This window comes from Desulfovibrio aminophilus DSM 12254 (assembly GCF_000422565.1).
In the GTDB taxonomy this organism is placed as follows: Bacteria; Desulfobacterota; Desulfovibrionia; order Desulfovibrionales; family Desulfovibrionaceae; genus Aminidesulfovibrio; species Aminidesulfovibrio aminophilus.
The window spans coordinates 167907-223755 of record NZ_AUMA01000010.1 but is presented as its reverse complement, the minus strand read 5'-3'; the positions used below and the strand labels follow the sequence as shown (position 1 = coordinate 223755).

Annotated in this window: 55 protein-coding genes and 1 tRNA gene (2 of these 56 only partly in view); 23 read left to right on the top strand and 33 right to left on the bottom strand. The window is 66.5% G+C overall.

Annotated elements, in window-relative coordinates; translation table 11 throughout:
• Both dxr and H587_RS0108865 read right to left on the bottom strand, forming a co-directional pair.
• On the bottom strand, positions 1-84 hold the 5' end (the start) of the coding sequence (gene dxr / locus H587_RS0108870; protein WP_027175972.1) for a 1-deoxy-D-xylulose-5-phosphate reductoisomerase. It extends 1116 nt beyond the left edge of the window; the window shows 84 of its 1200 coding nt (coding positions 1-84); it begins with the start codon at positions 82-84; its stop codon lies off the left edge, out of view.
• Between the two features lie 12 nt (positions 85-96).
• Entirely contained in the window at positions 97-900 is an 804-nt protein-coding gene (locus H587_RS0108865; protein WP_027175971.1) for a phosphatidate cytidylyltransferase, read from the bottom strand.
• A 188-nt stretch (positions 901-1088) separates the two neighbouring features.
• Here H587_RS0108865 and H587_RS0108860 point away from each other — a divergent pair, with 188 nt between their 5' ends.
• Positions 1089-2735, top strand: a complete 1647-nt coding sequence (locus H587_RS0108860) for an HD family phosphohydrolase (protein ID WP_084630555.1) — start codon at positions 1089-1091, stop codon at positions 2733-2735.
• 31 nt (positions 2736-2766) lie between these two features.
• Here H587_RS0108860 and uppS read toward each other — a convergent pair whose 3' ends face one another.
• From uppS to H587_RS0108820, 8 genes are all read right to left on the bottom strand, one after another.
• On the bottom strand, positions 2767-3474 hold the full coding sequence (gene uppS, locus H587_RS0108855) for a polyprenyl diphosphate synthase (RefSeq protein ID WP_027175969.1): 708 nt from the start codon (positions 3472-3474) through the stop codon (positions 2767-2769).
• A gap of 6 nt (positions 3475-3480) precedes the next feature.
• Positions 3481-4035: a ribosome recycling factor gene (gene frr / locus H587_RS0108850; protein ID WP_027175968.1), complete on the bottom strand. Its 555-nt coding sequence runs from the start codon at positions 4033-4035 to the stop codon at positions 3481-3483.
• A gap of 2 nt (positions 4036-4037) precedes the next feature.
• Positions 4038-4760: a UMP kinase gene (gene pyrH, locus H587_RS0108845; protein WP_027175967.1), complete on the bottom strand. Its 723-nt coding sequence runs from the start codon at positions 4758-4760 to the stop codon at positions 4038-4040.
• A gap of 97 nt (positions 4761-4857) precedes the next feature.
• On the bottom strand, positions 4858-5469 hold the full coding sequence (gene tsf, locus H587_RS0108840) for a translation elongation factor Ts (RefSeq protein WP_027175966.1): 612 nt from the start codon (positions 5467-5469) through the stop codon (positions 4858-4860).
• Positions 5469-6353 (bottom strand): 30S ribosomal protein S2, encoded by an 885-nt coding sequence (gene rpsB / locus H587_RS0108835; RefSeq protein WP_027175965.1) that lies wholly within the window; start codon positions 6351-6353, stop codon positions 5469-5471. The genes tsf and rpsB overlap by 1 nt, the downstream gene beginning before the upstream one ends.
• 141 nt (positions 6354-6494) lie before the next feature.
• On the bottom strand, positions 6495-7268 hold the full coding sequence (locus H587_RS0108830) for a fumarylacetoacetate hydrolase family protein (protein ID WP_027175964.1): 774 nt from the start codon (positions 7266-7268) through the stop codon (positions 6495-6497).
• 68 nt (positions 7269-7336) lie between these two features.
• Entirely contained in the window at positions 7337-8992 is a 1656-nt protein-coding gene (locus H587_RS0108825) for a ribonuclease J (protein WP_027175963.1), read from the bottom strand.
• A gap of 2 nt (positions 8993-8994) precedes the next feature.
• Entirely contained in the window at positions 8995-9714 is a 720-nt protein-coding gene (locus tag H587_RS0108820; protein WP_027175962.1) for a lysophospholipid acyltransferase family protein, read from the bottom strand.
• Positions 9715-9861: 147 nt separating this feature from the next.
• Here H587_RS0108820 and H587_RS0108815 point away from each other — a divergent pair, with 147 nt between their 5' ends.
• The 4 genes from H587_RS0108815 to H587_RS0108800 are packed head-to-tail and all read left to right on the top strand — an operon-like array spanning position 9862 to position 13538.
• Positions 9862-10533 carry a CerR family C-terminal domain-containing protein gene (locus H587_RS0108815; protein ID WP_027175961.1) on the top strand — a complete coding sequence of 224 codons (672 nt, stop codon included), beginning with the start codon at positions 9862-9864 and terminating at the stop codon, positions 10531-10533.
• On the top strand, positions 10530-11480 hold the full coding sequence (locus H587_RS0108810; protein WP_027175960.1) for an HlyD family secretion protein: 951 nt from the start codon (positions 10530-10532) through the stop codon (positions 11478-11480). Before H587_RS0108815 ends, H587_RS0108810 begins: the two co-directional genes overlap by 4 nt.
• Before the next feature lies 1 nt (position 11481).
• The gene (locus tag H587_RS0108805) at positions 11482-12402 is read left to right on the top strand and encodes an ABC transporter ATP-binding protein (RefSeq protein WP_027175959.1); all 921 of its coding nucleotides are present in this window, start codon (positions 11482-11484) and stop codon (positions 12400-12402) included.
• Complete coding sequence (locus H587_RS0108800; RefSeq protein WP_027175958.1) at positions 12399-13538, top strand: ABC transporter permease; 1140 nt, start codon at positions 12399-12401, stop codon at positions 13536-13538. The genes H587_RS0108805 and H587_RS0108800 overlap by 4 nt, the downstream gene beginning before the upstream one ends.
• 87 nt (positions 13539-13625) lie before the next feature.
• Here H587_RS0108800 and H587_RS0108795 read toward each other — a convergent pair whose 3' ends face one another.
• From H587_RS0108795 to fusA, 3 genes are all read right to left on the bottom strand, one after another.
• Complete coding sequence (locus tag H587_RS0108795; protein ID WP_027175957.1) at positions 13626-14039, bottom strand: MarR family winged helix-turn-helix transcriptional regulator; 414 nt, start codon at positions 14037-14039, stop codon at positions 13626-13628.
• Between the two features lie 9 nt (positions 14040-14048).
• Positions 14049-15944, bottom strand: coding sequence for a heavy metal translocating P-type ATPase (locus tag H587_RS0108790; protein ID WP_027175956.1), 1896 nt, complete (start codon positions 15942-15944; stop codon positions 14049-14051).
• Positions 15945-16057: 113 nt separating this feature from the next.
• The gene (gene fusA, locus H587_RS0108785) at positions 16058-18127 is read right to left on the bottom strand and encodes an elongation factor G (RefSeq protein ID WP_027175955.1); all 2070 of its coding nucleotides are present in this window, start codon (positions 18125-18127) and stop codon (positions 16058-16060) included.
• A gap of 206 nt (positions 18128-18333) precedes the next feature.
• On the opposite strand from fusA, the gene H587_RS0108780 reads away from it, so the two are divergent.
• Entirely contained in the window at positions 18334-18804 is a 471-nt protein-coding gene (locus H587_RS0108780) for a hypothetical protein (RefSeq protein WP_027175954.1), read from the top strand.
• 261 nt (positions 18805-19065) lie between these two features.
• Complete coding sequence (locus tag H587_RS17910; RefSeq protein ID WP_245560850.1) at positions 19066-19374, top strand: phage regulatory CII family protein; 309 nt, start codon at positions 19066-19068, stop codon at positions 19372-19374.
• 126 nt (positions 19375-19500) lie between these two features.
• Here the strand turns inward: H587_RS17910 and H587_RS0108770 are convergent, their stop codons facing one another.
• On the bottom strand, positions 19501-19929 hold the full coding sequence (locus H587_RS0108770) for a hypothetical protein (protein WP_027175953.1): 429 nt from the start codon (positions 19927-19929) through the stop codon (positions 19501-19503).
• A gap of 153 nt (positions 19930-20082) precedes the next feature.
• Positions 20083-20592 (bottom strand): hypothetical protein, encoded by a 510-nt coding sequence (locus tag H587_RS0108765; RefSeq protein WP_156904500.1) that lies wholly within the window; start codon positions 20590-20592, stop codon positions 20083-20085.
• A 259-nt stretch (positions 20593-20851) separates the two neighbouring features.
• Between H587_RS0108765 and H587_RS0108760 the strand changes: the two genes are divergently transcribed.
• Both H587_RS0108760 and H587_RS0108755 read left to right on the top strand, forming a co-directional pair.
• Positions 20852-22318 carry a tetratricopeptide repeat protein gene (locus H587_RS0108760; protein WP_027175951.1) on the top strand — a complete coding sequence of 489 codons (1467 nt, stop codon included), beginning with the start codon at positions 20852-20854 and terminating at the stop codon, positions 22316-22318.
• Position 22319: 1 nt separating this feature from the next.
• On the top strand, positions 22320-22670 hold the full coding sequence (locus H587_RS0108755) for a PilZ domain-containing protein (protein WP_027175950.1): 351 nt from the start codon (positions 22320-22322) through the stop codon (positions 22668-22670).
• Positions 22671-22737: 67 nt separating this feature from the next.
• On the opposite strand, the gene H587_RS0108750 is transcribed toward H587_RS0108755, so the two are convergent.
• Genes H587_RS0108750 through gcvH form a run of 5 tightly spaced genes read right to left on the bottom strand, consistent with a single transcriptional unit; the run spans position 22738 to position 28153 of the window.
• Positions 22738-23619, bottom strand: coding sequence for an NAD(P)-dependent oxidoreductase (locus tag H587_RS0108750; RefSeq protein WP_027175949.1), 882 nt, complete (start codon positions 23617-23619; stop codon positions 22738-22740).
• Positions 23616-24992 carry a dihydrolipoyl dehydrogenase family protein gene (locus tag H587_RS0108745; protein WP_027175948.1) on the bottom strand — a complete coding sequence of 459 codons (1377 nt, stop codon included), beginning with the start codon at positions 24990-24992 and terminating at the stop codon, positions 23616-23618. The genes H587_RS0108750 and H587_RS0108745 overlap by 4 nt, the downstream gene beginning before the upstream one ends.
• Positions 24982-26427: an aminomethyl-transferring glycine dehydrogenase subunit GcvPB gene (gcvPB, locus tag H587_RS0108740; protein ID WP_027175947.1), complete on the bottom strand. Its 1446-nt coding sequence runs from the start codon at positions 26425-26427 to the stop codon at positions 24982-24984. Before gcvPB ends, H587_RS0108745 begins: the two co-directional genes overlap by 11 nt.
• Positions 26424-27758, bottom strand: coding sequence for an aminomethyl-transferring glycine dehydrogenase subunit GcvPA (gene gcvPA, locus H587_RS0108735; protein WP_027175946.1), 1335 nt, complete (start codon positions 27756-27758; stop codon positions 26424-26426). Before gcvPA ends, gcvPB begins: the two co-directional genes overlap by 4 nt.
• Before the next feature lie 14 nt (positions 27759-27772).
• Complete coding sequence (gcvH, locus tag H587_RS0108730) at positions 27773-28153, bottom strand: glycine cleavage system protein GcvH (RefSeq protein WP_027175945.1); 381 nt, start codon at positions 28151-28153, stop codon at positions 27773-27775.
• A gap of 205 nt (positions 28154-28358) precedes the next feature.
• Here gcvH and H587_RS17905 point away from each other — a divergent pair, with 205 nt between their 5' ends.
• From H587_RS17905 to amrB, 8 genes are all read left to right on the top strand, one after another.
• A complete protein-coding gene (locus H587_RS17905) occupies positions 28359-29045 on the top strand; it encodes a class I SAM-dependent methyltransferase (protein WP_034608896.1) in 687 nt (228 codons plus the stop codon).
• Positions 29046-29059: 14 nt separating this feature from the next.
• Positions 29060-29479, top strand: a complete 420-nt coding sequence (nikR, locus tag H587_RS0108720; RefSeq protein WP_027175944.1) for a nickel-responsive transcriptional regulator NikR — start codon at positions 29060-29062, stop codon at positions 29477-29479.
• Complete coding sequence (gene folE2, locus H587_RS0108715; RefSeq protein WP_027175943.1) at positions 29479-30258, top strand: GTP cyclohydrolase FolE2; 780 nt, start codon at positions 29479-29481, stop codon at positions 30256-30258. The genes nikR and folE2 overlap by 1 nt, the downstream gene beginning before the upstream one ends.
• A 23-nt stretch (positions 30259-30281) precedes the next feature.
• Complete coding sequence (locus H587_RS0108710; protein WP_027175942.1) at positions 30282-30656, top strand: flagellar basal body protein; 375 nt, start codon at positions 30282-30284, stop codon at positions 30654-30656.
• 100 nt (positions 30657-30756) lie between these two features.
• Positions 30757-32160: an NAD(P)/FAD-dependent oxidoreductase gene (locus tag H587_RS0108705; protein ID WP_027175941.1), complete on the top strand. Its 1404-nt coding sequence runs from the start codon at positions 30757-30759 to the stop codon at positions 32158-32160.
• Positions 32161-32314: 154 nt separating this feature from the next.
• Positions 32315-33343 (top strand): sigma-54 interaction domain-containing protein, encoded by a 1029-nt coding sequence (locus tag H587_RS0108700; protein WP_027175940.1) that lies wholly within the window; start codon positions 32315-32317, stop codon positions 33341-33343.
• Positions 33344-33408: 65 nt separating this feature from the next.
• Positions 33409-36720 carry a tetratricopeptide repeat protein gene (locus H587_RS0108695; RefSeq protein ID WP_084630553.1) on the top strand — a complete coding sequence of 1104 codons (3312 nt, stop codon included), beginning with the start codon at positions 33409-33411 and terminating at the stop codon, positions 36718-36720.
• A 17-nt stretch (positions 36721-36737) separates the two neighbouring features.
• On the top strand, positions 36738-37547 hold the full coding sequence (gene amrB / locus H587_RS0108690; protein ID WP_027175938.1) for an AmmeMemoRadiSam system protein B: 810 nt from the start codon (positions 36738-36740) through the stop codon (positions 37545-37547).
• Between the two features lie 41 nt (positions 37548-37588).
• Here the strand turns inward: amrB and uxx1 are convergent, their stop codons facing one another.
• From uxx1 to H587_RS0108625, 13 genes are all read right to left on the bottom strand, one after another.
• Complete coding sequence (uxx1, locus tag H587_RS0108685) at positions 37589-37810, bottom strand: UXX-star selenoprotein family 1 (protein ID WP_027175937.1); 222 nt, start codon at positions 37808-37810, stop codon at positions 37589-37591.
• Positions 37807-39528 carry a motility associated factor glycosyltransferase family protein gene (locus H587_RS0108680; RefSeq protein WP_027175936.1) on the bottom strand — a complete coding sequence of 574 codons (1722 nt, stop codon included), beginning with the start codon at positions 39526-39528 and terminating at the stop codon, positions 37807-37809. The genes uxx1 and H587_RS0108680 overlap by 4 nt, the downstream gene beginning before the upstream one ends.
• A 140-nt stretch (positions 39529-39668) precedes the next feature.
• The gene (gene pnp / locus H587_RS0108675) at positions 39669-41891 is read right to left on the bottom strand and encodes a polyribonucleotide nucleotidyltransferase (RefSeq protein WP_027175935.1); all 2223 of its coding nucleotides are present in this window, start codon (positions 41889-41891) and stop codon (positions 39669-39671) included.
• 248 nt (positions 41892-42139) lie between these two features.
• On the bottom strand, positions 42140-42409 hold the full coding sequence (gene rpsO, locus H587_RS0108670) for a 30S ribosomal protein S15 (RefSeq protein ID WP_027175934.1): 270 nt from the start codon (positions 42407-42409) through the stop codon (positions 42140-42142).
• Between the two features lie 23 nt (positions 42410-42432).
• Positions 42433-43404 (bottom strand): tRNA pseudouridine(55) synthase TruB, encoded by a 972-nt coding sequence (gene truB / locus H587_RS17900; protein ID WP_051202588.1) that lies wholly within the window; start codon positions 43402-43404, stop codon positions 42433-42435.
• On the bottom strand, positions 43401-44378 hold the full coding sequence (locus tag H587_RS0108660) for a DHH family phosphoesterase (protein ID WP_027175933.1): 978 nt from the start codon (positions 44376-44378) through the stop codon (positions 43401-43403). Before H587_RS0108660 ends, truB begins: the two co-directional genes overlap by 4 nt.
• Positions 44335-44694 (bottom strand): 30S ribosome-binding factor RbfA, encoded by a 360-nt coding sequence (rbfA, locus tag H587_RS0108655; RefSeq protein WP_027175932.1) that lies wholly within the window; start codon positions 44692-44694, stop codon positions 44335-44337. Before rbfA ends, H587_RS0108660 begins: the two co-directional genes overlap by 44 nt.
• Position 44695: 1 nt before the next feature.
• Positions 44696-44995 carry a DUF503 domain-containing protein gene (locus H587_RS0108650; protein ID WP_027175931.1) on the bottom strand — a complete coding sequence of 100 codons (300 nt, stop codon included), beginning with the start codon at positions 44993-44995 and terminating at the stop codon, positions 44696-44698.
• Positions 44996-45107: 112 nt separating this feature from the next.
• Entirely contained in the window at positions 45108-48086 is a 2979-nt protein-coding gene (infB, locus tag H587_RS0108645; protein ID WP_027175930.1) for a translation initiation factor IF-2, read from the bottom strand.
• Positions 48083-48352 (bottom strand): YlxR family protein, encoded by a 270-nt coding sequence (locus tag H587_RS0108640; protein ID WP_051202587.1) that lies wholly within the window; start codon positions 48350-48352, stop codon positions 48083-48085. Before H587_RS0108640 ends, infB begins: the two co-directional genes overlap by 4 nt.
• On the bottom strand, positions 48352-49662 hold the full coding sequence (nusA, locus tag H587_RS17895) for a transcription termination factor NusA (protein ID WP_051202585.1): 1311 nt from the start codon (positions 49660-49662) through the stop codon (positions 48352-48354). Before nusA ends, H587_RS0108640 begins: the two co-directional genes overlap by 1 nt.
• A gap of 52 nt (positions 49663-49714) precedes the next feature.
• Positions 49715-50176, bottom strand: a complete 462-nt coding sequence (locus H587_RS0108630) for a ribosome maturation factor RimP (protein ID WP_027175928.1) — start codon at positions 50174-50176, stop codon at positions 49715-49717.
• A 108-nt stretch (positions 50177-50284) separates the two neighbouring features.
• Positions 50285-50360, bottom strand: a tRNA-Gly gene (locus H587_RS0108625).
• Between the two features lie 137 nt (positions 50361-50497).
• Between H587_RS0108625 and flgF the strand changes: the two genes are divergently transcribed.
• The 6 genes in view from flgF to H587_RS17890 are tightly spaced (at most 24 nt apart) and all read left to right on the top strand, a layout consistent with a single transcriptional unit that may run on beyond the window.
• Positions 50498-51280 carry a flagellar basal-body rod protein FlgF gene (gene flgF, locus H587_RS0108620; protein WP_027175927.1) on the top strand — a complete coding sequence of 261 codons (783 nt, stop codon included), beginning with the start codon at positions 50498-50500 and terminating at the stop codon, positions 51278-51280.
• A 24-nt stretch (positions 51281-51304) separates the two neighbouring features.
• Complete coding sequence (flgG, locus tag H587_RS0108615) at positions 51305-52087, top strand: flagellar basal-body rod protein FlgG (protein WP_027175926.1); 783 nt, start codon at positions 51305-51307, stop codon at positions 52085-52087.
• A gap of 23 nt (positions 52088-52110) precedes the next feature.
• Complete coding sequence (flgA, locus tag H587_RS0108610; protein ID WP_027175925.1) at positions 52111-53085, top strand: flagellar basal body P-ring formation chaperone FlgA; 975 nt, start codon at positions 52111-52113, stop codon at positions 53083-53085.
• A gap of 16 nt (positions 53086-53101) precedes the next feature.
• The gene (locus tag H587_RS0108605) at positions 53102-53791 is read left to right on the top strand and encodes a flagellar basal body L-ring protein FlgH (RefSeq protein ID WP_027175924.1); all 690 of its coding nucleotides are present in this window, start codon (positions 53102-53104) and stop codon (positions 53789-53791) included.
• A gap of 23 nt (positions 53792-53814) precedes the next feature.
• On the top strand, positions 53815-54951 hold the full coding sequence (locus tag H587_RS0108600; RefSeq protein WP_034608892.1) for a flagellar basal body P-ring protein FlgI: 1137 nt from the start codon (positions 53815-53817) through the stop codon (positions 54949-54951).
• Position 54952: 1 nt separating this feature from the next.
• Positions 54953-55849: the 5' portion of a rod-binding protein gene (locus tag H587_RS17890; RefSeq protein ID WP_051202580.1), read on the top strand. Its footprint extends 105 nt past the window's final position; only the first 897 of its 1002 coding nucleotides appear in the window; its start codon is at positions 54953-54955; the stop codon falls past the right edge of the window.

Here is a 55849-nt window from a genome sequence, read left to right as displayed (position 1 = left end):
GCCGGTGCAGCCGAGCACGGCGACCCGTCGGGGAAAGCGGTCTTGGAGCACCGAAGGCGGCCAGGCGGATATGTAGGTGTTCACGGCGATCGCGCGTCAGTCTCCGAAAAAGGGCACGAGGGTCCGGGCCAGGGCGTAGACCGGGACCAGAAGGAGCAGGCTGTCCACGCGGTCGAGCAGGCCGCCGTGGCCGGGCAGGATCTTGCCCGAGTCCTTGATGTCCAGGCGGCGTTTGAGGGCCGACTCGAAAAAGTCGCCCATCTGGGCCGCCGCGTTCAGGGCCAGCCCCAGCAGGGCGAAGGCCCACCAGGACGCCCGGCCCAGAGACAGCCCCAGGCCCAGGCAGAGGGCCAGACAGCCGAGCAGGCTGCCCACGCTTCCGGCCCAGGATTTCTTGGGGCTGATGGAGGGCCAGATCCGGCGCTTGCCGAAATGGGTTCCGGCATAGAAGGCCGCCGTGTCCGATACGGCGGCGGCCAGGATGACCAGGATGCTTTCAAGAGGCGAGAAGTGTAGGAAGAATTGCAAGGTCACGGGCAGATAGACGAGTCCGGCCAGGAACACTGCGGCGTCGCGGAAGTCGGTGTTTTCCGGGGCCCGGCTGTAGCCGAAGAGGAAGCCCATGCCCGCGCACCAGAAGCCAGCCAGCAGGGCCAGACCCACGAGGTTCGCGCTGCCGCTGTGGAAGGCCGCCAGAAGCAGCGCGCCGCAGATCACTCCCTGCACCTTGAGACCCAGGCGGCCCTGGGGCCAGAACAGGCTCAGGTATTCCCAGAGCGCCAAGCCGCAGAACACGGCCAGAACCGTCACCAGAACCCAGCCGCCGTAATAGAGGCCGAGGGTCGGCACGAGGAGGAGCAGAACTCCGGTGAGGATGCGTTTCTGATGCGAGGAATCCATGCGGGCTCCGGGCCATGTTGGCGGCATTCGCCGCAAGTGGTTTTGTGTAAACGATTCCCGGGAGGACGGCAACCTGGAGGGAATCCTCCCGGATACGCGGTTTCCCGAGGGAACAAAACGTGTTAGGACAGCAGGAATACCGGCCGGAGCGCGCGGAAGGCGCCCGTTTCGGCCTCACGGGGGACGACATGGGTTCCGACTCGCGGGAGAAGACATCGGCTGCGTCCGGTGGGAACGGAGAGGATCTGAACACCACGGCCCGTCACCTGGAGCGGCTCACCGAGATCGGCCTGGCCCTCTCCAGCGAGAGGAACATCGACCGGCTCTTCGAGATGATCGTGGACGAGGCCCGGGCCCTGACCGGGGCCGACGCCGGGACGCTCTACATCGTCGATGACGCGGGACGCCACCTGGACTTCGTCATCCTCCAGAACGACACCATGAAGACCCGCATGGGCGGCACCAGCGGCTTGGTCATCACCCTGCCGCCCGTGCCGCTCTATACACCGGATGGCGCGGAGAACCACGCCAACGTCTCCTCCCATGTGGCCCTCTCCCGCGAACTGGTCAACATTCCGGACGTCTATGAGGCCGAGGGCTTCGACTTCACCGGGCCGCGCAAGTACGATCAGGCCACGGGCTACCGTTCCACCTCCATGCTCGTGGTGCCCATGACCAACCATGAGGGCGACATCATCGGCGTGCTCCAGCTCCTGAATGCTCTGGATCCGGTCTCCGGCGCGGTCACTGCCTTTTCGCCGCGGAACATCGGCCTGGTGGGGGCCCTGGCCTCCCAGGCCGCCGTGGCCCTGACCAACACCCAGCTCATCCGAGACCTCAAGCGTCTGCTCTATTCCTTCATTCAGAGCATCGCCGAGGCCATCGACGCCAAGTCGCCCTATACCAAGGGCCACATCGACCGGGTGGTCAAGCTGACCATGAGCATCGCCGAAGCGATCAACGCCCAGGCCGAGGGCCCGTTCAAGGACGTGAATTTCGACGAAGAGGAGTTGGAGGAGCTGCGGCTGGCGGCCTGGATGCACGACGTGGGCAAGATCACCACGCCCGAGCACGTGGTGGACAAGAGCACCAAGCTCCAGACCATCTTCGACCGCGCGGAGCTGGTGCGCCTGCGCTTCGCCCTGATCGAGAAGTCGCTCCAGACCGACCTGCTGGAGCGGCTCATCAACATGGCCTCGGCGGGAGATTCGCGGGAGGCCATGCGGACCATGGCCGAGGGGTTCGAGGAGCGGCGGCGGGAACTGGTCGAGGAGCGCGACTTCGTGCTGGCCTGCAACAGCCCGGGCGAGTTCATGGACGACGCCAAGATCGAGCGGGTCCGCGGCATCGCGGCCAAGACCTATGCCCTGAACGGAAGCATGCAGCCCTACCTCACCGAGGACGAGGTCCGCAACCTGACCATCCGCAAGGGTTCCCTCACCGATGAGGAACGCAAGGTCATCGAGAACCACGCCGTGGTCACCTCGGCCATGCTCTCCCGGCTGCCCTTTCCCAAGCGCCTGGCCCGCATTCCGGTCTTCGCCGGGAGCCACCACGAGAAGCTCGACGGCAGCGGCTACCCCAACCATCTCACGGCCGACGCCCTGCCGCTGCAGGCCCGCATTCTGGCCGTGGCCGACGTCTTCGAAGCCCTCACCGCCAGCGACCGGCCCTACAAGCAGCCAATGAAGCTCTCGCAGGCCCTGAAGATTTTGGGGTTCATGAAGAAGGACAAGCACATCGACCCGGAGGTCTTCGACCTCTTCATACAGGGCGGCCTGCATCGGGAATACGCCGAGGCGGAACTCAATCCCGAGCAGATCGACGAGGCTTGACCCCGGAGAGCGGAGGGTTTCCCCGGGCGGTTCACTCCCCGGCGGTCAACTGGTCGCCGGTCTTGCCGAAACGACGCTGGCGGCGGGCGTAGTCTTCCAGGGCCTTGTCCAGTTCGGCCGGGGAGAAGTCCGGCCAGTAGAGATCCGTGAAGTAGAACTCGGCGTAGGCGGCCTGAAAGAGCAGGTAATTGGAGAGCCGCAGCTCCCCGCTGGTGCGGATGATGAGGTCGGGGTCCGGCTGGCCCGCAGTGTAGAGTTCGGCCGCGAAGGCTTCCTCGGTGAGCGTCGCCGGGTCCAGGCCCTTGGCCAGGAGCGCGCGGCAGGCCCGCAGGATTTCGTCCCTGCCACCGTAGTTCAGGGCCAGGTTGAGGGTCATGGAACCGCAGTCTTTTGTCTTCTCGACCACGGAGCGGACCACTTGGCGTACGCCGAAGGGCAGACCGTCCACCTCCCCCAGGATTTTCAGGCGGATGTCCTGCTCGAGAAGCAGGCGGGTCTCCTTCTTCAGGAACCGCACCAGCAGATCGAAGAGGTAGCTCAACTCCTCGGCCGGGCGGGAGAGGTTCTCGCGCGAGAGCGTGTAGAGGGTCAGGTGTCGGACGCCCAACTCCCGACAGCGGGTGACCACGGCGCGGGCCGCCTCGGTTCCGGCCTTGTGGCCTTCGCTCCGGGGCAGCCCGCGCTGCCGGGCCCAGCGTCCGTTGCCGTCCATGATCACGGCGATGTGTCGCGGCAGCATGTGCTCCTAGATCTCCAGGATTTCCTTTTCCTTCTTGGCCAGGGTGTCGTCACAGTACTTGATGTACTTGTCCGTGAGTTTCTGGACGTCGTCCACGCCCTTGCGCTCGTCGTCTTCGGTGATGGCCTTGTCCTTGAGCATCTTCTTGAGGGCCTCGTTCATGTCCCGGCGCACGTTGCGCACGGCCACCTTGGCCTCCTCGGTGTCCTTCTTGGCCACCTTGACCAGATCCTTGCGGCGCTCCTCGGTCAGGGGCGGGATGTTGATGCGGATGATCTTGCCGTCGTTGATCGGGGTGAGTCCGAGGTCGGACTTGAGGATGGCCTTCTCCGCCGCGCTGAAGGCGGCCTTGTCCCAGGGCTGGATGGTGATGCTCCGGGGATCGGGGACGGAGATGGAGGCGATCTGGTTCAAGGGCGTGGGGGTATTGTAGTAGTCCACCACCACGTTTTCCACCAGGGCCGTGGAGGCGCGCCCGGTGCGCAGCTTGGTGAAGCTCTTCTCCAGGCTCTTGATGGCCCCGTCCATGCGTTTCTCGCCGTCCTTGAGAAGCGACTGCATGTTTAGTTCCCTCCTTGCACGATGGTCCCCACCGGTTCTCCGGTGACGACCCGGCGGATGTTGCCTTCCTTGAACAGGTTGAAGACGATGATCGGCATGGCGTTGTCCCGGGCCAGGGAGATGGCCGTGGAGTCCATGACGCCCAACCGCTTTTCCAACGTCTCGATGTAGGTCACGCTTTCGTAGCGCACCGCGTCGGTGAACTTGCGCGGATCCTTGTCGTAGACTCCGTCCACCTTGGTGGCCTTGAGGATGGCGTCGACCTTGAGCTCCATGCCGCGCAGGGCCGCGGCCGTGTCCGTGGTGAAGTAGGGGTTGCCGGTCCCCGCGGCGCAGATGACCACGCGGCCCTTCTCCAGGTGGCGCACGGCGCGGCGCCGGATGTAGGGTTCGGCCACCTCCTTCATGTCGATGGCGGTCATGACCCGGGTGGAGCAGCCCATTTTCTCCAGGGCGTCCTGCACGGCCAGGGCGTTCATGACCGTGGCCAGCATGCCCATGTAGTCGGCCTGGACGCGCTCCATGCCTTGTTCGCTGGCGGCCATGCCCCGGAAGATGTTGCCGCCGCCGATGACCAGGGCGACCTGCAATCCGGCCTGGGACACCTCCGCGATCTCGCGGCAGAAGGTGTTGATGGCCGCGGGCTGGATGCCGAACTTCTGATCCCCGGCCAGGGCTTCGCCGCTCAACTTGAGCAATACCCGCGAGTAGCGCAGCTTGTCCATGCTTCTCCCTTTGTTTTCGGGCGCCGGGCCCGAGGTGACCATATAGTGTTCCTCGTCTTTTGGCAAAAAAAACGGGCCTTGCGGCCCGTTGTTTTTCTTACTCGCCCGCGGCGTCTTCGCCCAGGGCCAGGCGCGTGAAGCGCCCGATCTGGATGTTCTCCCCCAGCAGGGCGATCAACTCGTTGAGCAGATCCTTGATCCGTTTCTTGTCGTCCTTGATGTAGGCCTGATCAAGCAGGCAGGCTTCCTGGTAGAATTTCTTCAGGCGGCCTTCCATGATCTTCTCGGCGATGTTCTCGGGCTTGCCCTCTTCCATCGCCTGCTTCTTGTAGATGGCCTTCTCGCGCTCCAGGATGTCTGCGGGGACCTGGTCCTCGGAGACGCAGATGGGGTTGGCGGCGCAGACCTGCATGGCCAGTTCGCGGGCGAACTCGCGGAACTGGTCGCTCTTGGCCACGAAGTCGGTCTCGCACTTGAGCTCCACCAGCACGGCGATCTTGCCGTTGGAGTGGATGTAGGAACCGATGAAGCCCTCGGAGGTGGCCCGGCCGGCCTTCTTGGCGGCCTTGGCCAGACCCTTCTCGCGCAGGTAGTCCACGGCCTTGTTCATATCGCCGCCGCTTTCCACCAGGGCCTTCTTGCAGTCCATCATGCCCGCGCCGGTCTTCTCGCGCAGGTCTTTCACCATGGAAGCACTGATCTCAGCCATTATTCCTTCTCCTCCTGACCCTCGGCGGCGGCCTCAGGGGTTTGCTCGGCAGCGGCCTTGGGGGTTTCCGTCTTGGGTTCGGCCTCGGCCTTGGGTCGCGGCTTGGGCTTGGCGCCGGTCTTCGGCTTGGCCGGGCGGGGCCTGCGCTCCTCGGCGGGCTTTTCTTCCTTGGACTCGACCACCTCGGGCTTGACCTCCACGTAACGGGCCGCGCCCTCGATGCAGGCTTCGGCGATGTGCGTGGTGAAGAGCTTGATGGCGCGGATGGCGTCGTCGTTGCCCGGAATGATGTGGTCGATCAGGTCGGGATCGCAGTTGGAGTCCACCACGGCCACCACCGGGATGCCGAGACGGCGGCATTCCATGACCGCGATGTGCTCACGCTTGGGGTCGATGATGAAGGCGCAGCTCGGCGGCTCGTGCATGTCCTTGATGCCGCCCAGGGCGAGGTTGAGCTTCTCGACCTCGCGGCCCATGTGCACGATTTCCTTCTTGGGGAACTTGCTGATGCTGCCGTCGGCGAACATGGTTTCGAGGTTCTTGAGGCGCTCGATGCTCTTCTTGATGGTCTGGAAGTTGGTCAGGGTGCCGCCCATCCAGCGCTGGGTCACGGCGAACATGCCCGCGCGCGCGGACTCTTCCTTCACCGCCTCCTGGGCCTGGCGCTTGGTGCCCACGAAGAGCACCTTGCCGCCCTGGGCGCAGACGTCGGCCACGAAGTCGTGGGCCTTCTGGTAGAGCTTCACGGTCTGCTGCAGGTCGATGATGTGGATGCCGTTGCGCGAACCGAAGATGTAGGGCCGCATTTTGGGGTTCCAGCGGCGGGTCTGGTGACCGAAATGGACGCCGGTCTCCAGCATCTCTTTCATGGTGACGTAAGACATGATTCCTCCTGGTTTTTCCTCCCCCGGCCCTGGCCCGGCGACTGTCGTCGGGACCTGGAGTGATGCCGGGGTGCGTTGTATGAAACGAGGCTCTTTACACTGCCTCGTGTTGGAAAGCAAGGGGGCGGCGATCCTTCCGACCTACTGGATCTGCTCCGCGCCGCCGCTTTCGGCGGACACCGGGTTGATGAGCAGGCCCACGTTCTCGATCTCCACGCTGACCGTGTCGCCGGGGGCGAGCGGCCCGATGCCCGCAGGGGTGCCGGTGAGGATGAGGTCGCCGGGGTGCAGGGTCATGACCCGGGAGATGAAGGACACCAGTTCGGCTGGTCCGAAGATCATGTCCCGGGTGTTGCCGTCCTGGCGCACCTCGCCGTTGACCAGGGCGCGCACGGCCAGATCGCGCGGTTCGGCCACCTCGGTCTCGATCCAGGGCCCCACCGGGCAGAAGGTGTCGAAGCCCTTGGCCCGGGCATACAGCCCGTCGCGCTTCTGGATCTCGCGGTCGGTGACGTCGTTGGCGCAGGTGTAGCCGAAGATGTGCCGGGCGGCGTCCTCGGGGCGGATATGCCGCCCGGTCTGGCCGATGACGATGCCCAGTTCGGCCTCGTGGTCCACCCGGCCGCAGCCCTCCGGCAGGACGACGGCATCGCCGCTGCCGACCACGGCCGAGGGCGGCTTGAGGAAGATGAGCGGCTCGGAGGGCAGGGCGAGGCCCATCTCCTCGGCGTGGGACTTGTAGTTCAGGCCCACGCAGACGATCTTGGTGGGCAGGACCACGGGCAGCACCCGGACCTCGCGGAGGGGGATGGGCTCGTCCAGGCCCAAGGCCTTGTTCAGGCAGAGCAGGTGGTCGCGGTCGAGGATGGAGGCGTAGAAGGCCCGCTGGTTGTAGAGAACGCGCAGGATACGCATGCCGGCTCCGGGGTTGGTGGACGTATGGAAATGACGAGCCTAGCAGCAGCGCCGGGTTCTGTCCAATTTCAGATGCTGATGACGAGCGGCACCACCACGGGGTCGCGCTCCAGGATCTTGCGGAAGAAGCGGCGCAGGCTGGAGCGGATCTTTTCCTTGACGCGCTTCAGGTCCGAGGGGTTGGTGTCCTCGAAGACGTCCAGGACCACGCACTTGGCGTCGTCCAGAAGGTGGGCGTACTGCTGCTCGAAGATGAAGCCCTTGGAAAGGATGTCCGGGCCGTGGATGATGACCCCGGTGTTCTCGTCCATGACCACGATGACGATGACCATGCCCTCGCCGGCCAGGAGCTGGCGCTCCTTGAGCACGCTCTGGCCCACGTCGCCAACGCCCTTGCCGTCGACCAGGATGCGTTCGGAAGCCACGGCTTCCTCCAGGCGGATGCCGCCTTCCAGGAAGGTCACCGGCGAACCGTTTTCGAGCACCAGGGCGCGTTCCTCGGCCACCCCGCATTCCAGGGCCAGGCGGCGGTGTTTGACCAGGTGGCGGTATTCGCCGTGCACCGGGATGAAGTACCTGGGGCGCACGGTCTCCAGCATGATGCGCAGTTCCTCGCGGTGGGCGTGCCCGGAGGCGTGGATGGCCTGGACCTTCTCGTAGAGGACTTCCGCGCCCAGGCGGTAGAGGCGGTTGATGACCTTGGTGATGGCCAGGACGTTGCCCGGGATGAAGCGGGAGGAGAGCAGCACCAGATCGCCCTTCTGGATGGACAGGGAGCGGTGTTCGTCCATGGACATGCGCGAGAGCGCCGCCAGGGGTTCGCCCTGTGAGCCGGTGAGCAGGATGACCACTTCGTCGTCGCGCAGGCCCTGCACATCTTCCACCTCGACCAGTTCTCCCGGAGGCACGCGCAGGTGCCCCAGCTCGCGGGCGGTATCGATGTTGCGGATCAGGCTCTTGCCGCTGACGGCCACCTTGCGGCCGAAAGCCGAGGCCAGATCGATGATCTCTTGGATGCGCTGGATGTGGCTGGCGAAGAGCGAGATGAGGATGCGGCCCTTGGCCTGGCCGAAGATTTCGCGCAGGCTGGCCTTGATCTCCCGCTCGGTGAGAGCGAAGCCCTCGCGTTCCACGTTGGTGGAGTCGGAGAGGAGCAGGGTCACGCCGGGCTCGGCGAAGCGGCGGAAGGCCTCCAGATCCGTGGCGTGGCCATCCAGGGGGTTGCGGTCGATCTTGAAGTCGCCGGTGTGGATCACGCGGCCCATGGGCGTCTCGATGCCCAGGCCGAAGCCTTCGATGATCGAGTGGCAGACCGGGATGAAGGTGAAGGCGAAGTCGTCCAGAACCACACGATCTCCGGCGCGTACGGGCCGCAGGTCGGCCCAGCGGTCGAGGTTGTGCTCCCGGAGCTTGTTCTCCACCAGGGCCAGGGTGAAGCTCGAACCGTAGACCGGCACGTTCACGTAGGGCAGGAGCCAGGGCAGGGCGCCGATGTGGTCCTCGTGACCGTGGGTCAGGACGATGGCCTTGAGTTTGTCCTTCTGGGCCAGGAGTACGTCAAAGCGCGGAATGGCCACGTCCACGCCGAAGAGATAGTCCTCGGGGAACATCAGGCCGCAGTCCACCAGGACCGTGCTTTCGGGCGAGGAGAAGGCCATGCAGTTCAGGCCGATTTCGCCGAGTCCGCCCAGGGGGGTGATGGTCAGACTTTGTTGTGGGGACATGTTCAATCCTTGGGCAGGGCGGCGAGAGCCTCGCCCATGCGCGCGCGCAGCTCGTCGCGGAACTGTTCGCGTTCCTTGAGGGTATAAGCCGAGACGTCGATGGGCGGCAGGGCCTTGAGGCGGATGACGCCTTTGCGCAGGATCATGCGGCCCCGGGGCAGGGCCGCGCCCGTGCCGTCGAGGACCAGCGGGGCCACGGGCAGGCCGCACTTGAGGGCCAGGACCATGCCGCCGATCTTGAATTCCAGCAGTCCATCCGGGTCGGGGTTGCGCGTGCCCTCGGGGAAGATCACCGGGCAGACCCCGGCCTGGGCCGCGTCCACGGCGTCCTGCACGCTCTTCATGCCCGAGCGCCGGTTGCCCCGGTCGATGGGAATGTGCCCGGCCAGGCGCATGGCCCGGCCGAAGACCGGGATGTCGAAGAGGCTCTTCTTGGCCACGAAACGGATCGGGTAGGCGTCGAGCACGGCATAGAGCAGGGGGATGTCGAAGTTGCTCTGATGGTTGACCATGAACACATAGTGCCCGGCCGGGTTCAGGGCCGAGAGATCGATTTCCAGGCGCAGTCCGCTGGCCCGGAGCAGGGCGCGGGACCAGCGTCTGCCGATGCGTTCGCCCTTGGGGCCCTTGGGGCCGGGCAGGAAGCAGGCCAGGATCATGTGTGTGGAGTGCCAGAGCGTGAGCGGCACGCAGAGCAGGAGAAAAAAGAGAAAGCGGAGCATGTACCGTCCTTTGTCTCTGAATTTTCCAGGCCGTCGCCTCCGGATTTTCTAAACCATGTGTCCTGATGAAACAAGGGTGGGAATCGGAGCGCCGCCCCTTGACGGCTTTAAGCAAATGCTTTAAGCGTATGTTTAACGAGGGAGACCATGAACGGAAACGAACCACAAGGCACACGGGAGCGCATCCTGGACGCAGCGGGGAAGACCTTCGCCAAGAAGGGCTTCCGGGCCGCCACCGTGCGCCAGATCAGCGAGGCCGCCGGGGTGAACGTGGCCCTGCTGCACTATTATTTCAAGGACAAGGCCGGGCTCTATCAGGCCGTGTTGGACGACCTGACGGACCAGGGCATGAAGCTCTTTCCCCCGGACATGGGGGTGCGCCCCGGCGAGGGAGCCGAGGCCCGGCTGGCCGGATTCGTGCGCGGCCTGCTCTACCGCCTGCTTTCCACGCGCGGCTGGGGCGGCTACGAGGGCAAGGCCCGGCTCATCATCAAGGAGCTTTCCGACCCCACGCCGTTCATGGACCAGGTGGTGGAGCGTTTCGCCCGGCCCCAGAAGGAGGTTCTCGTGGGCATCGTCTCGGAGATCCTCGCGCCCTTCGCCGCGCCGCTGCTGGTCCGGGCCTGCTGTCTGAGCGTGGTGGCCCAGTGTCTGCACTACGGCTACGCCAAGCCGGTCATCGACCGGCTCCTGCCCGGAGAGGATCTGCGCGACGAGGACATCGCGCTTCTGGCCGAGCATGTAACCCTGTTCTCCCTGGGAGGCCTGGCCCGGGTGCGGGAGCGCGCCGCGCGCGAAGCGGCGGGGGGAACGCCATGAGACGGGCGCTGCCGATTCTCCTGGCCTTGGCCCTGCTGGGCGGCTGCGGCCGCTCCGGCGAACTGTTCCAGGGCTACGTGGAGGGAGAGTACGTCTATGTGGCCTCGCCCCTGGGCGGCCAGTTGGAGACTCTGGACGTGAGCCGGGGGCAGACCGTGGAACGGGGCGCGAGGCTCTTTGTCCTGGACGCCGCCCTGGAGCGCGCGGCCGTGGACGAGGTTGAACACGTCCTGGCCCAGTCCGAGAACCGTCTGGCCGACCTGCGCAAGGGCAAGCGTCCCTCGGAGGTGGCCTCCATCCAGGCCCTGTTGGACGAGGCCCGCGCCGCCCGGGGTCTGGCTGATTCCGAATATCGCCGAAGGATCAAGCTCTTTGAGCAGAAGACCATCGCACGCGAGGATCTGGACCGGGCCCGCACCGAGGCCGAACGGGCCCGCCAACGCGTGGAATCCCTGGCCCAGCAACTGGCCACCGCCCGCCTGGGCGCGCGCGAGGATGAGATCCGGGCCGCCGAGGCCGAGGTTCGGGCCGCCAGATCCCGACTGGACCAGGCCCGCTGGAATCTGGAACAGAAGACCCAGGCCGCGCCCGCTTCGGGGCTCGTCTTCGACACTCTCTACCGGGCCGGGGAATGGGTTCCGGCCGGTCGGCCGGTTGTGGCCCTGCTGCCGCCCGAGAACGTGCGGGTGCGTTTCTTCGTGCCCGAAACTCGGGTGGGCTCGCTGGCCCCCGGGCAGGAGGTCGAAGTTCTGGTCGACGGCCGGGCCGAGCCCGCGCGGGCAGAAATCACCTTCGTCTCGCCCGAGGCCGAGTACGCCCCGCCGGTGATCTACTCCAGCGAGAGCCGGGCCAAGCTGGTCTTCCGCGTGGAGGCCAGGCCCCGGCCCGGGCAGCCGCCGCTCAACCCCGGCCAGCCCGTGGATGTGCGTCCGGCGGGAGGGAGCTGACATGGACGCCCCGGAGCTGGTCATCGACGTGCGCGGCATCACCAAGTCCTTCGGCGGCAAGGTGGTGGTCAACGGCCTGGACATGCAGGTCCGGCGCGGCGAGATCTATGGCTTTCTGGGGCCCAACGGCTCGGGCAAGACCACCTTCATCCGCATGCTCTGCGGCCTGCTGCGTCCCGACGCCGGGGAGGGCACCTGCCTGGGGCTGGACGTGCTCACCGAGGCCGCCCGGATCAAGGAGCAGGTGGGCTACATGTCCCAGCGCTTCAGCCTCTATGAGGATCTGACCGTGCTGGAGAACCTGGACTTCACGGCCCGCATGTACGGCCTGGCCGACCGGCGGGCCGCCGTGGAGCGGATTGTCGAGCGCATGGGCCTGGGGCGCTACGGCAAGCACCTCGCGGGCAAGCTTTCGGGCGGCTGGAAGCAGCGGCTGGCCCTGGCCTCGTGCATCCTGCACGAACCCCGGCTTCTGCTCCTGGACGAGCCCACGGCCGGGGTGGACCCCGGAGCCCGGCGCGACTTCTGGGATCAGGTCCACGTGCTGGCCGGGGAGGGCGTGACCGCGCTCATCAGCACGCACTACATGGACGAGGCCGAACGCTGCCACCGCCTGGCCTACATCGCCTACGGCGACCTCCTGGCCCGGGGCGGCATGGAGGATCTCATCCGCGACTCCGGGCTCACGACCTACACCGTCTCCGGCCCGGGACTGCACGAACTGGCCCGCGAGCTGGGCGGGCGGCCGGGAGTGGACCAGGTGGCGGCCTTCGGAATCTCCCTGCACGTCAGCGGCCGCGACCGGGCGGCCCTGGAAACGGCCCTGGCTCCGTTGCGGGACGGCGCGCATACGGTGGAGGCGGTGCCCACCAGTCTGGAAGAGGTCTTCATCGACCTCATGCGCCGGGGGAGGCCTCAATGAGCGGGCGTTTCTTCTCGCCGGGGCGTTTTCTGGCCGTGGTGTCCAAGGAATTCATCCAAATGCGCCGGGACCGGGCCACCTTCGCCATGATGATCGGCATTCCCCTGCTTCAGCTCGTGCTCTTCGGCTACGCCATCAACTCCGACCCGCGCCGCCTGCCCACGGCCGTGCTCTCGGCCGACAACTCGGCCTTTTCCCGGGCCGTGGTGGCGGCCATGCAGACCAGCCGTTACTTCCGCATCACCCGCCAGGCGTCCTCGCGAGAGGAGGCCCGGGAGCTGCTGAACAAGGGGCAGGCGCAGTTCGTGCTGACCATCCCCCAGGACTTCGGCACGAACATCCTGCGCGGGGAGCGGCCGGTGCTCCTCCTGGAGGCCGACGCCACCGACCCCTCGGCCGTGAGCGGGCCCGTGGGCGCCTTCCGGGAGATCGTCAACCGGGCGGTGAACACCGAGCTGGATCGGGCCTTTCCCTACCTCACGCGCGGCAGCGACCCGGTGGACGTGCGGGTCCATGCGGATTTCAACCCCGAGGCCGTGACCCAGTACAACATCGTGCCCGGACTCATGGGTGTGATTCTGACCATGACCCTGGTGATGATCACGGCCCTGGCCATCACCCGGGAGACCGAGCGCGGGACCATGGAGAACCTGCTCTCCACGCCGGTGCGGCCCCTGGAGGTGCTCATCGGCAAGATCGTGCCCTACATCCTGGTGGGCTACATCCAGGTCACGCTCATCGTCGTGGCCGCCAAGATGCTCTTCCAGGTGCCCGTGCAGGGGAGCGTGGCGCTCGTCTTCCTGCTCTCCCTGGTCTTCATCGGGGCCAACCTCTCCGTGGGCGTGACCCTCTCCACCGTGGCCCGCAACCAACTCCAGGCCGTGCAGATGTCGGTCTTCTTCTTCCTGCCCTCGCTTCTGCTCTCGGGTTTCATGTTTCCCTTCCGGGCCATGCCGGACTGGGCCCAGGCCGTGGGCTCGGTCCTGCCCCTGACCCATTATCTGCGTCTCGTGCGCGGCATCCTGCTCAAGGGCAACGGCCTGCCCGAGGCCCTGGACAACCTCTGGCCCATCGCCCTGTTCTGGCTGGTGATCATCATCGTGGGCGTGAAGCGCTACCGCAAGACCCTGGACTAGCGGCGGGCGGATTTCTTCCTCCTCGCGCCCTCCGGGAGGCCGGTTCGGATCGTCCGAACCGGTTTCCCCGGAGGCCATGGCGTCGGGCTAGAGCTGGGCCGTGATCTTGCGCAGGATGGCCGGGAACTGGGTCAGTTCCTCGGGACTCAGCCCTTCGGCCAGCTCCCGGGTCAGGCGCAGGTGCAGGGCGTGGTGCTCACGGAAGTGGCGCTCACCCTCCTCGGTCAGGCCGACGACAATGGAACGGCGGTCGGAGTCGTGCGGCCTGCGGGCCACGAAGCCGCCGCGTTCCAGGCGGTCCACCAGAACGGTCAGCGAACCCGTGGTCACGCCCATGCCGGCGGCCAGATCCTTCATCCGCAAGTCCCCTCGCGAGCCGAGGATCTCCAGCGTGTGCATCTGGGTCGGGGTCAGGCCCGTCTCGCGCACCACGCACTGCTCCCAGGACGAGAACTTCTCGTAGAATTCCACCAGCAGCCGGGTCAGGTCTTCGATCTCCATGCGGCCTCCTTACGCGGGCTCGCGGTCGCGGAACAGGGCCAGGCTGGCCGAGAGCAGAACCACCACGATGGAGCCCAGGTTGTGGGCCAGGGAGGCCCAGACGGGCGTGAGCAGACCCCAGCCGCCGCCCAGGATGGCCAGGGCGTTGAAAATCACGGCCAGGGCGATGTTCAGGCGGATGATCGCCACCGAGCGCCGCCCCAGGCGGACCAGGAAGGGCAGGCGGGAGATGTCGTCGCGGGTCAGGGCCACGTCGGCGGTCTCCAGGGCCACGTCCGTACCCAGCGCGCCCATGGCCACGCCCATGTCGGCCCGGGCCAGGGCCGGGGCGTCGTTGACCCCGTCGCCCACGAAGGCCACCCGCAGGCCTCGCTTCTGGAAGTCCTCGATGACCGCCAATTTGTCCTGGGGCTTGAGCCCGGCCCAGGCCTGGTCCAGCTCCAGGTCGGCGGCCAGCCGGTTCACGGCCCGTTCGTGGTCGCCGGAGAGCATGCCCAGGTGCGTGAACCCCAGTCCGCGCAACCGCTTGATGGTCGCCGCCGCCGTGGGCTTCACCGTATCCGAGACGCCCAGCACGCCGACCGGCGTGTGGTCCAGGGAGACCACCAGGGCCGTGGCCCCGCGTTCCTGAATGCGCTCCAGGCACTGGCGCAGGGGCGCGGGCAGGACGGCTGCCCCGCCGTTCATCTCCGCGCTGCCCACCTCCACCAGGGAACCGCCCACCAGGGCCTTGACCCCCAGGCCGATCTCGGCCAGCACCCGCTCGGCCTTGCGCACGCCGACACGGGCGTAGTGCGCGGCCTTGAGCACGGCCCGGGCCAGGGGGTGGTTGCAGTTCTGCTCGGCTCCGGCAGCGCAGGCCAGCAGTTCGTCCCGGCCCAGGGGCTCGCAGGCGGCCACCTCGTCCACCCTGGGTTCCCCCTTGGTCAATGTGCCGGTCTTGTCGAAGAGCATGACCTGCACCCGGGCGGCCTCCTCCAGGTATTGCCCTCCCTTGATGAGCACCCCGGCGCGCGCGGCGCGGCCCACCGCCGCCACGGTGGCCGTGGGCGCGGCCATGAGCAGGGCGCAGGGGCACCCGGCCACGAGCACGGCCACGGCTCGGCCCGCGTCGCCGCTGAAGGCCCAGGCCAGGGCCGCGCAGGCGAGGACCACGGGCGTGAACCAGCGGGCGTAGCGGTCCACCACGCGGGCGGCGCGTGGCTTCTGGGCCTCGGCCTCGGTGACCAGCCGGATCACCTTGCCCAGGGTCGTGTCCGCGCCCACCTGGGTGGCCCGGATTTCGATCACCCCGTTGTGGTTCAGGGTTCCGGCCAGCACGGGGTCGCCCTCGCGGCGCTCGCGGGGAATGGATTCGCCGGTGATGGAGGATTCATCCACGGCCGTGATCCCGGCGACGATCTCGGCGTCCACCGGGATGCGTTCGCCGGGCTTGACCAGCAGCCGGTCGCCGGGCCGGACCTGGCCCAGGGGCACGATCTCCTCGCGGCCGTCCTCGAGGCGGGTGGCGTGTTCCGGGGTCATGCGCGCCAAGGCCTGGATGGAGCGGCGGGCCGATTCGCTGACCGCCTCCTCCACCAGCGCGCCCAGGGTCATGATGAAGGCCACCACGGCGGCGCTCAGGATCTCGCCTTGGAGCACCGAGGCCACCAGGGCGATGCTCACCAGCTCGTCCACGTTCATGCGGCGTTCGCGTAGGCCGCGCAGGGCCCCCAGGACGATGGGCAGACCGTTGCCCAGGACCGAGGCCGAGGCCAGGGCCAGGGGCAGCCAGACCGGAAAGCCGGGGCGGCCCTCCATGATGAAGGCGCCCAGGGCCAGCGCTCCGCCGGCGAGGCAGGAGGCCAGCTCCTTGATGTCGAACAATTCCTTGTAGCTGCCCAGACGGGCGAAACGACCGATCATGGAAACTCCCCATGTTTTTTTTGAAAGCAAAGAATCTCTATGAATTTATATTTTGATTGTCAAGATAAACGATGAAAAAAGGGGGGCCGAAGCCCCCCCCGGTCGTTCGCGGCTTATTCTTCGGCCTGATTCTTCTTGTGTTCGGCGATGACCTTTTCCGCGATCTGCGGCGGGCATTCCTCGTAGTGCGAGAATTCCATGGTGAAGGTGCCCTGGCCGCCGGTCATGGAGCGCAGGTCCGGGGCGTATTTGAGCACTTCGGACATGGGCACGTGGGCCTTGATCTCAGTGACGCCGGCCTGGGAATCCGAGCCGAGCACCTTGCCCCGGCGGCTGGAGAGGTCGCCGATGACGTCGCCCATGTAGTTGTCCGGCACGGCCACGGTGACGGTCATGATCGGCTCCAGGAGCTTCACGCCGGCCTTTTCGCAGGCCTTTTTGAAGGCCAGGGAACCGGCGATCTTGAAGGCCATCTCCGAGGAGTCCACGTTGTGGTAGGAGCCGTCGTAGAGCGTGACCTTGAAGTCGATGAGCTGGAACCCGGCCAAGTAGCCGCGCGCCGAGGACTCCTGGATGCCCTTGTCCACGGCCGGGATGTACTGGCGCGGGATGGAGCCGCCGACGATGGCGTCCACGAACTCGTACCCCGCGTTGCGCGGCTGGGGCTCGATGTGGATCCAGCAGTCGCCGAACTGGCCGCGGCCGCCGGTCTGCTTCTTGTGCCGTCCCTGAATCTCGCTGGCCTTGCCCTTGAGCGTCTCGCGATAGGGCACCTTGGGGGTTTTGAGCAGGATGTCCACCTTGTAGCGGCGTTTGGCCCGGTCGGCGGAGACCTCGATGTGGTTCTGGCCCATGCCGGTGATGAGGATGTCCGCACTCTCCTCGTCGCGCGAAAGCGTGAGGGTCACATCCTCATCCAGGAGTTTGGCCATGGCCGAGTATACCTTGTCCTCGTCGCCCTTCTCGGCCGGGGCCAGGGCGTAGGTGATGAGCTGCTGGGCCAGCTTGGGTTTTTTCAAGGCGAAGGGAGCCTTCTCGTCGCAGAGCGTGTCGCCGGTCTTGGTCAGCTTGAGCTTGGCCAGGGTGACGATGGCGCCGGGGCCCAGGGGCTCCTTGCTCGGGGTCTGGTCCTTGCCCTGCATGAGGAGGAGCTGGGCCACGCGCTCCTTCTCGCCCTTGGCGCTGTTGAGCAGCGTGGAGTCGGGGGAGAGGGTGCCGGAGAGCACGCGCATGACCGTGAGCTGGCCCGCGAAGGGGTCGGCCAAGGTCTTGAACACGAAGCAGGCCGCCGGGGCTTCCGGGGACGAGGGGCGCTCGGAGCCGTCTTCGCCAACCCAGGCCGGGTGGTCCAGAGGCGAGGGCAGGAGCGCCTGCACCGCGTCCAGGAGCTGAGGCCCGCCCTTGTTTTCCAGGGCCGCGCCCACGCAGACCGGTACGAGTTCGCGGGAGAGCACACCGGCCTTGAGGGCGCTCTTGATCTCCTCCAGGGAGAGCGCGCCTTCCTCAAGATACTTCTCCATGAGCGTCTCGTCGCTTTCGGCGATGTTCTCGATCATGGCTTCACGGATGGGGCCCACTTCGTCGGCGATGTCGGCGGGGATCTCGGCTTTGCTCACGCCGCCCTTGTCGTCGAAGATCAGGGCGGTGTTTTCGAGCATGTCCACCACGCCCTTGAAGCTCTCGCGGGCGCCGATGGGGTAGTAGAGAAGCACGGGCTTGATGCCCAGGGAGTTCTTCAGGCTGTCGAAGGCCGTTTGGAATTCGGCGCGGTCGCGGTCCATCTTGTTGATGAAGGCCACGGCGGGAAGCTGGGCGGCCTGGACGTCCTTCCAGGCCTTGCGGGTCAGGGGCTTGACCCCGTCCACGGCGTCGATGACGAAGACCACGCCGTCGGCGGCGGCGAGCTGGTAGGAGAGGTCTCCGTTGAAGTTGGAGTCGCCGGGAGTGTCGATGAGGAAATGCTGGTTCTTGTTCCACTTGTAATGGGCGAAACCGGGCTGGATGGAACCCCGGCGCTTGATCTCCTCGGGCTCGAAGTCCAGGGCGGTGGTCCCTTCCTCGATCTTGCCCAGGCGGGCGATGCCGCCGGTATTGAAGAGAAGCATTTCGGCCACGGAAGTCTTCCCGCAGCCGCCGTGTCCGACCAAGGCGTAGGTCCTCTGGTTCTTGAGCGCGTCCGACATTGCCAACTCCGTTACAGTATTGAGTTTTTATTGTAAGGGGATCGCATCCCCCAACGGTCGCGTCAGTGCCCGGTTTTTCCCGAGGGTCTAGACCTATAGGAAGAGGCGCGCGAGAATGTCAAGTCGTGCGCCTCCCACCCGGGTTTCTTTGTTTTTTCTTGATAAGGCGACGGGTTTGTGCTTCTGTGAGAGATAAGGAGAAAGCGATGTCGCTGACTGACTACCAGGACGTCCTGAACCGGCTCCAGAAGGCTCTTGGCCAAGCCTATCACGCCGATCCGCTCCTGCTCAACGTGCCCGGTCGGTCCGTGGCCTGCAAGGTGGACCCTCTTTACTACCTAGCCCTTCAACCCGTCTTCGTGGAGCGCCTGGCCAAGGCCTCGGCCCTCTTGCCCGCCACGGTCGCCGAGGCCCTGGTGCGCACCGGCAACCTCATCACCCGGGCCCCGGAGCGCAGGCATGAACTGATCGTGCCCGTGGTCCTGGGCGGTCGGCTGCTGGAGGTCCGGGCCTCCTTCGTGGACGCTGACTTCATCGACCGCGCCCTGCGCCTCTACGCCGGACTGCCCGCCGGGCTGGAGGTTTCCGGCCTGCGCATCGCCGGTACCTTCCGTTCCAGTCTGGAGCCGCTGTTCGAGAACAAGACGCCTTTGCGCGACTTGGCTTTCCAGGACTGATTTTCTGATTTCATCAGAATTCTGATGAAATCAGAATGATTTCCTGGTCGTTCTTTCTGCCGGACACCTTCCGCAGAATAAAAAATACATGCTATTCCTAGAGGTTGCCAGTCAGGAGCAAAGACCTTCCCGCTTGGCATGGGATTTGATCATGCGGAGCAGGGCCGCATGCGCGGTCTCCAAGAACGAAACCGGCAATCGGGTTGGCGGGGAGAGCGCCGCCGGCGGCCGAGCAGGCAATCAGCCAAGGAGCGGAAGACCATGAAAGGCGACATCACCAAGTTGACCCAGCAGATCGTTCTCGAAGGCAGGAAGCCGGCCAAGGACATCGCCGAGGCCATCGGCAAGCCCTATTCCACGCTGCTTCGCGAACTCAATCCGTTCGACGGACAGGCCAAGCTTGGAGTGGAAACGCTGTTGGAGATCATGCGCGTGACCCAAAACGTGGAGCCGCTCAAACTCATGGCCGAGAGCTTGGGCTTTGAACTGGTGGGAGTGTGCGCCCCGCGCGCTAAGGCCGACCGCATGTCCGTGGAGAGCGGTACGCTGCACGTGCCGGCGTTCGGCTAGCGGTTTGCTTTTTTCCTCTCAAATCGAAGACGCCGTCGGCGGGACCATCCCGCAGGCGGCGTCTCCGCATGGGAAGGAGGAAACGGCTGGAACAGGTCCGGCGAAAAAACCTTTCTCCCGCCTGGATCAGGCGCACTCGGCCATGTCTTCGTGGCCGCTGGGCGCCAAATGCTGCAGCGCGGGCGGATAGATGGCCGCGGTTTCGGCCCGGCGCGGACGGAAAGCCTCGGATGCCTGGGCCGCCCGTCTGAGCAGGAGCCGGGTCAACTCGGCGTGGGTGTGGCCATCCTGCTCCAGGGCCATGACCAGGGCTTCCGGGTTGTCGAAGCGGAATGCGCCGCGCAGGGAGACGCGCTTGGGAGCGTAGGCGTCATATTCGGAACTGAAGACGAAGCCGCCTTCCCTGGTCTCGAAGATGGTCAGGGTCCACAGGCTCAGGCAGTCGGTGTAGATCGGACGCTTGTCGCTCACTTCACTGTCGTCGGCTCGGGCCACGATGCGGCCGGTGAACACCATATCCCGCCCCCCATTCTGCTTCACGAGGATGCTGCGCATGTTCGCCTCCCTGGAGCTGTCGCCCGGAGGACTGGATCTCCGGGCGGGGTTTCCGCACGATGCCACCGTACGGAAAGCGGGAGGTCATCGAAAGGGGAGGAAAGGGGGATTGATCGGGGAGGGCGCCCTCCCCATGCGCCTTCCCTGGAGCGCTCAACGCTCCAGGGCGGCCTTGGGGCAGGTGGGCTGCAGGTAGCAGATGTCGCAGCCGCCGGAGTAGGGGTAGGGCGTGAGCACCGCGTACTGGCGGTTCACCGTGCCCTCCTTGTTCCAGGTCAGACCGAGTTTGTCGAAGGCGTCCAGCATGGCCTTGCCAGGCTTGGGCAGCGGGGCGCAACGGCCTTCCTGAAGCTCGGGGATCAGCCCGTGGGCGGCGGACATGACCATGGCGATGGCCAGGTTGTGCAGGGCCAGTCCGTGGGTGGGCGAGTCCTGCCAGATGCCCTCGATTTCGTCTTCCACGGCCTTGTCCATGAACAGGAAGACATACTGGGCTCCGCCCTCGGGGTTGGTCAGCAGATGGGCTTTCAGAAGTCCGGCCCAACGTTCCCAGCGCTCCTCGATCTCTTCCAGCAGGTCGCGGTCGATGCGGTTTTCGCCCGCCACCTCGCAATAGAAGAACATGTCGAATTCCGGGGCGGCGGGAATTTCCTTGATCTGCATTTCGGACACGGGAGACTCCTCGTTCTTGCGGTTGCGGGTCCAGCCCCTGTAGCGGTTTTCCGCCCCGGGCTCAAGCCGTGTTCCCGCCCCGGGGCGATTCTCCCGGGGGATTGTCCCGAACCCAAGGCGGACAAAACGGGACATTGACCCGTTGTCACCCTATGACGTCCGGTTTATAGTTTCAATGCCAGGATCAGCATCTTCGGCGCGGGGTGCCGCCGCGCGGACAAGCGCGTTTTTTGTCTCAGGGGGGAATGCCATGCTCCGCAAGGATCGACGATCGAAGTCGCTCTATGTGGTCAAGTCTCGGCCGGATCCGGCAGCCGACCTGGCTCCGAGAAAGCAGAGCGAGACCCGCAGCATCTACGTCTTGCGCACCAACGACGAGACGGTCAACAAGTACTGCGACGTGATCTACGACTTTCTGGAACAGGGAGGAATCTTCCTGCTCCTGACCCGGGACAAGATATTCCAACAGACGGTGAAGAACGCCCTGTGCCACGAACTGGGCCTGGACGCGAATCTGCTGCGCGTGATCCAGGACACGGCCGACCTGGGGCAGGCCCTGGACAAATACCTGGGACGCGACCAGAAGCCCTTTCTCTTCATGGAGCACGCCCTCAACGGCCAGTTGACCCTGCCCCAGCTCCAGTACATCGCCAAGACCTGGCCCGATCTGCCCGTGGTGGTCGTGGCCCGCGACGTGTTTCAGGAACGGCTGTTCCAGTTTCACGAGGAGGGCGCGGACAACTTTCTGACCAAGCCAGCCAGCACGAACACGGTCATCGAGAAGATCGCCTTCACCCTCCAGCCGCATTGCGAGGTGGACGCTCTCTTGGTCGAGGGGCGGCACCACTTGGTGGACAACCATTTCGATGAGGCCATCGACATCGCCAACACCGTGCTTCTGAAGCATCCGCAGCATCCCGCGGCGCTGGTCCTTCTGGGCGACGGGTTCAAGGGGTTGGCCAAGCGTCAGGAGGCTTTGCGGGCCTACAAGGACGCCGAGAAGAACGCCAAGATGTACCTGGAGCCCTTGAAGCGTCTGGTGCTCTTCCACGCCGAAGACAACGACGTCAAGGGGATGCTCGGCTACCTGGTCAAGCTGGACAAGCTTTCCCCCCTGAACTGCAACCGGAAGATCAAGATCGCGGAGTTGCACATCGACATGGGCCAGACCGCCGAGGCCGAAAAGTATTTCGACAAGGCCATCGACTCGGCCCGCGAGGAGGCCATGAGCGTGGTCAGCGAGATGTGTCTGGACATCGCGGACATGGTCGCGGAGTCCAATCCGCAGATGGCCGAGAAGTATTACCGCAAGAGCCTGGAGATGACCAAGAGTTCGCGCGGGGCCCTGTGCATGAACATCTACAACCGCCTGGGCATCTCGCTGCGCCGCCAGGGCATGTGGAGCGAGGCCGTGGAGGCCTATTTCGAGGCCGAGAAGTACGCGCCCAAGGACGAGAACATCCAGTACAACATCGCCCTGGCCTATTTCGAGGGCGGCGAGAACAAGAAGGCCGTGGAGCGCCTGCTGCGGGCCCTGAACGTCAACCCGGCGTTTTATGTGGGGCGTTCGGAGGTGGCCGCCCACATGGCGACGATCTTCAAGGCCGCAGGCATGGCCTGGCAGGCCCTGGAGTTTTTCCGCCGCCAGAAGGCGGCCGGGCAGGACGACCCGCAGATCGCCCAACTCATGGCGCTCCTGAGCAGCGGAGGAAGCTGACATGAGGGAGAAACGCCGTCATTCGCGCCTGGACCTGGACGGTCTGCTCATCCTGGCCTTGGATATGGAGGACCGGCCCCGCGCCCATTGTCTGGTGCGCAACCTGAGCCTTAGCGGAGCCCTGCTGGAATGCCCCAGCGCGGGGTATCCCGAGGACGTGGAGCCGGGTGACGCCGTGCATCTGGACGACGAGGCTCCTGATCCGCATCGGCTTCTGGGCGGGGTTCGAGGGGTCGTGGTCTGGACCTACCGGCGGTTCATCGGCGTGGAGTTCCGCGATCTCCTTTTCCCCGAGGAGGAAACCCTGCGGCGCTGGTTGGAGGAGCACAGCCTGCTGCTGCCTTTGGTCTGAGCCGTATCCAGGTGAAAAAAGCCCCCGGCCGCCGACGCGGCCGGGGGCTTTTTCACCTGGCGGGGGGTCAGAATCCGTTGATCCGCTCCAGAACCTTGTACAGGCCCTGGGTGCCCAGGTTCTCCAGCCCTAGGGCCTGGGCCGCGATGTAGAACTGCTGGACCAGGGCCAAGCCGGGCAGGGAGAGGTTCATGGCCCGGGACTCGGCCAAGGCGATGCCCATGTCCTTGACGAAGTGCTTGATGAAGAAGCCTGGGTCGAAGTCGCCCTTGGCGATGCGGCGGCCCAGGTTGTTGATGGACCAGGATCCGGCGGCCCCGCTGCCGATCACGTCGATGACCGGGTCCAGGGGCAGCCCGGCCTTGCGGGCGTAGAGCAGGGACTCGACCACGCCGATCATGGTCCCGGCGATGAGGATCTGGTTGCTCATCTTGGTATGTTGGCCCGCTCCCGGGCCGCCCATGAGCCGGACGTTCCCGCCCATGCGCTCGAAGAGCGGGCGGACCCGCTCGAAGACCTTGGGTTCGCCGCCGACCATGATCGCCAGGGTGGCCTCGCGCGCCCCCAGATCGCCGCCGGACACCGGGGCGTCCAGGGCCGCCAGGCCGCGCTTCCCGGCCTCGGCGTGCACGCGGACCGCCAGGGACGGCTCGGAGGTGGTCATGTCCACCACCACGGAGCCGGGGGCGGCCGCCTGGACCACGCCGTCCGGACCCAGGAGGACCTCTTCCACGTCGCGGGGAAAGCCCACGATGGAGAAGATCACGTCGCTCTCCCGGGCCACCTCGGCCGGGGAGGAGCAGATCACCGCGCCCTGGGCGGCCAGGGCCTCGGCCTTGGCCCGGGAGCGGTTGTAGACGCGGGCCGGATACCCGGCCTTGAGCAGGTGGCCGCACATGGAGCGGCCCATGACGCCTGTCCCGATCCAGCCGACGCGGATGTCGCTCATGCGGATTCTCCTGGAATGTCCTTGGCCTCGGCCGTGAACGCGGACCAGAGGGTCTCGTCCAGGGTCGGGTGGGGGAAGATGAGGTTCTCGGCCTGATCGCGGGTCCAGCCGTCGCGGACCATGAGCGCGGCCGTGGTGGCCATGCGCGAGACGTCGTAGCCCAGGGCCGTGACCCCGGCCACGCGGCCCTCGGACCAGATCACCTTGACGAAGCCCTGGGTCTGGCCGTGGGCCTGGGCGATGGGGTTGGCCGCCAGGGGCGCGGCCGAAACCTTCACTGCCCGGCCTTCCTTGAGGAGTTCGCCGGGCAGGCGCCCCACGCGCAGCACCTCCGGGGAACCGTAAAGGATACTCGGCACCGGCCCGGAAAGGTAGGGGGCGTCCGTTCGGCCTGCCGCGTGCCGGGCGATGTAGCGGGCCTGGTGCGAGGCCGCATGGGCCAGGAGCACGATGCCGTTCACGTCGCCCGCCGCGTACACGTCCGGGGCCGCGCGCAGGTGGTCGTCCACGGGAATGAAGCCGCCGCGCCCGGGCGTGACGCCCAGGGCCTCCAGGCCCAGGCCCTCGGTGTTGGGCCTGCGGCCCACGGCCACCAGGGCCTTGTCCGCGACGATCTCCTGGCCCGAGTCCAGGGTCAGGGCCGCCTTGCCGTCACGGGTGACCAGGGAGGCCACCTTGACGCCCAGGCGCACGTCCCATTTCCAGCGCTTGAGCTGGCCAAGCAGGGCCGCCGAGACCTCGGGGTCCTCCTGGGCCGCCACGCGGTCCAGGGCGTCCACCAGGGTGATGGAGCAGCCGAAGCGGTGGGCGGCCTGGGCCATCTCCAGGCCGATGAAGCCCGCGCCCACCACGATGAGCGAGGCGGGCATGGCCGTGAGCTCCAGGAAGCCGGTGGAGTCGAGCACGGCCCCGCCGTCCGGGGTGAGTCCCGGGAAGGACGACGGCCGCGAGCCCGTGGCCAGGAGCAGCTTCGCGTAGGGGATCTCCCGCGCGCCCTCCGGCCCTTGAACCTCCACGGTCCCGGGCCGAAGCACACGGCCGTCGCCCTGGACGAACTCCACGCCCAGGGCGGTCAGCTTCTGGCGCATGGCCTTGCGCGTGGCCTCCAGGAGGCGGTCCTTGCGCGTGACCAGCGCGGCCAGATCGGTGCGGATGGAGCCCTCGGCCAGGCGCAGCTTGGCCTGGGCCGCCAACTCCTCCACGGCCGCCGTGGCCCCGAGCAGGAGCTTGGTGGGGATGCAGCCCCGGTTCAGGCAGGTGCCGCCCAGGGCGTCCCGCTCCACCAAGATCGTCTTCAGGCCCAGGGAGGCGGCCTCCAGGGCGGCCTCGTAGCCGGCCGGGCCGCCGCCCAGGACCAGAAGGTCACAGGTCATCGGTGAGCTCCATGTTGCGGGCCGCCGCAGTCTCGTCCAGGCGCTTCACCGGCAGGGTCACGGGCGCGGCCTGCACCGCCGCCGGATCGCTCTCGGCCTGTTCCAGGATGGCGATGAGGTCGTCCACGAACTGGTCCATGGTGGCCTTGCTCTCGGTCTCGGTGGGCTCGACCATGATCGCTTCCTTGACGATCAGCGGGAAGTACACCGTGGGCGCGTGGTAGCCCTTGTCCAGGAGGGCCTTGGCGATGTCCAGGGCGCGTACGCCCTTCTTGGCCTGCTCCACGGCCGAGGCCACGAACTCGTGCATGCAGACGCGGTCGTAGGGCACCTCCAGGTTTTTCTCCAGGCGCTTGCGCAGGTAGTTGGCGGCCAGCACGGCGTTTTCCGAGGCCCGCGTGAGGCCCTCGCGGCCCAGGCGCAGGATGTAGGCGTAGGCCTTCAGGGCCACGCCGAAGTTGCCGTAGAAGGGCGCCACGTAGCCGATGGACTTGGGCTGGTCGTAGTCCAGGAAGTACTGCCCGTCCTCCAGCTTCTTCACGCGGGAGATGGGCAGGAAGGGCACGAGTTTTTCCGAGACGCCCACCGGACCGGAGCCGGGGCCGCCGCCGCCGTGGGGAGTGGCGAAGGTCTTGTGCAGGTTCAGGTGGACCACGTCGAAGCCCGCGTCGCCCACACGCATCTTGCCCAGGATGGCGTTCAGGTTGGCCCCGTCGTAGTAGAGCAGGGCGTCCTTGGCGCGCAGGATGGAGACGATCTCGGGCAGGTGCTTCTCGAACAGGCCCAGGGTGTTGGGGCAGGTCATCATCATGCCCGCCACGTCGTCGCTCATGACCTTGGCCAGCTCGGCCGGGTCCACGATGCCGTCGCAGGAGGGGATGTTGACCACCTCGAACCCGGCGATGGTGGCCGAGGCCGGGTTGGTGCCGTGGGCCGAGTCCGGGCAGATGATCTTGGTCCGCTTGCGGCCCTTGTCCCTGTGGTAGGCGGCCATGATCATGGCCCCGGTGAGTTCGCCGTGGGCCCCGGCCATGGGGTGCAGGGTGAAGGCGGCCATGCCGCAGATCTCACAGAGCAGCTGCTCGAGGTGGTGGATCACCTCCAGCGCGCCCTGGCAGAAGCGGCCCGCGCCCTTGAGCTGGGGCAGGAGCGGGTGCAGCCGCGTGAACCCCGGCAAGGCCGCGGCCGTCTCCGTGAACTTGGGGTTGTATTTCATGGTGCAGGAACCCAGAGGATAGAAGTTGCCGTCCACCCCGAAGTTCTTGCGCGACAAGCGCGTGAAGTGACGCACCACGTCCAGCTCGGAGACCTCCGGCAGGTCCGCCGGGGCCCCGCGCAGCATGTCCTTGGGCAGGAGGGTCGCGGCGTCGGCGGCCGGGGCCTGGGGCCAGCAGCCCTCGCGGCCGGACACGGATTCCTTGAAGATGGTCTTCATGCCAGCATCCCTCCCAGCATCTCGGCCAGGATGCCGATCTGCTCCTTGCCGGTCTTTTCGGTGCAGGCCACCAGCAGGCAGTTTTCCAGGCCCTGGTAGTAGCGGCCCAGGGGGAACCCGGGCACGTAGCCCCGGGCGGTGAGCGCGTCAACGACCTCGAAGGCGTTCACCGGCAGGCGCACGGCGAACTCGTTGCCGAAGGGCGCGTCGTTCATGAGATCCACCCCGGGCAGGGCGGTCAGCCGCTCGGCCGCGTAATGGGCCCGCTCCACGGAGAGCAGGGCCGTGCGTTTGAGGCCCTCCTCGCCCAGCAGGCAGAGGTGGACCAGGGCGCGCAGGGCGCAGAGGGCCTGGTTGGAGCAGATGTTCGAGGTGGCCTTCTGGCGGCGGATGTGCTGCTCGCGGGCCTGGAGGGTGAGCACGTAGCCTGTGCGGCCGTCCAGATCCTTGGTGCGGCCCACGATGCGGCCGGGCATCTGGCGGATCATCTCCTTCGTGCAGGTCATGATGCCGAGGTAGGGGCCGCCGAAGGAAAGCGGCAGGCCCAGGCTCTGGCCCTCTGCCACGGCCACGTCCGCGCCCATCTGGCCGGGCGTCTTGAGCACCGACTGGAGCACGGGATAGGCCGAGACCACGGAGACCGCGCCGTTGGCCCGGGCGGCCTGGAACAGCGCGGTATAGTCGGCCAGACAGCCGAAGAAGTTGGGGCTCTGCACGAGCACGGCGGCGGTCTCGCCGTCCACGGCCTGGGCCAACCCTGCCAGGTCCGAGCGGCCCTGGCGGTGGGAAACGGTGACGAACTCCAGATCCAGGTTGGCCGTGTAGGAGTCGAGCATGACCCGGTAGATGGGGTTCAGACCTTCGCAGACCACCAGCTTGCGCCGCTTGGTTTGGCGTACGGCCATCATGGCCGCCTCGAACAGAGCCGTGCCCCCGTCGTAGACGCTGGCGTTGGCGCAGGCCATGCCGAGCAGGCGGCTGACCGCCGTCTGGTACTCGAAGATGGCCTGGAGCGTGCCCTGGGACGCCTCAGGCTGGTAGGGCGTGTAGGCCGTATAAAACTCGCCGCGCGAGGTGAGCGCGTCCACGGCCGCTGGCACGTGGTGGTCGTAGAAGCCCGCGCCGAGGAAGCTCACTTGGCCGGAGACGTTCTTCCCGGCCAGACGTTCCAGGTGGGCCAGAACCTCCATCTCAGACTTGCCTGAGGGCAGGTCGAAGCTCTTGGGCCGCATTTCCGGCGCGATCTCGGCGAAGAGGTCCTCCACCGAAGCCACCCCGATGACGGCCAGCATCTCCCGGATCTCTTCCGGGGTATGGGGCACGAAGGGCATGGAAAACTCCTGGGTTAGTGGGCGGAAGCGGCGGCCACCTGTTCGTAGGCCGCTGCGTCCAGCAGGCCTTCGGGCGCGGCGGTGAGCTTGACCTTGAGCATCCAGCCCGCGCCGTAGGGGTCCTGGTTGACTTTCTCGGGAGCCGAGGCCAGCTCCTCGTTCACTTCCAGCACCTCGCCCGTGACCGGGGAGTAGAGTTCGCTGGCGGCCTTCACCGACTCCACCGAGCCCATCTCGGCCCCGGCGCTCACCTGGTCACCCACTCGGGGCAGGTCGACGAAGGTCAGGTCGCCCAGCTGCTCCTGGGCGAAGTGGCTGATGCCCACGATGGCGACGTCGCCTTCGATCTTGGCCCACTCATGGCTTTTCGTGTACATGCGGTCAGAGGGAATCATGGCAATCCTCCTTGCGATTCCATTGGGGAGCCCTGCATACCACGAGCGCTGGCGGTCTGAAAACCCCGTTGAGGCCGAGCGCCGTCGACCGCGACGGGTTTTTTCGCTTCCGGCCGTCTTCGCGGTGTACGGAGTGGCCTGAAGATGTGCCGCAAGTGGCATGATTGTAGTTGAAAATACCACGCTTCAGGACTATTCTCACGGCATGGAGCAGAGAAAACCGCATGATCCGCTTTCCGGGCCCCGGCAGCGGCTGGAAGTGCGGGCCGGAGGCCGGGCCTACGTACTGGAGCGTACGGCCGACCTGGAGAGCCTCTGGGAAGGCATGGATGCGGAGCAGTTCGGCGATGATGAGCGCTTGCCCTATTGGGTGGAGCTTTGGCCTGCGGCTTTGCTCCTGGCCGACTGGATCGCCCGCGAACCGGGCCGGGTCGCCGGGCGGACCTGCCTGGACCTGGGCTGCGGCCTGGGGCTCACGGCCATCGCCGCCGCCGACCGAGGCGGTCGGGTTCTGGGCCTGGACTACGAGTATCCGGCGCTGGCCTTCGCCCGCGACAACGCCCGGCTCAACGGCGTGGACGTGCTCTGGACCCACATGGACTGGCGGGAACCGGGCCTGGCCGAAGGGGCGTTCGAGCGCGTCTTCGGAGCGGACATCCTCTACGAGCGCCGCTTCTTCGAGCCCCTGGAGCGGCTGTTCCGCCAAGTCCTGGCCCCGGGCGGGGCGATCTGGATCGCCGAGCCCGCGCGGGAGATATCCCTCGGGGTCTGGAACGAACTGCGCGACCGGGGCTGGCGCGCGGAGCGGCTGACCACGGAATCCGTCCCCGCCGCCACCGGCGGGGGCTATTCGGCCACGGTGCATCTCTGGGAACTGACACGGCAAACCTGAAAGGAGCCGACATCATGGGCAAGACCATTCGTTTCGGCGTGTCCCTGGACTCCGACCTGCTGGACCGCTTCGACCGCGTCTGCGAGGAGAAGAGCTATCAGACCCGTTCCGAGGCCATCCGCGACCTCATCCGCAACATGCTCGTGCAGCGCGAGTGGGAGGAGGCCAAGGGCGAACTGGCCGGAACCCTCTCCCTGGTCTACGATCACCACCACAGCGGCCTGACCCAGAAGCTCCTGGAAATCCAGCACGACGTGCATGACGTGATCCTCTCCACCCTGCACGTGCATCTGGACCACCATAACTGTCTGGAAGTGCTCGTGCTCAAGGGCCCGGCGGACAAGATCAAGACTCTGGGTCAGAAGCTCATCTCCTCCAAGGGCGTGAAGCACGGCCAGTTGGGCCTGACCACCACGGGACAGGATCTGCTCTGATGGAGGACGTGCAGAAGCATCCCGCGCCGGTGGCCATGGCCATCGACCGAGTGGGAGTCAAGGATCTGCGCCTGCCGCTGGTGGTGCGTGACCGGGCCGAGGGCTCCCAGCACACCGTGGCCCGGGTGGAGCTTTCCGTGGATCTGCCCGAGCGTTTCAAGGGCACCCACATGAGCCGTTTCGTGGAGGCCCTGGAGAACTTCAGCGAGGAACTGGACTACGCCTCGTTCAAGAAGCTCCTGGCCGACATCTGCGGCCGTCTGGAGGCGCGCACGGCCTTCGCCCGCTTCACCTTCCCCTATTTCCTGCGCCAGACCTCGCCGGTGAGCGGCAGCCGGGGGCTCATGGGCTATACCTGCCACGTGCGCGGGGAGTATCGCGACGGTCGCCTGGACTTCACCCTGGGCGTGGACGTGCCGGTGATGACCGTCTGTCCCTGCTCCAAGGCCATCAGCCGCGAGGGGGCCCACAGCCAGCGGGCCGAGGTGCGTGTGCGCGCGCGTTTCAAGGGCTTTCTCTGGTTGGAGGATCTGATCGAGATCGCCGAGCGTTCCGGCTCCTCGCCGGTCTACACTCTGCTCAAGCGCGAGGACGAGAAGTACGTCACCGAAACGGCCTTCGCCCAGCCGACCTTCGTGGAGGACGTGGTGCGCACGGCGGCCAAGGGCCTCTCCGAGCACCCCCGCATCACTTGGTTCCAAGTGGAGGTGGAGAGCTTCGAGTCCATCCACGACCACTCGGCCGTGGCCGCTATTGAAAGGACAGTGGAAAAGAGCTAAAAAGGATATCAAGGACGAAGACCATGAACATCGACACGAGCGCCCAGGCCCTTGGGGCCTTCAGCGTGGCCCAGCAGGTGTCGGCCAACAACGTGGCCAACGTGAACACCGAGGGCTTCCGGTCGAGCCGCGTGGACTTCGAAACCACGGCCGAGGGCGGCGTGGCCGTGGCCGACATCCGCCGCAGTTCGGAACCCGGTCCCCTGGCCTCCACCACCAAACTTGAGACCGACGCCGGGCGGACCGAGGCCGTGCCCGCCTACGTGCAGGGAAGCAACACGGATATCGCCCGGGAGATGGTCGGCATGGGCGTGAACGAGGCGGCCTTCAACGCCAACGCCTCCGCCGTGCGGGCCTGGGACCAGATGACCGGCAACCTGCTGGACATGGTCGTCTGAGCGGCGAGGAGAGGCGGCGCGAGGCCGCGTGAAACGGGTGAGCCCGCATGAGCGCCCAGGCGCCGGCGGGCTCCAATCGTGTCCGGCGCATGGAGAAGCGATGATCGCCAAGAGCGTGAAGACCGATTTCGACGTGGTCGTGGTCGGCGGCGGCCCGGCCGGGCTGTTCGCCTCCTACTGGCTGGCCGAGCACTCCGGCCTGTCCGTGCTCATGGTGGAGAAGGGCAAGCCCCCGCACAAGCGCGAATGTCCCATCGCGGGCGCGCGGCGCTGCATGAAATGCCGTCCCTGCAACATCCTCTGCGGCATCGGCGGGGCCGGACTCTTCTCCGACGGCAAGCTGAATTACATCCACAAGCTGGGCAAGACCGACCTGACCCAGTTCATGGACGAGCCCGAGGCCGTGGCGCTCATCGCGGAGACCGAGGCCATCTTCGACCGTTTCGGCATGGACGGCCAGGTCTTTCCCACGGACATGGAAGCCGCCAGGGCCATCCGCCAGACGGCCAAGAAGAACGGCGTGGACCTGCTGCTCATCCGCCAGAAACACCTGGGCAGCGAGAACCTGCCCCGGCACATCACGCGCATGGCCGAGTACATCCGGGACAAGGGCGTGATCATCCACACCTCGGAGGAGGTCCGCGACGTGCTCGTGGCCGACGGCGAGGTGCGGGGCGTGACCACCAACCGTGGCGAGTACACCTGCCGCAACGTGATTCTGGCCCCCGGCCGGGTGGGGGCGGAATGGGTGGGCGGCGTGGTCCGCAACCTCGGTATCGGCGTGTCCCAGCGGGGCATCGAGGTGGGCGTGCGCGTGGAGGTCCACAAGGACATCATGCGGGATCTCTGCGACATCATCTACGACCCGACCTTCTTCATCCGCACCGCCAAGTACGACGACCAGACCCGCACCTTCTGCACCAACCAGGGCGGCTTCGTCTCCCTGGAGAACTACCAGGACTTCGTCTGCGTCAACGGCCACGCCTACATGGACAAGAAGTCCGAGAACACCAACTTCGCCTTCCTCTCCAAGGTGGTGCTCACCGAGCCGGTCTCGGACAACCAGGCCTACGGCGAGTCCATCGGGCGGCTGGCCACGCTCATCGGGGGGGGCAAGCCCATCCTCCAGCGCTTCGGCGACCTGAAGCGCGGACGCCGCAGCACCTGGACGCGGATCAGGAACAGCTTCGTGACCCCCACGCTCAAGGACGTGGAGCCCGGCGACATCGCCATGGCCCTGCCCGAGCGCATCCTGACCAACGTGGTCGAGGGGTTGGAGAAGCTCAACCAGGTGGTGCCCGGGGTGGCCAACGACGAGACCCTGCTCTACGCCCCGGAGATCAAGTTCTTCGCCACCCAGGTGGACACCGGGAACAAGCTGGAGACCAAGGTGCGCGGGCTCTTCGTGGCCGGAGACGGCCCCGGCGTGGCCGGAAACATCGTCTCGGCGGCGGCCACGGCGCTCATTCCGGCCAAGGAGATCCTGGCCCGATCCCTCGGCTGACGCCTCGCGAAACACCGCGCCCGCACCTGGCCGGGGCGGTGTTTTTTCCCGTTTCGGGCGTGCCGTCGCCTGGGCTTTTCGCCAAGGCCATTGACTTTGCGTCATTTCATTGACAGGGAGAGAGGGAATTCTGGGTCATCGGCACGGAGGCGGCATGGCTTTGCATCTGGACGGCATCATCGGCAACAGCCCGGTTCTCCACGAGGTCTACCGCGTCCTGCTCAAGGTCGCGCCCACGGACAGCACCGTGCTCGTCACCGGGGAATCCGGCACCGGCAAGGAACTGCTCGTGCGGGCGCTGCACCGCAACAGCCGCCGCCGGGAACGCCCCTTCGTGCCCATCAACTGCGGCGCCATCCCCAAGGAACTCCTGGAATCCGAACTCTTCGGCCACGAGAAGGGGGCCTTCACCCACGCCATCCGTTCCCGGCCCGGCCGCTTCGAGCTGGCTGACGGCGGGACCATCTTTCTGGATGAGATCGGGGACATGGACCTGAGCCTCCAGGTCAAGATTCTGCGTGCGCTTCAGGAAAAGGAAATCGAGCGCGTGGGCGGCACCCAGATCAAGAAGGTGGACGTGCGCGTGGTGGCCGCCACCAACCGCGACCTGGAAAAGGACGTGGCCGCGGGCAAGTTCCGCGAGGATCTCTTTTACCGCCTGAACGTCATCCCCCTGCACCTGCCTCCCCTGCGCGAACGGGACGAGGACGTGCTGCTCCTGGCCGAGTATTTCCTCGGCCGTTTCTGTTCCGAAAAGGGCCGCCCGCGGCTGCGTTTCGAGGACAAGGCCCGGGACATGCTCCTGGCCTATGCCTGGCCGGGCAACGTGCGCGAGCTGGAGAACTTCATGGAGAGGCTCTCCATTCTCTGCGACGGGGAGCGGATCGAGCCCGCCGACCTGCCGGAGAAGATCTGGCGCGACGTGGGCGAGGAGCCGCCCAAGCGGGAGCCGCCCGCTGTCGCCCGCCCGGCCGGGTTCGCTTGGCCTTGTCTCAAGGACATGCGGGACAAGGACATGGGGCTCAAGGATTTCCTGGATGAGATCGAGGCCCGGCTGCTGGACGAGGCCCTGGGAGAGGCCGGGGGAGTCAAGAACCAGGCCGCCGAGATTCTGGGCATCAAGCGCACGACCCTGATCGAGAAGCTCAAGAAGCGCAAGGGTGGCGAGGCGGAGCCGGGCTAGGCCCGGGCCGCGGGGAGGGCTTTCGTGAGGATAGCACGCTCCTTGCATAACCGCGCGACGTGACCGTGAAAAAACTTCGGAAGGCTCCATCGGCGCTTGCCGCCGTCCTTCTGGGGTGGCTCGTCTGCGCCTCCCCGGCTCTGGCCCTGCGTCTGGAATCCCAGGCGCGCGGCGACGCCGACGTCTTGACCTTCGCCTTCGATTCGACCCCGCCGTCCTTTTCCGTGTCCCGCAGCGGGGCCCAGGAGATCACCGTGTCCCTCGGGGCCGACCCCTGGAAGGCTGAGAGCCGTCCTTCCGGCGCTGGAGGCGGGCGGCTGGTTTCCGGCGTGGAGCCCGGCGCGTCCGGTCTGCGCATCCGCCTGAACACCAACGCCTTCGGCTACGTCACCGCGAACCGTCCCGGCGGTTTTCAGATCACCGTCTTCCGTGATCCCCTCGGAGCCCGCTGGGGCCGCGAACGCACGGCGGCCGCCGTGGAATCCCCCGCACCGGTTCCCGCGGAGCCGCGCAAGGCGGAGCCCGCGCCCAAGGCCAAGACCAGGGAGCAGGCGAAGCCGAAAGCCGAGGTCAAGCCAAAGGCCGAGGCCAAGCCGAAGACGGAAGCCAAAGCCAAGGTTGAGGCCAAACCCAAGGCCGATCCGGTCCGGCGGGAGGCCGCGTCCACTCCGGCACAGCCCGCGGCGCAGGCCGCGCCTGTCGCCGCCGAGCCGCGCCGCGCGGCCGAGAAGGCCCCGGCTGGACCGGTGGTGGTGCAGCCGAGCAAACGCGGCTCCGCTCCCGCCGTGGAGACGGAACTGCCCATGCCCGGAGCTGCGGGAGACGCCGCCCCCGGGCAGGAACCGTATTTTTCCGTGCCGTATTCCGTGCGCACCCAGCTGGGCCCGGGAGATCCCGGCGGGAATGGAACCGTGGGCCAGATGCTCCCGGCACCCGAGGCGCGCGAGGTGCCTGTGGGCCCGGACGGCGAGGTCCGCTTCAAGGCCGTGAGCAAGGGGCCCGAGGAGGTCCGTCTGGCCGAGCTGGCCGGGGGCTCCCTGCCGGTCCAGCCCGTCGGAAACGGCTTCGGAGAGGTCAAGGGCCAGGCGAGCGGTGGCGTCCTGCCCCCGGTTCCGGCCGCCGAAAGCTCGGCGGAGGTGCCCATGCCGGACATGAGTTCCGTGCCCACGGGGCCCGTGCTTCCTGCTCCTCCGGCCGCCCCCAAGGCTCCTTCCCAGGCCAAGGCCGAGGCTCCGGTCGAGCCGCCCCCACCGGTGAACGTGGTGCCCGGAGCGCCTGAAGCGGCCCCGCAGGCTCCGCCGGTGGAGCCGCCCAAGCCGGAACCGGCCCATGCCGAGTTGCCGCCGTCCGACAACGCCACGGCCGCCGCCCCCGAGGGCAACGCCACGGCCGGGGAACTGGCCGGGTCCGAGCGCGAGACGTATCTGCGGGAGACTCTCTACACGGCCGAGGGCCAGATGGCCAACGGCGACCTCAAGGGCGCGAAGGAGTCGTTGCAGGGACTTCTGGCCGCCCCGGACCTGCCCGTCGACGTGCGCGAGGACGCCCTTTACGACATGGCCGACACGGTCTACCAGATGTACCGGGATTCCATCCGGGACCACTTCCCGGAGATATCCAAGGCGTACAACGAGGCCATGAACGCCAACCTGAACTCGCCTCGGGTTCCGGCGGCCCTGCTCAACCTCGGCCTGCTGAACCTGAAGGTGGACAACGTCCCGGAGGCCACGGCCTATTTCAATCTCCTGAAGAAGAAGTACCCGGAAGACACCAACGTCCCCTACATCGACTACTATTGGGGCGAGTACGCCTTCAACAAGGGCAATTACGCCGAGGCGGCGCGTCGGCTCCAGACCCTGATCCAGCAGCACCCGGACATTCCGATCATCAAGCAGGCCTCCTACTTGCTGGCCAATTCGCTCCATCTTCTGGGCTACAACGAGCAGGCCTTCCAGATCACGGATTACATGGACAAGCGCTGGCCGCTGCTCTACATGGAGAATCCCCGTTTCCTGAAGCTCGCCGCCGACGTGGAGAACTCCCTGGGCAAGCTCAAGGAGGCCAAGGATCACTACTGGACCTACTACAACCTGAATCCCCAGGCCCAGTTGAACGACATCGTCCTGGCCCGCGTGGCCGACATCTATCTGCGCGATGGCCGCAAGAAGGCCGCCAAGGATATCTACGACAAGGTCATCAAGGATTATCCCGACGCTGAGGGCGCGCTGGTGGCCAAGATGCGCCTGGCCGAGGAGGGCATCTACGACGATCCCACCGAGCCGGTCATGGCCTCGGTCTTCGACCGCCCCTACAACGTGCGGCCGAGGGACACCTACATCGAGATCGCGGAAAAGCATCCGGACAGCCCATTGGCCCCCTTGGCCCTGCTCAAGCTGGCCATGTGGAACGCCTGGAACAAGCAGTACGGCGACGCCTTGGGCGCGGTGCAGGATCTCCTGGACCGTTACCCCAAGAGCGAACTGGTTCCCAAGGCCCGGGAACTGGGCGACAAGACCTTCACCCTGGCCGTGCCGCAACTCATCGCGGATCAGAACTACGGGCGCGTGGCCCAGTGGTGGGAGAAGTACAAGTTCGTGGACCAGGGCAAGGTGGACGACGACACCCGCCTGGGCGTGGCCACCTGCTACTGGAAGACCGGCGAACACGACAAGGCCCTGGGCCTGATCCGACGCTACCTGACCAAGAATCAGGTTCCCAAGTATTCGGAGATGGCGCTCAATCTGGCCAGCAACATTTTTCTCGAGACCGGGGCCTGGACCCGGCTGGACGAGTTGGCGGCCATGGCCCGCCGGAACTGGAAGATTCCCAGGAACCTGGAGCAGCAGTTGGACTACGCCCGGGCCATGTCCCTGGAGAATCTCAACGAGCCGAAAAAGAGTCTGCCCATCTGGGCCCAACTGGCCGCCGACGTCACCGTGGACGCGAACGCGCGGGCCAACGCCATGTATTATCTGGCCAAGGCCAGCATGGAGAAGCAGGATCTGCGTCGCGTCTTCGCCTACTCCCAGGAAGCCCTGTCGCTCCTGCTCCAGACCAAGGGCGACAAGGACAAGATCAAGGACGCCATCCTCATGACCGTGTTCGCCACGGAGCATTCCGGCCGCTACGAGGAAGCCCTCAAGTGGGCCTCCGAGTATGACAAGTACATTCCCGAGAGCGATCCCGAGTGGGCCTCCATGCACTTCCGGCTGGCCAACATCTACCGCAAGGCCGGGGCCGTGGACGAGTGGCGCAGGATCATGACGGACATTCAGACCAAGAAACCCGACAGCCTTTACGGACGGATGGCCGCCTCGGCCATCGAAACGCAGGCCCTGGAGCAGAAGGCGCGGGAATACGCGCCCGTGCCCAACTAGGGCGACAGGAGGCATTCATGGACAGAAAACCCATCGTGGCCGGACAGTTTTACACCGCCGAGCCCCAGGCCCTGGCCGCCGAAGTAGCCCGCTTTCTGTCCGTCGCCGAAGGCCGTGCCGACAAACCAACCCTTCTGGCCATGGTCCCTCATGCGGGCTACGTCTTTTCAGGAGCCGTGGCCGGGGCCACCCTGGGCCGGGCCGATCTGGCCGACACGGTGATCCTGCTCGGCCCCAACCACACCGGCATGGGCAGCCGCTACGCCGTCTGGCACATGGGCTCCTGGCTTTTTCCCGGCGGAGGATTGGCCGTGGACGAGGAATTGGCTGAAACCCTCATCGCCCGCGATCCGCGCCTGACCCCGGACCGCACCGCGCACCTCAACGAACACTCCCTGGAGGTGCTCGTGCCCTTCCTGCGGTCGATCAATCCGGACATGCGCATCGTGCCGATCTGCGTGGGCGGAGGCGGGGCCCGCGAACTGATGGACGTGGGTCTGCGCCTGGCCGAAACCCTCAAGGCCCGCAAGACGCCCGTGTCCTTCGTGGTCAGTTCGGACATGAGCCACTATGTCTCGCGCGAGGAAGCCGAGGCCCGGGATTCCCTGGCCCTGGAGGCGATCAAGGCCCTGGACCCGGAGGCGCTTTACGAGGTGGTGCGGGCCAACGGGATCACCATGTGCGGCGTGCTGCCCATGGTCCTGGGGCTGAGCGCGGCCAAGGCCTTCGGAGCCGGCGCAGTCGAGGTGGCGGCCTACAGCACTTCCGGCGATGTGAACGGAGACATGAGCCGGGTGGTGGGCTACGCCGGGGTTCTGGTGAGCTAGCCTGGGGTCTCCGGCGCACGGCCGGAGCGCTCACGCACGATTCAGGAACGGCCTTCGAAGCCGATCTCCGGCACGCCGTCCCGGACGATCAGGGGGATGCGGCGCGACCCCTGTCCCAGGCTGAGCATCTCCTTCAGGTTGGCGGGGTCGGTTTCCACGTCGCGGAATTCCGCCTTCGGGCCGTAAGCATCCCGGGCGCGGCGGGTGAAGGGGCATTTCTCCCGGCCGTAGATGACGACCTTCGGCCGTCTTCTCTCCGTCATCGCAGCACCAGCCAATTTTTTCCCGGCAGGCAGTCCAGAAGCATCTGGAAATGCCGCTCGGCCCTGGGCGTGACCAGGAAAACCTTGCGTTCACGGCTCCAGGCCGCGAATTGGCGGTAGGGCAGCCGGTCGGCGTCCGGGGTCGGGGCGGTTTCGCGCCAGATCCGCACGGGGCGGGCGCGCAGCCCGGGATGGCGGCGCTCCAAGTCTTCTATCGGGTTCTCGTCTTCAAGGCAGAGCACCGGCACGAGGCCGCCTCGCGCTCGCTCCTGCTCCAACTGGCAGACGTTGCGGGCCTGGAGCAGGCTCAGACGCCATTGTTCCAGAAGCTCCACGGCCAGTTCCAGGCGTTCCCCCTGGGAGAGGCCAGCGGTCTGGGCCAGATAGTCGCCCTGGGCGTGCAGCGCGCGAACCATGGGATGGGCGGCGGCCTCGGCGTCCTGTTTGCGCCAGCGGCAGAAATTCAGAAAATCCAGGTTGTCGCGGACCATTTCCAGGTCGCGCAAGAGCTTCATTTTGTGTTTGAGCAGCTGCACGCTCTCGGGGGAGGACAGGGCCGCGTCCACCTTGGCCAGGACTGCCGCGCGGTCCACGGCGGGCAGGGTTGCCGAGAAATCCTCCTCGGGAAGAGGGAAGAAAGTCGGGTCCAGAATGCCCTCGCCGGTGATGTTGCAAAAGCGTGCGCCGTTTCCCCGGGATATCTCCCGAGCGAAGAGGGTCGCCTCGTGGGCCGATGCGAAGTAGGGCAGTCGGGTGGTGGCGGCGCGGCCGTGTACATCCGGCACGGTGAAGTCGTTCAATCCCACGAGAATCGGGCTGTCCGGCGGGTAGGCGGGCAGCGGCGCGGCCGGGCCGTCCCCGTGGTATTGCCCGTTGGGCCCGAAGGACAAGTCGGCTCCGGCCACCAGCACGAGAGGCGCGGCCAGGGCCTCGGCCAGACCCAGGCAGGGAAGCAGGGAACTGAGCCAGGATTCCCGGAGACGCGAAGGGTTGGGCAGAACCTCGCGGTCGAAGCTGTCCATGAAGAAGACGCCCCGGAAGCGCTCGGCCACGGCATGCACCGGAGCCAGGGACAGGGCCACCAGGGTGCAGCCGGGCAGGGTGCGCTCCGGCGGCAGGAAGAGAGTCTGCCACCAGCCAGTGTCCAGCTGGACCAAAAAATCCGGTTCGACCCCGTTGCCCAAGCAGAAATCCATGGTGCGCGCGATGCAGGCAACCAAACAGACGCGGGAGAGCGCCTTGAGCCGAGGCGCCAGACCGCGCAGTGAAGGCCCGGGCAGGACCAGGAGCAGGGGGTGGCGGATCCGCGCCCGGGCCAGGGCGTCCGTGAGCGGGGAGCGCAGCAGCAGAGGAGCGTTGCGGCAGCGATTGATTTCGTTGAGGATGTTCGGTGGTTTGGGGCCGTAGAGGCCGCAGGGGTCAGGGATGTTGGCGTTGCGCGGGTAGTGGACGAACTTGCAGAAGAGCCAGGCAAGGTGGCGCTGAATGCGATCCGCGACCACCTTGTTTTCCCGATAGGCTTCCCGGGAGATGAGGAAGTGCAGACCGTCCTTCAGCTCTTCAGGGCGCACGGTTTGGGCCCGGAGCAGATCCTTCTCGTCGAGGTTCGTGAACAGCAGAACCCGGCCCGCGGGTTTGGCGGCCGGAGCACCGAGGCAGACGAGCAGGGCCTCCGGTGGGATCGACCCCGGCTGGTCGATGTAGGTCTGGATGTGCATGCGCGCTGCGTGCCTCCCAGGTTGGCGGTCTGGGGGGCAGCATAGCCTCGGCCGGGATCGCGGGCAAGGCCGGAGAGGAGGGAAAGGAAAGGGGCGGCCGCGCGGCGGCCGCCCCCAAGGTGCGTGCGTTTGGTCCGAAACTAGCGGCGCGGGCGGTCCCGGCGGTCGTCGCGGCGGCCGCCTCGGCGATCCCCGTTTTCGCGGGAAGACGGGGGACGGCGGAACTCGTCCAGGTTGACCTCCTGGCCGGCCTGCTCCATGAGCCAGGCCTTGCGGGAGAGGCGGATGCGGCCGCCGGCTTCCAGTTCGATGACCTTGACCCAGACCTTCTGGCCGAGCTGGAGGAGGTCGGTGACCTTCTCGATGCGCTCCACGTCCAGCTGGGACACGTGCAGCATGCCCTCCACGCCGGGCAGAACCTCCACCAGGGCGCCCACCTCGAGGAGCTTCTTGACCGTGCCCTCGTAGTTCTTGCCGGGCTCCGGAGTCTGGTCGTAGTACTGGACCATCTCCTTGGTCTTCTCCAGCGATTCCAGCGTCGGGGCGAAGATGGAGACCTTGCCGGAGTCCTCGATGTCGATGTCCGCGCCGGTCTCGGCGGTGATGGCCTTGATGTTCTTGCCGCCGGGGCCGATGACGCTGCGGATTTTCTCGGGATTGATGTGCAGCACGGCCATCTGCGGAGCCAGGTCGGAGAGTTCCGGCCGCGGCTTGGCCAGGACCATGCCCATGTGCTCGAGGATGTGCAGGCGGGCGTCGCGGGCCTGGGCCAGGGCGCGGCGCAGCACGTCGGACGGGATGCCCGTGGAGAGCTTCACGTCCATCTGGATGCCGCTGATGCCGTCCTTGGAGCCCGCCACCTTGAAGTCCATGTCGCCCAGGGCGTCCTCGTCGCCGAGAATGTCCGTGAGCACGAGGTAGTCGTCGCCCTCCTTGGTCAGGCCCATGGCGATGCCGGCCACGGGCTCCTTGATCGGCACGCCCGCGTCCATGAGGGCCAGCGTCGCGCCGCAGACCGTGGCCATGGAGGAGGAGCCGTTGGAGTCGAGCACCTCGGAGACCACGCGCAGGGTGAAGGGGAACTCGTCCGGGCTGGGCAGAACCTGGGAGATGGAACGCTCGGCCAGGGCGCCGTGGCCGATGTCGCGGCGCGAGGGGCCGCGCATGGGCCGCACTTCGCCCACGGAGTAGGACGGGAAGTTGTAGTGCAGCATGAAGCGCTTGGATTCCTCGCCGGTGAGGGTCTCGATGCGCTGTTCGTCGCGGCTGCTGCCCAGGGTGGCGGTGACCAGGGCCGTGGTCTCGCCGCGCCGGAAGAGGCAGGAGCCGTGGGTCATGGGCAGGACGCCGACCTCGATGGACAGGGGGCGCACGGTCTTCAGGTCGCGGCCGTCGATGCGCACGCCCTCTTCCTTGATGCGCGTGCGCATGAGCTTCTTGCCCAGGGCCTCGACCACGTTCTTGGCCAGCTTGGCCTTCTCCGGCTCGGCCGCGAACTTTTCGGCCACGGCTTCGAGGGCCTTGGATTCGGCTGCGGATTTGGCCACGCGGCGGGCGGTCTTGGCCGGGATGGCCAGGGCGGCCTTGAGTTCGTCGGTGGCGATTTCGGCCACGTAGGAAACCAACTCGGAGGCCGGTTCAGGGGCCGTGACTTCGATCTTGGGCTTGCCGCACTTGGCGCGCAGCTCATCCTGCAGGTCGAGCAGGGGGATGATCTGCTTGTGGCCCCATTCCAGGGCGTCGGCGATGAGGTTCTCGGACAGGAACTGCGCACCGCCCTCGACCATGACCACGGCATCGCGGGTGGCCGCGAAGATGAGGTTCAGACTGCTCTCGTCTTGGGCCCGGTGGTAGGTCGGGTTGAGCACGAATTCGCCGTCGATGTAGCCCACGCGGGCGCCCGCGATGGGGCCCAGGAAGGGCATGGGGGAGAGGTGCAGGGCGGCCGAGGCGCCGGTCAGGGCCAGCACGTCGGGGTTCGTGTTGCGGCCCGCCGAGAGCACGGTGGCGACGATCTGGACTTCGTCGGCGAAGCCCTTCTTGAACAGCGGGCGGATCGGACGGTCGATGAGGCGGGAGACCAGGGTCTCGCGCTCGGAGGGGCGGCCGATCTCGCGGCGGAAGTAGCTGCCGGGGATGCGTCCGGCGGCGTAGGACATCTCCTGGTAGTGGCAGGTCAGGGGGAAGAAGCCCTTGTCCTCGGGCAGGGGGGCGGACACCGCCGTGACCAGGACGACTGTGTTGCGGCACTGAATCCAGACCGAGCCGTGGGCCTGGTTGGCCATCTTGCCGGTTTCCAGGGCGATCTCAATGCCGCCCGTCAAGGGGGTGGACAGGCGCGTTTTTTCGAAAGGTACCAACATGTTCGTTCCTCTACTGTTTGGGATGCGGGTCATTGCGCCGTCTCTCCCCGGAACGTGAGAAGGCTTGGGAAAGGGCTCTTGCCTCGGCAAAAGCGCTTTCCGCAGCCAACCACGCACGCTGCCGGGACCATCCCGGCCCGGGGGGGCCTTCGCCTCGCGCTCCTTGCGCGGGGTCGGGCCTGGCGCGGAAACATCCCCGGGGACGCCGTCGTCCCCGGGGATTGAAACCGAATGTGCCGGTCGTCCGGCTACTTGCGGATACCGAGACGCTGAATCAGGTCGCGGTAGCGCTGGATATCCTTGTTCTTCAGGTAGTTGAGAAGCTTCCGGCGCTGACCGACCAGCTTGAGCAGGCCGGTGCGGGAGTGGAAGTCCTTCTTATGCACCTTGAAGTGCTCGGTCAGGTAGGTGATCCGCTCGGTGAGCAGGGCCACCTGCACTTCCGGAGACCCGGTGTCCCCTTCGTGCCGCTTGTATTCCTCGATGATCTTGTTCTTGCCTTCGGCGTCCAAAACCACAGCGCTATCCTCCAGGTTGGTGTTCAACTCGCCGAACCGGGGCCCTTGTCGCGGCGTGGCGCTTCCTCGCTCCACAGTCCCCGCAGGATGACCCAGCACAAGTTTCCGTCCTTGGCCTGAGCTTCCACCAGCGCCAGAGGGCTGCCGCCGGGCTCCAGAAAGACCGCGTGGTCTCCAGGAGCGGCGTGCCCCTCGGCCTCCGTCTCGGCCACCGGCAGCCAGGCTCCGTTTTTGACCTGGGCGGCCAGCGTATCGCTCAAGCGGAGCCGGGACCAGTGGGGGAGCGCCTCGGCCAGGGGGATGACCCTCTGGGCGAAACGCTCCGGCTCGCCAAGGACGGCCTCGAGATCGTGGGCCTGCTCCAGTCCGAAGGGCAGGCTCGCCTCGCGGGTCAGTTGCGTCATGATGGCGCCGCAACCCAGTCGCATCCCCAAGCTGTGGACCAGGGAGCGTACGTAGGTGCCCGCCGAGCATCTGACCCGGAATCTCGCCGTCGGAAGGGCTATTTCCAACGGTTCGGCATGGAAAACCGTGACGGCCTTGCTTTTCACGGGCACGTCCTCGCCGGCCCGTGCCAGCGAGTAGAGCGGTTTCCCCTTATGTTTCGCCGCCGAATAGGCGGGTACTTCCTGTTCTGTCAAGTCCTTCCAGGCTTCAACCGCCTGGGCCACCTCCTCCGGGGAGGCCGTCACCTCCGAGCGCGCGAGGATCTTGCCCTCGGAGTCGTAGGTGTCGCTGGTGAGCCCGAGCGTGAATTCGCCGGAATAGATCTTCTCCCCCCCCGTCAGGTAGGAAGCTATCTTTGTACCCTGTCCGAGCAGGACAAGCAACACCCCCTGGGCCAGGGGGTCCAGGGTGCCGGCGTGACCGATTTTGAACTGGCCCAGGCCGTGCTTGATCCGGTTCAGGCAGGCCGCCGAGGTGGGGCCGGTCGGCTTGTTCAGCACGAGCAGGCCGTCCAGCTGGCGGGGATCGTGGCGGTTGCGGCGGCTCACTGGCGATCCTTCAGGCCGGGCATGCGCCCCACGGCCTCGGTCAGGTTGGTCAGGACCGTGCCCAGCGGGGCTTCGATCATGGCTCCGGCGGCGTTCCTGTGCCCGCCGCCGCCGAATCCGGCGGCCACGGCCCGCACGTCGTCCGCGCCTTGGGAGCGCAGGCTCAGCTTCCAGCGCTCCGGCCCCTCCTGGCGCACCAGCACACAGACCCGGGCGCCGCGCAGGCGGCGGAGAAAATTGACGAACTCCTCGCAGTCTTCGGACGTGGTCCCGGTTCCGTCCAGGTCGTCTCGGGTGACCACGGCCAGGGCCATGCGGCCGTCGTGGCGCAGCACCAGGCTGCCCAGAACCCGCCGCCACAACTCCAGCCGCCGGGGCGACCACTGGTTGCTGATCCGGGCGTTGACGCCCTCCAGATCCAGGCCGCCGCGCAGCAGCTCGGCGCTCAGCTCAAGGACTTCGGGAGTGGTGTTGCCGTATGTGAAGTGGCCGGTGTCCGTGACCACGGCCAGATACACGGCCTCGGCCAAGCCGCCGGTCAGGGGCGCGCCCAGCTCACGAGCCAGCTTGGCGACCATGGCTCCCACCGCCGGCTCGGCCGGATCCACCCAGTTCACGGCCCCGAAGTCGGGATTGCCCAGGTGGTGGTCGATGTTCACGGTGCGTTCGGGATCGAGTCGCGCGGACAGCTCGGAGCCCAGCCGTTCCGGCGCGCCGCAATCCAGGGTCACGGTCCAGTCGGGCAGAACCTCGGGCAGACGCGTCGAAAGCGGCTCGGGCAGGGCCAGCCAGGCGTAACGCTCGGGCAGGCCCGAGGGATTGTAGAGCACCACGTTCTTGCCCAGGGCCCGTAGCAGGAACCCCAGAGCCGCCGTGGCGCCGATGGCGTCGCCGTCGGGATTGACGTGCGAGGCCACCAGAAACGAGCGGTTATTCTTCAGTATTTCCGAGATTTCCCGGATGGGGCTTGGCATAGACCATGTCCTCGAGAAAGGTGTCATGCACGAAACGCAGTTCGGGCAGGTAGCGGAGCTTGAGGCGCTTGCCCAGGAGTCCGCGCAATCGGCCGGAGCATTTTTCCAGCGCCGTCACGGCGTCCTTGAGACGATCTTCGCCGACGGGCAGGGTGAAGAAGACCTCGGCGATGCGCAGATCCTTGTTCATGCGCACGCCGGATAGGGTGACCATGTCCAGCCGGGGGTCCTGGATGTCCTCCAGAAGCATGCCCGCCAGTTCGCGCAATATCTGGTCGCCCAGCCTGACCGAACGGCGGGAGTCGGTGGTCTTCATCTCATTCCTCCGGAGAGCTGGAAAAAATTTCGGTCTCGCAGTGGACCAGCTCGGCCTCGGCGGCGGCTTCCACCAGGTTCAGGGCCTTGGCCAAGCGACCCTCCACGACTTTCGTCTCGTTGCCCACCGTGACCGCCGCCAGCACGAGGCGTTCGTGGGAATCCAGGGCGTCCACTTCGGAAACGGCCAAGTTGAAGCTGTTGCGGAGCTTCTGTTTGAGGCTTTGGGCCACCTTGCGCTTGCCCTTGAGCGAGTCGTTGCCGTGGAGCCGGAAATCCAGGGTGAGCGTGCCGATGATCATATCATGATTCCTGGGGGCTCCGTCCACAAATCCCGGCCAGGGGCGCGGCGTCCCCGGGATACCTTCCGCAGGAATCCGGGGGGCCGCCGGGGCCCCCCGGGAAGTGTTCGCATTATTCCAAGGTGCGGGCGACTTCCTTCAGTTCGAAGGCCTCGATCACGTCGCCGATCTTCACGTCGTTGAAGTTCTCCAGGCCGACGCCGCACTCGTAGCCCTTGAGCACTTCCTTGGCGTCGTCCTTGAAGCGTTTGAGCGAGGCCAACTGGCCGGTGTAGACCACCACGCCGTCGCGCAGCAGCCGTACCTTGGCGTTGCGGGTCAGCTTGCCATCCACTACGCCGCAGCCGGCCACGGTGCCGACCTTGGGCACGCTGAAGGTGTTGCGGACCTCGGCCTGGCCCAGGTAGGCCTCCTGGATGTCCGGCGTGAGCATGCCGGACATGGCGTCCTTGATCTCGCCCACCAGCTTGTAAATGATGTCGTAGAAGCGGATCTCGATGTTCTCCCGCTCGGCCATTTCCTTGACCTTGGCCGTGGGGCGGACATTGAAGCCGATGATGATGGCCTGAGAGGCGGCGGCCAGCATCACGTCGGACTCGGTGATCGCGCCCGCGCCGCCATGCACCACCTGGACCTTGACCTCGTCGGTCGAGAGCTTGTTCAGGGCTTCGCCGATGGCCTCAAGGGAACCCTGCACGTCGGCCTTGACCAGCAGGTTCAGGCTCTTGGCCTCCTGATCCGGCTTGGAGGCCAGGAAGGACTCCAGGGAGATCTTGGATTTGCCGCCGAGTTCCTTCTCGCGCTGTTTGATCATGCGGGACTGGGCGATGCGGCGGGCGACCTTGTCGTCGGCCACCACGGCGAATTCGTCGCCGGCCTCGGGTACGCCGTCGAAGCCCTGGATCTCCACGGGCCAGGCCGGCCCGGCCGACTTGATCTTCTTGCCCTGATCGTTGAACAGCGCGCGCACCTTGCCGTGCTGCACGCCGCAAACGAAGGAGTCGCCCATCTTGATGCTGCCCTCGCGGATGAGGAGGGTGCCCACCGGGCCGCGCCCCTTGTCCAGCTTGGCCTCGATGATGTGGCCCCGGGCGTGCTTGTCCGGGTTGGCCTTCAGCTCCAGCACCTCGGCCTGGAGCAGGATCATTTCCAACAGGCTGTCGATCCCGACCTTCTGTTTGGCCGAGACGTGAGCATAGATGGTCTCGCCGCCCCAGTCCTCGGGCACCAAGCCGAACTCGGAAAGTTCGCGGCGCACGCGGTCGGGGTTGGCCCCTTCCTTGTCGATCTTGTTCACGGCGACCACGATGGGCACGTTGGCCGCCCGGGCGTGGTTGATGGCCTCGCGGGTCTGGTCCATGACGCCGTCGTCGGCCGCCACCACCAGGACCACGATGTCCGTGACCTGGGCCCCGCGGGCGCGCATGGTGGTGAAGGCCTCGTGGCCCGGGGTGTCCAGGAAGACCACTTCACCGCGATCGGTGGCCACATGGTAGGCGCCGATGTGCTGCGTGATGCCGCCGGCCTCACCCGCGGTCACGTTGGTGGTGCGGATGGCGTCCAGCAGGGAGGTCTTGCCGTGGTCCACATGGCCCATGATGGTGACCACGGGCGGACGGGGTTTGAGATCCTCATCCGTGTCCGGGGTCTCCTCGACCAGGAATTCCTGTTCGTCGAAGGAGACGTTCTCCACCTCATAGCCGAACTCGGAGGCCAGCAGGGTGGCGGTGTCCAGATCCAGGGCCTGGTTGATGGTGGCCATCACGCCCAGGGCGAAGAGAGCCTTGATCAGGGCCGGGGCCTTGACGGCCATCTGCTTGGCCAGATCGGAAACCCGGATGGTTTCGTCCACGCGGATCTTGCGCTTCACGGCCTTCTGCGGCTGGGCGGCCTCCTGCGGCATTTCCTTGGGAGCCTTGCGCTTGCGGCGGCCGTGGCGGCGGAAACCTTCCTCTTCGCCGGGCATCGGCTTGCGCTTGCCCGGTCCTCCAGCCGCGGCGGCGCGACGAGCGGCCTCCTCGGACTCGAACCCGGGAGCGCCGTGGGAGAATTCCACCACGCGGCGATCCTTCTTGCGCTGTTTGCCGCGCTTGCCGGCCTCGCCATCCTTGTCGGAACGAGGTGGAACGGCGGCGTCGGGGCCGCCCGGGCGCGGGCCTCCGGGGCCGCCGGGGCGGGGGCCGGAAGGACGGGGGCCTCCGGGACCGGCGGGACGCGGGCCTCCGGGGCCGCCGGGGCGGGGGCCGCCAGGGCCGGCGGGGCGACGAGGCTCGTAGGGCCGCTCGGAGCGGGGCTGGGCCGCGGGCTGGGGCTGCGGCTGGTTCGGATCGGGACGGGAAATGATGCGCACCTGCGGGATATGCACTTCGCGGCGCGGCTTTTTCTTTTTCTTTTCCTCGCCTTCGGTGGCCTCGGCGGCTTCCTGCACGGGCGCTTCGGCGGTCGGAGTTTCGGCCGCGGCGGCTTCCTGTGCCTCGACCTTGACCGCCGGTTTAGGCGTTGTCTCCTCGACTGTGGGAACGACGGGCGCGGCGGACGTTTCGGCCTCGGCCTTCGCGGTGGTCGGAGCCTCGGCTGCGAGAGCGGCGGGGGGGACTTCCACCGTCTCGGCCTTGGGCTCGGGCGCGGGCTCGGGTTCCTGGGCCTTGGGCACGGAAATGATGCGCGCCTTGGGTTCCTCGGCCTTGCGCGCGGCGGGCGCGGGTTTCTCCGCGACGTCCTTCGCTGTCGTCTTGGCCTTGGGGGCATCATCCTTGGTTTCGGCGGCCTTCGGGGCGGGCTGCTCCTCGGCGGGCTGCTCCACCGGCTTCTTCGGCGCCTCTTTCCGGGCTTTCGGCTTGGCTTCCTCGGCCGTCGGGGGCGTGGCCTTGCGGCGGCGCACGATGACTCCGGGCTGCACCTCGCGGACCACGGTGGCCGAAGACTCGGTCTGAGCGGGAGATGCCTCGCGCAGCCGGTCCACTTCCTCGGGTTCCAGCGTGCCCATGAAGCTGCGCACGTGGATGCCGGCGTCCCGGGCCCGCTGCAGGATATCCTTATTGCTCAGTCCCAGCTCCGCGGCCAGGTCCTTGACCTTCATCTTGTCCGTCATGCGCGATCCCCCTTCTCCTTCCGCCGGCCGTCTCGACGCCGGAACTTCTCCATGCAGACGGCCTTCGAGCAGACGTAGACGCCCCGGCCGGGCATGGTCTGGGACGGGTCGGGCAGGGGCCCGGTTCCGTCACCATTCTGGCTGCGGGCAACGAAGCGCCGCAGCTCGTGTTTTGGAAGCCGTTCGCGGCATACGGCGCACATGCGCACGGGCACGTGCCGGGATTCGCCCGCCGCCCGCGCGGCGCCGTTCCGCTCTCCGGTCATCATTCCTCTCCGGTCTTGCCGCCTTCGGCCTCGGGGGCCTCCGGAGCGGTTTCCTGAGCCTCGGGAGCCTCGGGCTCCTTCGGCTTGATGTCGAGCATGTTCATGGCCAAGCGTATGTCCGAGACCTTGGAGGGCGTCATGCCGTCCACGGCCAGGATCTGCTCGTCCGTGGCCGCGGCCAGCAGTTCGGCGGTCTCGAAGCCGGCGGCGAGGAAGTTCTCGATGCCCACTTCGGCCACGCTGGCCAGCTGTTCCAGGCCCTTGCGGTCGGCGTTGAGTTCGCCGTAGCGGCTTTCGGTGAAGATGTCGATCTTCCAGCCCAACAGTTTGGAGGCCAGCTTGACGTTCTGGCCCTTGCGGCCGATGGCCAGGGTCAACTGGTCGTCGGGCACCACCACCTCGAGAATCTGCTCTTCCTCGTCCACGGTGATGCGCGAGATCACGGCCGGGGACAGGGCGTGCTGGGCGTACATGGCGATGTCCGGGCTCCAGACCACGATGTCGATGCGTTCGCCCTTGAGCTCCTGCACGATGTTCTGGATGCGGGAACCGCGGATGCCCACGCAGGCGCCCACCGGGTCCACGTCGCGATCACGGGAGTAGACGGCCACCTTGGCGCGCAGGCCCGGGTCGCGGGCCACGCCCATGATCTTGACCGTGCCGTCGGCCACCTCCGGCACCTCGCGGTGGAAGAGGGAGGTCATGTAGTCCGGGTGGGAGCGGGAAACCACCACCTGGGGGCCGCGGGACTCCTTCTGCACGTCGATGATGAAGGCCTGGACGCGGTCGCCGCGCTTGTAGCGCTCACGGGGGATCTGCTCCTCCTTGGGGAGCAGGGCCTCGGTGCGGCCCAGGTTGATGATCCAGCCGGTGCGGTCGCGGCGCTGGATGATGCCCGAGGTGATCTCGCCCACGCGGTCCTTGTATTCCTCGTAGATGATCTCCTGTTCGGCGTCGCGCATGCGCTGAATGATGACCTGTTTGGCGGCCTGGGCGGCGATGCGGCCCAGATCCTCGATGTTCAGCTTGAAGCCCATCTCGTCGCCCAGCTGGACGGCCGGGTCATGCTTGCGGGCTTCCTTGAGTTCGATCTCGTTGAGGGGCTCCGTGACCTTGTCGGCCACGACCTTGAACTGGTAGACCTCGATCTCGCCCAGCTCCTCGTTGAAGCTCACCTCCACGTCCATGGATTCGCCGTACTTGCGGATCACGGAGGAGCGCACGGCCTCTTCCAGGGTGTCCACGAGCAGGTCGCGGTCGATGCCGCGGTCCTTGCTGATCTGATCGATGGCCTTTTTCAGTTCCGACATGGGAATCCTCCGCTGCCCCCGCCCGGTCCCCTCGTCCCGAGCGGTTGGGGATCTAGAATTCGTGCACGAGACGGGCCTTCTTGACCCGATCCCAGGAAAAATCGAAGGCGACTCCGTCCACGTCCAGGACCAGACCGTCCGGACGGGCCTGGGCCAGCCGTCCCCGGAAGTTCTTTCGTCCGTCCAGGGGTTCGAGCAGGCTCACGTCCAGGATGCGACCCACGTAGGGCGGCAGCTGGCCGGGATCGAAGAACCGGCGTTCCAGGCCTGGGGAGGAGACCTCCAGGACGTAGGCCCCGGACATCACGTCCTCCACCTCCAGGGCCGCGCCCAGGCCCCGGCTCATCTCGGCGCACTGGTCCACATTGGCTCCGTTCTCGGCCTCGATGAACAGGCGCACCAGGGCTCGCCGTCCGGCCGAGGCCAGTTCCAGCCCCCAGACGGAAATGCCGAGGGACTCGGCCAGGGGCCGAGCCAAGTCCAGGATGCGTTCCGCGAGGCCGTGTCTGGCCATGATTCCGCCGTGTGTTCCGCCCTGCCGCTCCGGAAAAAAAAAGGGGGCCGATAGGCCCGCCCGCGAAAGAAGAACCGGAGGTTCAGGCAGTGTTTCAAGTTGAGGCCTTGGAGCGGGTGACGGGGATCGAACCCGCGACACCAAGCTTGGGAAGCTTGTACTCTACCAGCTGAGCTACACCCGCTCGAAACGTCACCTTCTAAGAGGAAGGGGGAGTGTTGTCAAGAAGTGTTTTTCTGAGCGGCGTGTTTCACCGTTCCAAACTGAAAAAAAGCTGGCCCGCATATTGCATTCTCTGCGGCGTACAGAAGGAGGTCGCCCATGAGGGACAGCACGTACAGCGCGCTTTTCGGCGCCATGTCCAATGAGCACAAGCTCGGACTCATCGCCAATAATTTGGCGAACGCCAACACCACGGGCTACAAGAAGGACCAGGTGGCCTTCCACGACACCTTCCAACGTTTTGCACATGATTATCTGGTGGATTCAAGGTCTTATCTCCGCGACAAAAATCTCTGGCCCAAGCCCGACGTCATGGCCAAACCCCGACTTTCGGAGCAGCGCACGGACTTCAGTCAGGGCAGCCTGCAGATGACGGGAAATCCTCTGGACCTGGCCATTTCCGGGGAAGGCTTCTTCAAGCTGCGCACCCCGGACGGCGATTTTCTGACCCGCTCGGGGAGCTTCCAGCTCACCGCCGAGGGGGGGATCATCAGCGAACAGGGCTACGAACTTCTGGGCCAGGGCGGGCCGCTGCTCCTGCCCGGGGCCGGCAACGTGATCATCGACTCCCAGGGCCAGGTTTCGGTGGACGGGGCGGTGACCAACATCCTGGACGTGGTCACGGTGGACGACCCCACGGCCCTGGAGAAGGTCGGCAACAATCTCTACCGCGTTCGGCCCGGGGCCAAGGCCACGGAGACGCCCGTGCCGCCCGAGACGAGGGTGGAGCAGGGCTACATCGAGAAGGCCAACGTGGAGGTGGTCACCGAGATGGTGGCCATGATCGAGGTGCAGCGGGCCTTCGAGATGTACCAGCGGATGATCAGCGGCACCAGCGAGATGGACAGGACGGTCACCGACAAGGTCGGCAGCGTCGTCTAGCATGCAGCAACGGAGGACTTTCCCATGATGCGTTCCTTGTGGACGGCGGCCACCGGCATGGTCGCCCAGCAGACCAACATCGACGTGATGTCCAACAACCTGGCCAACGTGAACACCACGGGCTTCAAGAAAAGCCGTGCCGAATTCGAGGATCTCATGTATCAGACCCTGCGCATCGCGGGGTCCGTGAACGAGGGCGGCAACCGCATCCCGACAGGCCTCCAGGTGGGCATGGGCGTGCGGCCGGTGACCGTGCACAAGTTCTTCACCCAGGGAGACTTCCAGAATACCGGCAATCCCCTGGACATGGCCATCGAGGGTGACGGATTCTTCCTCCTGGACCAGAACGGCCAGGACGTCTACACCCGCGCCGGGGCCTTCAAGCTGGACAACGAGGGCCGCGTGGTCACGGCCAACGGCTATGCCCTCCAGCCCGAGTTCACCGTGCCACAGGATACGGTGAACGTGGTCATCACCGAGCGCGGGCACATCTCGGCCTTGGACCGCAACGGCCAGGAACTGGCCGCAGCGGACATCCCCGTCTACACCTTCATCAACCCGGCAGGCCTGAACGCCGTGGGCCGAAACCTGTTCACCGAGACCGAGGCCTCCGGCCCGGCCCAGCAGGGCACGCCCGGCGACGACAACTTCGGCACCTTGGCCCAGGGCTTCCTGGAGATGTCCAACGTGGAGATGGTCGACGAGATGGTCGGCCTCATCGTGGGGCAGCGGGCCTACGAGGTCAACTCCAAGGCCATCACCACGGCCGACGCCTTGTTGCAGACGGCCATCAACATCAAGCGCTAGAAGGAATGATGAACGGAAGCGGCATGATCGGGACGGCGCGGCGGGCGCTGGCTGTGGGGCTGTTCAGCCTGCTGCTCTGCGGCGCGGCCTTCGCCGCGGAAGGGTCCGGCTGGCGCATCGTGGTCAAGGAGGCCGCCTGCACCTATGGCCCCCGCCTTCTGCTTTCCGAGATCGCGGAGGTGCGCGGCGCCCCCCCCGCGGGAGTTTGGGAGCGCCTGAGCACCCGGGAGCTGTGGCGCAACGCCGAACGCCCGGGACGCCAGACCAGCGTGTCCCGGGACCAGTTGGAGCAACTCCTGCGGCATTACGTGCCCGAGGTCGCCACCAGGACATGGGCCCTGCCCAGTCAGCTGACGGTGCAGTACGGCGGCGCCCTGGTGGATCGTTTCGAGATCGAGCGGCAGACCGTCGCCTTTTTGACTCCTCGGGCGGCCGGGCTCGGCGGCGAGGCCGAGTTCAGGGATTTCCGCCTTCCCGAGAACGTCTTTTTGGACAATCAATATGACCATGTGGAGATGGAACTTCCCGGGCCGTTGAAGCCCGGACGGGTGAACCTGCGTCTGAAGGTGGTCACGCCCGACGGCAAGGTCGTCAGGCGGCTGGCCGCCAGCGTCTTCCTGGACCTCTGGAAGGCGGTGCCGAGCGCGTCCAGGCCGCTCAACCGCATGCGCCCCCTGGATCCGGCCGACGTGACCTTCCTGCGCAAGAACGTGGCCTACCTGCCGGACGTCTGGGACGGCCGGGGCGGTCCCTGGCGCGTCGCAAGGCCGGTGGGCCAGGGCCAGCCCATCACCATGTCCAGCCTGGAGCCCCTTCCGGCGGTGATCAAGGGGGGGCGGGTCATGCTTGTGTACCACGGCGAGCGGATTCAGGTGGCGGTCAAGGCCGAGGCCCTGAGCGACGCCGACGTCGGCCAGATGGTCACGGTGCGCAATTTGCAAACAAAAAAGGAAATCCTGGCCACGGTCATCGACGCCCATACCGTGGCGGTCAGGTAGGAGACCGGAGAACGTCATGAACAAGCCCGTCCTGTGTTTCGCCGCCCTGGCCCTGCTGGCCACCGGATGCGCCCCGAGCCGCCATCCCACGACCATGCCAGAATTGACCCAGCCCATGATCGAGGAACCGGAACCCCAGGACAATCCGGGGTCGCTCTTCAGCGCGGGCGGGGCCGAATACCTCTATGACGACAACCGGGCCACCCGGGTGGGCGACATCGTCATGGTCGTGGTCTCCGAGACCACCTCGGCCAAGAACAAGGCCACCACCACGGCCACCCGCGAGGGAACCACGGACATCAGCGCCTCGGCCATGCCGGGCGCCGGTCTCGGCGGCATCGTCACGCGGCCGCTGGGCCTGACCGCGGGCGCGCAGTTCAACACCACGAACAAGAACGACTTCACCGGTTCGGGCGAGACCAAGCGCGACTCCTACTTCACCACCACCGTGGCCACGCGCATCGTGCGCATGCTGCCGGGCCGGGTGATGCAGGTGGAGGGCGCGCGCCAGATCCGGGTCAACGACGAGAACCAGATACTGGTGGTGCGGGGACTCGTGCGCCAGCGTGACATCTCGTCCGACAACACCGTGCCGTCCAGCAACCTGGCCCAGGCCCAGATCGAGGTCTACGGCGAGGGCATCGTGGCTGACAAGCAGAAGCCCGGCTGGCTCGCGCGCATCCTGGACAACCTCTGGCCTTACTGAACCGAAGGTGGAGAAGGGCAGACATGAACGCCTCGCATGAACGCATGAGTTTTTTCCGTCCCGGCCGGCAGGCCGCGGTGCTGGTCCTGGCCGCCTTGCTGTGCGCGGCCCTGGTGGCTCCCGCCCTGGCCGTGCGGCTCAAGGACATCGCCACCTTCAGCGGTGTGCGCACCAACGAGCTGGTGGGCTACGGCCTGGTGGTCGGCCTTTCCGGCACCGGCGACGGCACGAGTTCCGCCTTCACCGTCCGTTCCATGGTCAACATGCTGGACAAGATGGGCGTGCAGGTGGACCCCACCAAGATCAAGCCCAAGAACGTGGCCGCGGTCATGGTCACGTCCAAGATGTCCGCGGCGGCCAAGCCGGGCTCCAACCTGGACGTGGCCGTATCCTCCCTGGGAGACGCCAAGAGTCTTCTGGGCGGAGTGCTCCTGCTTACCCCGCTCAAGGGCGTGGATGGACAGATATACGCCCTGGCCCAGGGGCCGCTGACCATCGGCGGCTTTTCGGCCTCCGGCGAGGCGGCTACGGCCCAGAAGAACATCGCCACCGTGGGCCGCATTCCCAACGGGGCGGTGGTTGAGCGGGGCGTGCCCTTCAAGTTCAACAGCCAGGAGAGCATGACGCTCAGCCTGAACAACGGCGACTTCAGCACCGTCATGCAGGTGGTCAACCGCATCAACTCCAGCCTGGGCGGCGGCTACGCCAGGGCTCAGGACGCCTCGACCATCGAGCTGTCCGTGCCCGATCGTTTCCGGGGCAACATGGTCCCGCTCATGGCTTCCCTGGAGAACCTGGACGTGAGCCCGGACGCCCGGGCCAAGGTCGTGGTGGACGAGAAGACCGGCACCGTGGTGGTCGGCAACGACGTGCGTCTGTCGCGCGTGGCCGTGGCCCACGGCAACCTCCAGATCGTCATCAGCGAGAGCCAGCAGGTCAGCCAGCCCGGGCCGTTCTCCCAGGGCCGGACCGTGACCACGCCGCAGACGAACGTTTCCGTGAACGAGCAGAACAACCGTTTGATGCTGGTGGAGGGAGCCACGCTTCAGGAATTGGTGGATGGGCTGAACTCCATCGGCGCCACTCCGCGCGACCTCATTTCCATCATCCGCACGCTCAAGTCGGCCGGCGCCCTGCATGCCGACCTGGAGGTGATCTAGCATGACCACGCCGGCAGCCGACGCGTCCCTGGCCGGGCAGAAGCTCAAGGACCAGGATCTGGTCCAGTTCAAGCTTTCCATGGACGCGCTGAAGAAGCGCCTGTCCGACCCGGAGGCCAAGGAAAAGCAACTGCGCAAGGCTTGCCGGAATTTCGAGGCCGTGTTCCTCGGCAAGCTCTGGGAGCAGATGCGCGCCACCGTGCCCAAGGAAGGCTATCTGCACAGTCCCCAGGAGGACGCCTACCTGTCCATGTTCGATCAGGCGTTTTCCGAGAAGATGGCTGACTCCGGCGGCATCGGCCTGGCCGACATGCTCTACGGCAACCTCAAGCAGCGGTTGGCGGACATGGGGCGCGAGGCCTTGCCCGGACGCATGTCCGCGCCTCGGGCCCCGGAAGCCGCTGAAGGGGCGGCCGTCCCGGACCAGGCCGCAGCGGATTCCGTTTCAGCGGGGCCGCTCGCCGATCCAGCCGTGTTGAATCCTCTGGCCGCGTCGCCTGGCGGGGCGGAAGCGGTCGCGGCAGTCGCCGCGCCTGCCCAGGCCGGAGTCAAGTCCTTGGCCGAATCCGGCCGCGATCCCCGCCGGAGTCCGGCCCGGGAGACGTCCGCCACGGCGCTGGGCCGCCACACCGAGCTGAAGCCTCTGCACCGTCCCGGTGAACCCATGGCCCTGGGCCGTTCCAGCCGCCGCGGCGGGCAGACCTGGATGCAGGCCCCGGAGCGGGTCGCCCAGGAGGCTTCGACCCCGGCCGCTTCGATTTCGGGAACCCCTCCGCAGCGGACGCCGCAGGTGGCCGAGACTCCCGCGCAGGTGGCCTCGCAACTGGAGGCCCTGATCCGGCACATCGAATCCGGCGGCACGCCCTCCGCGACGCCAACGGAATCTTCCGCCACCTCC

Bases quoted from the DNA above. Each gene is read 5' to 3' on its own strand.
- H587_RS0108865 (WP_027175971.1), bottom strand. From the start codon at position 900: ATGGATTCCTCGCATCAGAAACGCATCCTCACCGGAGTTCTGCTCCTC.
- H587_RS0108860 (WP_084630555.1), top strand. From the start codon at position 1,089: ATGGGTTCCGACTCGCGGGAGAAGACATCGGCTGCGTCCGGTGGGAAC.
- uppS (WP_027175969.1), bottom strand. From the start codon at position 3,474: ATGCTGCCGCGACACATCGCCGTGATCATGGACGGCAACGGACGCTGG.
- frr (WP_027175968.1), bottom strand. From the start codon at position 4,035: ATGCAGTCGCTTCTCAAGGACGGCGAGAAACGCATGGACGGGGCCATC.
- pyrH (WP_027175967.1), bottom strand. From the start codon at position 4,760: ATGGACAAGCTGCGCTACTCGCGGGTATTGCTCAAGTTGAGCGGCGAA.
- tsf (WP_027175966.1), bottom strand. From the start codon at position 5,469: ATGGCTGAGATCAGTGCTTCCATGGTGAAAGACCTGCGCGAGAAGACC.
- rpsB (WP_027175965.1), bottom strand. From the start codon at position 6,353: ATGTCTTACGTCACCATGAAAGAGATGCTGGAGACCGGCGTCCATTTC.
- H587_RS0108830 (WP_027175964.1), bottom strand. From the start codon at position 7,268: ATGCGTATCCTGCGCGTTCTCTACAACCAGCGGGCCTTCTACGCCTCC.
- H587_RS0108825 (WP_027175963.1), bottom strand. From the start codon at position 8,992: ATGTCCCCACAACAAAGTCTGACCATCACCCCCCTGGGCGGACTCGGC.
- H587_RS0108820 (WP_027175962.1), bottom strand. From the start codon at position 9,714: ATGCTCCGCTTTCTCTTTTTTCTCCTGCTCTGCGTGCCGCTCACGCTC.
- H587_RS0108815 (WP_027175961.1), top strand. From the start codon at position 9,862: ATGAACGGAAACGAACCACAAGGCACACGGGAGCGCATCCTGGACGCA.
- H587_RS0108810 (WP_027175960.1), top strand. From the start codon at position 10,530: ATGAGACGGGCGCTGCCGATTCTCCTGGCCTTGGCCCTGCTGGGCGGC.
- H587_RS0108805 (WP_027175959.1), top strand. From the start codon at position 11,482: ATGGACGCCCCGGAGCTGGTCATCGACGTGCGCGGCATCACCAAGTCC.
- H587_RS0108800 (WP_027175958.1), top strand. From the start codon at position 12,399: ATGAGCGGGCGTTTCTTCTCGCCGGGGCGTTTTCTGGCCGTGGTGTCC.
- H587_RS0108795 (WP_027175957.1), bottom strand. From the start codon at position 14,039: ATGGAGATCGAAGACCTGACCCGGCTGCTGGTGGAATTCTACGAGAAG.
- H587_RS0108790 (WP_027175956.1), bottom strand. From the start codon at position 15,944: ATGATCGGTCGTTTCGCCCGTCTGGGCAGCTACAAGGAATTGTTCGAC.
- fusA (WP_027175955.1), bottom strand. From the start codon at position 18,127: ATGTCGGACGCGCTCAAGAACCAGAGGACCTACGCCTTGGTCGGACAC.
- H587_RS0108780 (WP_027175954.1), top strand. From the start codon at position 18,334: ATGTCGCTGACTGACTACCAGGACGTCCTGAACCGGCTCCAGAAGGCT.
- H587_RS17910 (WP_245560850.1), top strand. From the start codon at position 19,066: ATGAAAGGCGACATCACCAAGTTGACCCAGCAGATCGTTCTCGAAGGC.
- H587_RS0108770 (WP_027175953.1), bottom strand. From the start codon at position 19,929: ATGCGCAGCATCCTCGTGAAGCAGAATGGGGGGCGGGATATGGTGTTC.
- H587_RS0108765 (WP_156904500.1), bottom strand. From the start codon at position 20,592: ATGCAGATCAAGGAAATTCCCGCCGCCCCGGAATTCGACATGTTCTTC.
- H587_RS0108760 (WP_027175951.1), top strand. From the start codon at position 20,852: ATGCTCCGCAAGGATCGACGATCGAAGTCGCTCTATGTGGTCAAGTCT.
- H587_RS0108755 (WP_027175950.1), top strand. From the start codon at position 22,320: ATGAGGGAGAAACGCCGTCATTCGCGCCTGGACCTGGACGGTCTGCTC.
- H587_RS0108750 (WP_027175949.1), bottom strand. From the start codon at position 23,619: ATGAGCGACATCCGCGTCGGCTGGATCGGGACAGGCGTCATGGGCCGC.
- H587_RS0108745 (WP_027175948.1), bottom strand. From the start codon at position 24,992: ATGACCTGTGACCTTCTGGTCCTGGGCGGCGGCCCGGCCGGCTACGAG.
- gcvPB (WP_027175947.1), bottom strand. From the start codon at position 26,427: ATGAAGACCATCTTCAAGGAATCCGTGTCCGGCCGCGAGGGCTGCTGG.
- gcvPA (WP_027175946.1), bottom strand. From the start codon at position 27,758: ATGCCCTTCGTGCCCCATACCCCGGAAGAGATCCGGGAGATGCTGGCC.
- gcvH (WP_027175945.1), bottom strand. From the start codon at position 28,153: ATGATTCCCTCTGACCGCATGTACACGAAAAGCCATGAGTGGGCCAAG.
- H587_RS17905 (WP_034608896.1), top strand. From the start codon at position 28,359: ATGGAGCAGAGAAAACCGCATGATCCGCTTTCCGGGCCCCGGCAGCGG.
- nikR (WP_027175944.1), top strand. From the start codon at position 29,060: ATGGGCAAGACCATTCGTTTCGGCGTGTCCCTGGACTCCGACCTGCTG.
- folE2 (WP_027175943.1), top strand. From the start codon at position 29,479: ATGGAGGACGTGCAGAAGCATCCCGCGCCGGTGGCCATGGCCATCGAC.
- H587_RS0108710 (WP_027175942.1), top strand. From the start codon at position 30,282: ATGAACATCGACACGAGCGCCCAGGCCCTTGGGGCCTTCAGCGTGGCC.
- H587_RS0108705 (WP_027175941.1), top strand. From the start codon at position 30,757: ATGATCGCCAAGAGCGTGAAGACCGATTTCGACGTGGTCGTGGTCGGC.
- H587_RS0108700 (WP_027175940.1), top strand. From the start codon at position 32,315: ATGGCTTTGCATCTGGACGGCATCATCGGCAACAGCCCGGTTCTCCAC.
- amrB (WP_027175938.1), top strand. From the start codon at position 36,738: ATGGACAGAAAACCCATCGTGGCCGGACAGTTTTACACCGCCGAGCCC.
- uxx1 (WP_027175937.1), bottom strand. From the start codon at position 37,810: ATGACGGAGAGAAGACGGCCGAAGGTCGTCATCTACGGCCGGGAGAAA.
- H587_RS0108680 (WP_027175936.1), bottom strand. From the start codon at position 39,528: ATGCACATCCAGACCTACATCGACCAGCCGGGGTCGATCCCACCGGAG.
- pnp (WP_027175935.1), bottom strand. From the start codon at position 41,891: ATGTTGGTACCTTTCGAAAAAACGCGCCTGTCCACCCCCTTGACGGGC.
- H587_RS0108660 (WP_027175933.1), bottom strand. From the start codon at position 44,378: ATGCCAAGCCCCATCCGGGAAATCTCGGAAATACTGAAGAATAACCGC.
- rbfA (WP_027175932.1), bottom strand. From the start codon at position 44,694: ATGAAGACCACCGACTCCCGCCGTTCGGTCAGGCTGGGCGACCAGATA.
- H587_RS0108650 (WP_027175931.1), bottom strand. From the start codon at position 44,995: ATGATCATCGGCACGCTCACCCTGGATTTCCGGCTCCACGGCAACGAC.
- infB (WP_027175930.1), bottom strand. From the start codon at position 48,086: ATGACGGACAAGATGAAGGTCAAGGACCTGGCCGCGGAGCTGGGACTG.
- H587_RS0108640 (WP_051202587.1), bottom strand. From the start codon at position 48,352: ATGACCGGAGAGCGGAACGGCGCCGCGCGGGCGGCGGGCGAATCCCGG.
- nusA (WP_051202585.1), bottom strand. From the start codon at position 49,662: ATGTCGGAACTGAAAAAGGCCATCGATCAGATCAGCAAGGACCGCGGC.
- H587_RS0108630 (WP_027175928.1), bottom strand. From the start codon at position 50,176: ATGGCCAGACACGGCCTCGCGGAACGCATCCTGGACTTGGCTCGGCCC.
- flgF (WP_027175927.1), top strand. From the start codon at position 50,498: ATGAGGGACAGCACGTACAGCGCGCTTTTCGGCGCCATGTCCAATGAG.
- flgG (WP_027175926.1), top strand. From the start codon at position 51,305: ATGATGCGTTCCTTGTGGACGGCGGCCACCGGCATGGTCGCCCAGCAG.
- flgA (WP_027175925.1), top strand. From the start codon at position 52,111: ATGATCGGGACGGCGCGGCGGGCGCTGGCTGTGGGGCTGTTCAGCCTG.
- H587_RS0108605 (WP_027175924.1), top strand. From the start codon at position 53,102: ATGAACAAGCCCGTCCTGTGTTTCGCCGCCCTGGCCCTGCTGGCCACC.
- H587_RS0108600 (WP_034608892.1), top strand. From the start codon at position 53,815: ATGAACGCCTCGCATGAACGCATGAGTTTTTTCCGTCCCGGCCGGCAG.